Raw genomic sequence first — 53803 nt, 5'->3', positions numbered from 1 at the left:
ACATCGGTGGTGATCATCAGCTGGCCGCCCTGCTGCATGCCGGCGACCAGCACCGGCTTGAGCATGGCGCGGGCGGCATAGATCGCGGCCGTATATCCGGCCGGACCGGAACCGATGATGAGAACAGGCGCGTGTTTGGTCGTCATGGGACAGCCTTCGTAAACTGGAAACGGCAGAGCGATTTCAACGAAATAGTGCCATTAATCTAGGTGTTGCCGGGTGTGGCAGCAAGGCAACGAATCGATAGTCCCCGGAAAGCTTTGCCCCGCGCCCGTTCATGCCTGCCGTTTCGGCCTCGACCTGCCGGGAAAATTTCCTTCTTCCGGGGCCTGACGGAAGCAATCTTATAGTTTAATTACACGATCGCGACAGATTCTTGCGCCCAACGCACCGAAAGGACAATGATGCCTCTCAAGGCCGATCTCGACGCTATCGACTGGAAAATCCTGCGCGAACTGCAGGACGAGGGTCGCATGACCAATGTCGAATTGTCGCGGCGCGTCGGCATCTCCGCTCCGCCCTGCTTGCGGCGGGTCAAGCGGCTGGAAGATTCGGGCATCATCCGCGGCTATCGCGCTCTGCTCAACAGCCCGGCGCTGGGGCTCGATGTCGTCGCCTTCTGCCTTGTCGGCCTGCATCATCACGCCGAGGTCGAACTGAAATCCTTCGCCGACCGCACGCGCCTGTGGCCGATAGTGCGCCAGGCCTGGATGGTGTCGGGCGATTCCGACTTCCTGCTCCATTGTGTCGCCAGCGACCTCGCCGCGTTCCAGGCCTTCGTCATCGAGGACCTCACCTCGACGCCCAATGTCGACACCGTGCGCACCGCGCTCACCATCCGCCAGGTCAAGGACGAGGGCGTGGTGGCGATCGGCGATCGGACCTGACCGCCTTATGCCGTCCGCGCCGTCAAAACGAATGGTTATCGTCGGCAACGGCCCGCTGTCCCGCGACTTTTCCGCCGAGGTCGACAGCGCCGATTTCGTCATCCGCTTCAACGAGCCGAAAGCCTCGATCGGCATGAGCGGGGTCCGCACCGACCGGCTGATCATGGCCAATTCCGGCAAGCCGATGCAGCGCCGGCTTGAAGATCCTGCACTGCTCGAATCGCCGATCTTCCGCGCGGCGAAGGAGCTGATGTTCGCCTATCACCCGCACATCATCGCGCGCTACTTCCGCCGACCCAACATCCTGTCGCGCCTGAAAGGCCGCCGCACCGACTGGACCTTGCCGGCGATCGAGAAATTCGGCGCTGCCGGCAAGGAAATCCGGATCATGCCGCCGCAATTCTACATGGAGGGCTGCCGCGTCCTCGGCGTGCCCGCCGACAAGATGCACGAGGTGTTTCCCAGCACCGGCTTTTTCGGTATCTGGCATGCGCTTGAGCATTATTCTGCCCAAGAGTGGCGTATAGAGGTCTGCGGCTTTACATGGCAGGGATGGCAACGTCATGCCTGGGCCGACGAGCAGCGCTGGGTTCGCGAACAGGTCGACCAGGGCCGCATTGTCCTCATCGACGAGGGCGTCAATTAGAGTTTTGTGGACGCAAATCTAAGTAGCCCCACATCGAGAAAGGAAACGGACATTCAGATGAGTGAAGCATTGAGAATCTTCATTGGCTGGGACTCCCGCGAGCCAATCGCCTACGAAGTCGCCAAGGCGACAGCCTTGAAAAATTCCTCCATCCCGCTCGATATCCAGCCGATCAAGCTCGACGATCTCGTCGCCAAGGGCCTGTATTCGCGCGATATAGACCCGCTGGCCTCCACCGAATTCACCTATTCCCGCTTCTTCACGCCGCATCTTGCCGGCTATGACGGCTGGGCGCTGTTCTGCGACTGCGATTTCCTGTTCTTCGGCGATCTCGCCGACCTCCGGAAGCGCCAGGACCCGTCAAAGGCCGTTCTGTGCGCCAAGCACGACTATCAGCCCAAGGATGGCGTGAAGATGGATGGCAAGGTGCAGACCAGCTATCCGCGCAAGAACTGGTCGTCCTTCATGTTCTTCAACTGCGCGCATCCCTCCACGCGCCAGCTGACCCCGGAATTGATCAACAGCCAGACCGGTGCCTATCTGCACCGCATGCAGTGGGCCGCCGACGATGAGATCGGCGACCTGCCGATCGAATGGAACTGGCTCGAAGGCTGGAACGAAAAGCCGGCCAAGGGCCTGCCCAATGCTGTCCACTTTACGAGCGGCGGCCCATGGTTCAAGGACTGGCAGGACGTCGACTACGGCGACGAGTGGCGCACTGAGGCGCTGAAGATCGACCCGGCTTTCAAACCGATCTGATCGAACCCCGATTTCATGGCGGGTATCAAGAGATGCTCGCCATGAAGTCTTTCAAGCCGGGCGTTAAACTCATTCTTCGCCAGCCGAAGCGCTGACCGTACCGCGAATTCGCCCTTTGAGTGTTTTCCAACGCATCCGCAGGCTTCGCCGAAGCGCGGATACCGGACGCCGTGCCGCCCAGGGTGTCGCCGCCCGGTGACGATCGTAGATCTGTTTTGCCGGCCAGACGAAATCGGAGTGGAACGGTTTCCTCTTGCCTTTGAAGTGAAGGACAGCGGTCGCCTCGCATTCTTCCAGCGACAGCCCTTTCACACCGCGATTCCACGTGCCGGGGATCGCGGCCCAGTCGCCTCCGACAACATGGTTCAGGACGTCCTGATCGTGAAAATGGATCGGTCCCTTGCGGTTTGCCGCGTAATCCATGCAGCGCGGTCCCAGATCGCGGCGGCGCCATTCGTCGATATCGAACAGCAGCACGCCCGAGTTGAAATAAGGCGCGTCTGCCTGGCGCCCTATGCCGGCATTGATGGCCGCAAGCTTGTCCGGCGCAATGCTCGAACGCACCGCAGCAAGTGGCAGACCTTTCAGGTCGAACTCGCGCAGGAAGGCAAGGCTGTGGTTCACCACGACGTCGCAGTCGAGATAGAGCAGCCGTCCAGTGCGGTCATTCAGGAGGTCCGGCATGAGCATGCGCACATAGGCTACGGCGGTGATGTAGCGCGTCGTGCGCAACCGCCGCAGAGCGGCAAGTCGCTGCCCATCAAGATCGAAAAAGATGACCTTGATGCTTTGACCGGCACTTTCGCGCAGCCACTTCTTGTCCCGGTTGTTGAGCCCGGCCCCGAACAGCACCACTTCGCTGCCCGCTGAATCACCGTTTTTTGCAAGGGAAGCCAGCATGACGCCGGCCAATTCCGCATAATGATGATCGGTAGCACATGCGATAAGCATCATCCTCCCGTCCTGAGTTTGTTGCCTGACCCTCAAGAATCTAGCGCGCCTCGCGGCGCTGCAAAGGCCGAATGGCCAAAGAAATTATTGCAGTGGTTTGAAGGTATGCCGGCTATGCGCGGCGCGGACGGTTTCGATACGACACGGCACGCAGGGAGAGCCGGTAGGCCGCCCGCTTGATCTCGCGCGAAATCACCTCGCCAAGCGGCTTCGACTTCTTCTGCACCACCGTTCCGCCGAGCAGATGATCGATCTGGCGAATGCAGACAGGTGAAACCGAGAGAATGCGCGCCTTGGTCAGCCAGCGCATCTGGATGGTCGTATCGACCGGCCGGTCGAAAATCTCGGTCGCCTTCAGCAGCTCAGCCGCCGCATCGCGCCCGACAAGCTGCATCTGCATGCCCAGCCCGACATGATCCGGCTCGACCAGCATCGCGCCGGTCCAGCCCGCCACCTCCCGACCCTTGTCGGTATGGGCGCGATAGGGAAAACGGATGTAGTCGCCGGGCTTGATCGTCTTCAGCGCCATGCTCAGCGCCTCGCGAAACGCTTCTCCCTCCGGCTGGACATCGTCTTCGACGATCAACCCGGCATCGAGCCCGCGATCGACGATCTCCTGCCATGCCCTGCGGTGCGACAGGAAGCACCCGACTTCGGCAGCGCGAAGCTCGAAAGGGTAGCGCGGACGATGCACGTTGCGGCGATAGACAGCATCAATGTCGCTCTCGCTCAGCTTCAGCCCGTCAACCGCGTCGATGACATTGACCGTCAACGGAAGCGTGGCCTTCAGCGCCTCGACCTGTGGCCGCCGCCCTTCGGCACGCTGAAGATGGATGATGAAGGCTTGCGCGTTCATCGCATGGCCCAGACATGGTCATAGACGCGGCGCACGCCCTCGGCCTCGCGCTCGAGCGGAAACCGCGCCCTGACTTCGGCCAGCGCGTTCAAACTGTGAGCCTCGGTCAAAGCTGGATCGGCAAGATATGGCCTGATCGCCTCCCGCAGCGCATTACCGTCACCGGCCGGCACCAGCGCGCCGGTCTCGCCCTGCACGATCATTTCGGCATAGGCACCCGCATCGCTCGCCACCACCGCCGTCTGCGAGGCCATCGCCTCCAGCGGCGTCAGCCCGAAACCTTCATTGCGCGACGGCGCGACATAGAGCGAGACGCGGCGATACCACGGCTTGATGTCGTCCACCTCGCCGAGAAACCGGATGCGGTCGGTAAGTCCCGCCTTGGCAATGCGCTCCTTGAGTTCATCGGCAAACGCCTTGTGTTCCGCCGTGACGCGGCCGGTTATCACCGCCGTCCAGTCCGGATGCTGCGGCAGCAGTGCGATCATTGCGTCCACGAACAGGTCGGTGCCCTTCTGGTGCCGCACGCGCCCGAAGCAACCGACAGCGTACTTGCCGGGCAAGCCGGACGCAGCAAACCCGTCGTCGTCGCTCACCGGGGGATGGAACACGTCGAGATCGACGCCGTGCATGACCACGCTATGGGGAACTTTCAGGAAACTGGCCGACTTCTCGCCGGTCGCGATCACCGCGTCCATCTGCCGGATCAGCCATTTGGTGAACGGCCGGTGGTCGCGTTGCGCAGCCGAAGTGAAGACGAGTTTCAAAGGCGCACGGAAGATATCCCGCAGCACCAGACCTGCGACCATTTCCGTATTGCGGCGCGCATGCCAGATGCGATCCCGGCCGGACTTCGGCCGCGTCCTCAGGCTGGGAAGCTGCCACCAGCGCATTTTCGGCAGGCTGTCGGGGAGGCCCGGACCAACTGTGACGATGCCAAGCGTGCGTGCCTGCACCGGCACAAGCTGGATGATCGTGCTCGTCACGCCGGAAAGGCGCTGCTTGAGATTGGGAGCGATGACCTCGACGGTCGACATGTCGGGCACAGCCGAGCGTCCGGCGGCAGCCGATGGGGCTGCCGCTGCACCCTTGGCGTTCATCCGGTTATCCTCAGATGAACTGGACTGCGACAACCTCATAGCCACGTGGCCCGCCGGGCGCGTTGACCTCGATGGTTTCGCCGACTTCCTTGCCAATCAGCGCCCGCGCGATCGGTGAGGAGATGGAGATGCGGCCGGACTTAACGTCGGCCTCCTGGTCGCCGACGATCTGGTAGGTCTTTTCCTCTTCGGTGTCCTCGTCGACGAGCCTGACGGTGGCGCCGAACTTGATCTTGTCGCCGGACAGCTTGGAGATATCGATGACTTCGGCGCGCGCGATCAGGTCCTCGAGTTCGTTGACCCGGCCCTCATTCAGGCTCTGCGACTCCTTGGCGGCATGATATTCGGCATTTTCCGAAAGGTCGCCATGCGAGCGCGCCTCCGAGATCGCCTCGATGATGCGCGGACGCTCGTCCTGTTGGCGCCACCGCAGCTCTTCCTTCAGCGTCGTGAATCCGGCGGCGGTCATCGGGACCTTGTTCATTTCAATCGGCCTTTCCTCAAATTACCTGCCCGTCGGAATCCTTCCTGAAAAGACGCGGGCGAGCACAAAAAGAAAACGGTCCGGCAGCCTTGGCCACAGGAACCGTCCTTACAGTTCCAATTAATATAGCGATCTTCTCACGTTTTTCACGTCAAAAAACGAACCCGGCAAAATTCTTGCACCGGCAGACGCTCCTTTCGCGGTTCTCCGGGCACCGGCACCTCACGCCGAGCTCACCGGCTTGTGATCAGCAAGGCGCAATGTTTACCCATCGCCGCGCCAGCCTGTCTTGCCAGAGTTGCGGCTTCGCCTACCTTGGGTAGCATGAGCCCGACAAAAACCCTTGCCAGCTCCGCCGTCCTGCTTGGCCTCCTTGCAGGATCAACCATCACTCCGGCCCTCGCCCAGCAGACATTCGAAACGCAGAAGGCCAAAATTCAGGCCGAAACCGTTGTGGATGGCCTCGAAAACCCATGGGGTCTCGCTTTCCTCCCTGATGGCGGGGTCATCGTGACGGAACGTGACGGTCGCATCCGCATCGTCACCGACGGCAAGCTGTCCGAGCCTGTAGCCGGAGTGCCGCAGGTCGCGGCAAGCGGACAGGGTGGGCTGCTCGATGTCGCACTGTCGCCCGACTTCGCCACCGATAATCTGATCTTCTTCTCCTATTCCGAACCCGGTGAAGGCGGCCAGGGCACGGCAGTGGCGCGCGCGAAACTCGTCCGCGACGGCGCAAGCGCAAAACTCGAAGATCTCACGGTCATCTTCTCCATGGCCAAGAAAACCGGCACGTCGCATCATTTCGGCTCGCGGCTGGTCTTTCAGCCGGACGGCACGCTGTTCATCACCACCGGCGATCGCGGCCAGGGCGATCGGTCGCAGGACATGCAGGACAGCGCAGGCGCGGTGATTCGCGTCAATGCCGACGGTTCGGTGCCCGCGGACAATCCTTATGCCGATGGCGCGAAAGCCCTCCCCATCCTCTGGTCGAAGGGCCACCGCAACGTCCAGGGCGCAACCTTCGATCCGGTCATAAACGCGCTGGTCACTGTCGAGCACGGCGCAAAGGGCGGCGACGAGATCAACTACCCCGAAGCCGGGAAGAACTATGGCTGGCCCGTCATCACCTACGGCGTCGATTATTCCGGCGCCAGGATCGGCACCGGCACCGAAGCGCCGGGCTTTGAGCAGCCGCAATTCTATTGGGACCCATCGATCGCGCCATCCGGCCTCGCCAGCTATCAGGGCGACATGTTCCCGGAATGGAAGGGCGATCTGCTGGTCGGCTCGCTGAAGTTCGGCCAGTTGTCCAGGCTCGAACGCGACGACACCGGCAAGATCACCGGCGAAGAACGCATGTTCGACGCAGATTTCGGCCGCATCCGCGACGTGAACGTGGCGCCCGACGGCTCGGTCTGGCTGCTCACCGACGAAAGCGACGGCGCAATCATCCGGCTGTCCGCCGGCTAGATGTCAAAAAGCCCGATCGCTTTCGCGATCGGGCTCTCACACCCCGCTCAACCGTGCCAGATCAGGACTTCGTCTTCTCGAAGGCGTCGATCTGCTTTGACAGCTCGGCATATTCCTCGCAGCCCTTGCCGCAGCGTTTTTCGATCTCCGAAAGCTGCTGGCGGGCCGATGCGACATCGCCAAGTTGCAGATGCGCCTCGCCGAGATATTCGCGCACCAGCGTGTAGTTCGGATCGGCCTTCAGCGCTTCCTGGTAGTAACCGAGCCCGACAGTCACGCGGCCCATCTTGCGGTGCGAATAGCCGAGATAGTTCAGGATGCGCGGATCGGATTTGTTTGCGGCCAGGCTGAGCACGCTGATCGCCTCGCCATAACGACCGGCGAGCGCGAGCTGGCGTCCGGTCAGATAGAGGCTGTTGTCGTCGGTATAGCCGGCCTTCTGCTTGACGCATTTTTTCTTCGCCTGATCGTAGACTTGCCCCTTCGCGCAGGTCGGGACCTCCGCACCGCCGCCACCTGCGGCGAACACAGGCACGGCAAAGAGTGGAACTGCGACGATCAGCGAAGCCGCGTAGATGGCAATCCGGGTTTGCATGGAAAGTCCTCCTGAAAAGATCCGTTTTCCATACTAACGCATCGCATCCCCGCTTTCATCCCGACAAAATGCGGTAGAATTTTTCCGCCGGTTTGGCAGCGTTTTCCGCCAGCCGTGTGAAGCACTTCATATTCGGTGTGCCGCAATCGCTTTAGGTTTGAAGCCTAGGCCTCCCAGGCTTTCACTGCCCGTACCGGCTACCACCGTAACGGGCTTTTTTTTGACCTTCGGGCCGTTCGCTTCATTTCTTGCCGACCGGTCAGCCTGAACCCCTCATTGTCCCCCGCGTGGCTCATGCGGCCGCGCGCGGCGATGCTAAGACACGTTGGCGATATGCTCCAGCCTCCTGTAAATGCGCGTGAAATGACCCGAATTCAGGCCAATCTGCTTCTGCTGCTCGCCGGTGCCATCTGGGGCATGGGCTTTGTCGCCCAGTCGACGGCGATGGACGCGATCGGGCCGTTCCTGTTCACCGGCTTGCGCTTCGCGATGGCGACCCTGGCGATCCTGCCCTTCGCGCTGCGCGAATCCGGTCGGGCGGCAAGCCCGCTGACCACGCGCAACTGGCTCTCCTTTGGCTGGATCGGCCTGATGCTTTTCGGCGCCATCGTCTTCCAGCAGATCGGGCTGCTTTCCACCACGGTCACCAACTCCGGCTTCCTCACCGGTCTCTATGTGGTGATAACGCCGATATTCGCGGTCATCCTGTTCCGCAACTGGCCGCATCCCATCATCTGGCCCGCCGCGATCACGGCGATGGCCGGCATCTGGTTCCTGTCGGGCGGCGATACGACCGCCTTCAGCACGGGCGATTGGTTGACCGTGCTTGCTGCCGGCTTCTGCGCGCTCCAGCTCATCTTCATCGGCCGCGCGGCAGCGCCCACCGGCCGGCCCCTCACCCTTGCCCTTACGCAATCCGCCATCGTGGCCGTGCTCGGCCTGGCGATTGCACTCGCCGTCGAGCCTATCGAATGGCAGGCGATACGCCTTGCCTTGCCTGAAATCCTCTATGCGGGCATCTTTTCCGGCGGCCTTGCCTTCACGCTCCAGATCATCGGCCAGCGCTACACCACGGCCTCGCAGGCCGCGATTTTCCTGTCGTCCGAAGCGGTTTTCGCCGGCCTGTTCGGCGCGCTGTTCCTGGGCGAGCGCCTGCCCGCCACCGGTTTGCTAGGCTGCGGCCTGATCTTCATCGCGATCCTCGCCGTCGAGGTTCTGCCGGCGCTGTTTGCGAAACGGGCACCAGCCGAGACCGCCTGAAGGCTGGCTCAGCCTTTAAAAATAAACGCGGCGCCCCCCGCAATCAGCGCGAAGCCGATGACGTGGTTTATGGTCAGCGCTTCCTTCAGGTAAAACACCGAGAACACGGCAAACACCGTCAACGTCACCACCTCCTGGATGGTCTTCAGCTCGGCTGCCGAATAGACCGCGCTGCCGATGCGGTTGGCCGGCACTGCGAACCAGTATTCGAAGAAAGCGATCATCCAGCTGGCGATCACCGCGATGTAGATCGGCGAAGTTTTGTACTTCAGGTGCCCGTACCAGGCGAAGGTCATGAAGACGTTCGAGGCGACGAGCATCAGGATCGGCAGGATCTTGGGCGACAGCAGGGATGCCATGGGAGAAACCGTGTTGGAGGGAGCAGCCATTTCAATGGGAACCACGCCACTGTCAATGTCCGGCCGACGGCGGCGAAAGCCTTCAAATCCCTCAAAAACGGCAGGGGCGTGACGTAGCCTGCAAATCAGGTATCATCCGGCAAGGAGGTGGCCCGTGCAGCAACGGCTGGAAAGGGAATGGGAACTGACGATCGGTCCCGACACCGTGCGCCTTTTCATTGAAAAGGCCAACGCCATCAGTGCGGCCATCAAGGACGACTATGCCGACGGCAACGAGCATGAGGTCGAGCTCGACGGTGACACCCGCGACAACCACCACCATGACGGGCTGGCCGAGGAAAAGGCCGACAACCTGATGGCCGAGGAACTCTCGGAGCTGATCAACGACCTGAATGTCGACGAAGCCGCCGAGCTGATCGCGCTGATGTGGATAGGCCGCGGCGACTACGACGCGTCGGAATGGAGCGAGGCGCTTGCCGAAGCGCGCCAGCGCGGCAACAAGCGCACCGCCAAATATCTGCTCGGCATGCCGATGCTGGGCGACTGGCTCGAGGAAGGCCTGGAGGCAGTCGGCGCGTAACGGCCCTGTCACGCAGAGTGATCGCCAGCGCGCAACCAAAAACCCGCCATTGCCGTTGCCTCCGCGATGAAGCTTTCACCGCGTGGCAATTTCCTGAAAATCCTGCCCTTACTGGCAGTATCGCTGCTTTTCATCACTGCCGCCGGCAACAAGCCGCCCGCGCTGCCGCAGGAAGTGCCGGTGCCCAAGGTGCACGAGCTTCCAGCCGGCAACATCCCGCCGCAAAAACTTGGCGACACGCCCGTGCCCGAGCCGCGCCCTCACAAGAAGGGCGACGCGGCAGAGCCCGACGCCGACAACAAGACCGAGCCGGTAACGGCCCCGGCGACCGCGCCCTTGCCAACCGAAAACCCGGACGAAAAGACGCCTGCTGACAAGTCCGAATCCGAAAAGCAGGAAATCCCGGCAACGGCGCCAGTCCCGACGGAAAATCCGAAAGAACCCGACGAGCCTTCCAAAGACCAGAAGCCACTTCCGCCTGCCGAAGCGCCTAAACCGGACAAAGCGACTGACGACGCCAAACCGGGCGAAAAACCCACCGAGCCGGAGGAAAAGCCAAAGCCCGGCGAAAAGCCGTCCGAGGAAAAATCCGAGCCGAAATACCTCCCCGATCCGCGCTCCAACGAACCGCGGGCTGCCACCATGCCGGCGGAAGAACTGGCCTGCCGCGCGCGCATCAAAGATCTCGGCGTCGAGTTCGAGGAACATAAGCCTGAGAGCGATCCCGCCGGCTGCGCCGTGCCATGGCCGATCACGGTGAAATCGCTCGGTAAGACGATCGCGCTCGCGCCCGATGCACTAATGAACTGCGCCCTCGCAGAAACCTCGGCCAAATTCGCCAAGGATGTCATCTCTCCCGCCGCCAAGGCGGCCTATGGCGAGGAGCTGAAATCCATCTCGCAGGCTTCCGCCTATGTCTGCCGCCCGCGCAACGGCACCAAGAAACTGTCGGAACACGCCTTCGGCAACGCGCTCGACATCGCCCAGTTCACACTGTCGAAGGACACCAAGATCGACGTCGAACCAGCACCAGACGAAAAGGCGGCGAAATTCCTCGCCGAAATCCGCAAAGCCGCCTGCGGCCCGTTCAAGACCGTGCTCGGCCCCGGCAGCGACGCCGACCATTCGCTGCATTTCCACTTCGACCTCGCCCCGCGCAAGCACGGCGGCACGTTTTGCCAGTGACTGCCTTATTCATGTCATAGATGTAAACCGGCACGCTGACCTTTCCTTTACCCTCGGCCGCTATCCTTGAAATTCAAGGGACAGGGAACCGGTCATGGCCCAGAAAACTCCTTCCGCGCTGGCGTGGGCGCGGCGGTTCGGCAGCGCGCGCTTGACGGCCACCGGCGGCGCGGTGCTGCTGGTGGCGATGGTCGCGTCCTGCACCACCGACAGCCTGATGTCGATGCGGCCGGAAATCGATGTCGGCACGCAGACCGCCGCCGTCGCACCAATGGTCATGCCATCTTCCCCTGCCCTCGCCCCCGTCGAGCCGATGCTGGAGCCGGTCGAGCCAAACCTTGCGCCGGCAGCAGCACCCGTCGAGCCGTCGTTTCAACCGGCTGATACACTGATCGGGCCCGAAACCGCGGAAGCCACGATGGATTCGGAAGTCGACGAGCCTGCCGCGGCGACCATCCAGCCTTCCGTTGAGCCGGTACAGCCGCAAATCGCCGCCGTCATTCCGCCCGCTTCGGTCAAGCCGAGAGGCCTGCAGACGCTGGTTCCTTCCAATCCGATGATGGTCGGCTATCCGCGCATGGACCCGCCGATGGCGCGGTCGACGGCCATGCCTGCCGACGAGGTAACCTGTCGCAACGACCTGAAACGCCTCGGCGTCACCTTCCAGAACCTAGCTCCCATCCACGACGGCAGCTGCGGCATCGATTTCCCGGTAAAAGTTTCCGCCATCGGCAGCGTCCAGATGAAGCCGGCAGCGACGCTGAGCTGCAGCATGGCGGCGACCTTCTCGCGCTGGACCCGTAAAGAGCTCGTGCCGTCCGCCCGCATGCGCTATTGGTCGGGCGTCAAGACGATCCACCAGGGATCGAGCTATTCCTGCCGCCGCATCGCTCGCTCCCGCACCATGTCCGAACACTCCAAGGGCAATGCGCTCGACGTGATGCGCATCGAGCTCAGCAACGGCAAGGATATCGACGTGCGCAAGCCCGGCTGGTTCGCCTTCCGCGAAAAGGGCTTTCTCAACACGGTGCGCGCCGATGGCTGCGACTATTTCACCACCGTGCTCGGCCCCGGCTACAACTACGACCACCGCAACCACTTCCATTTCGACATCAAGCCGCGCCGCAACGGCTATGTCGCCTGCCGGTGATGCGAAAGCACCATTCTTGCCAATTCGAGCGCCGGGCATAATCTCTCTTTGAACTCAACGTCGACGCAGCACATGGCTGCGTCGCAGCCCGGTGTCTGCCGCATGCCACGACACAGATTGCCCCGGCGTGTCGCCAACTCTCTTGTGACGCTGGCGCTGGCCTATGGCCTCGTCGCCTATCTGGCGGCACCCGAATTCTGGACGGTCAGGGAGCACGATAGTCGCAAGCTCCCCGAGGCGATGGTGACGACCACCCCGCAAGGCATTCCGGGCGATCCGATCAATGTCGGGTTCGTCGGCTCCAAGGCCGATCTCATGCACGCTTTTGCAGCGGCCGGATGGAACCCGGCCGACTCGATCACCTGGCGTTCCAGCCTTGAGATCGGCGAAAGCGTCCTCTTCGACCGCCCCTATGCCGACGCTCCGGTCAGCACGCTGCTGTTCGACGGGCGCAGGCAGGATGTGGTCTTCGAGAAATCAGTGGGCGCAAGTGCTGATCAGCGCCACCATGTCCGCCTCTGGATGATCCCGCCGTCCGACGGCGAGGATCGACCACTCTGGCTGGGATCGGCCAGTTTCGATCGCGACGTCGGCCTCAGCCACGACACCGGACAGATCACCCACCATATCGGCCCCGACATCGACACTGAGCGTGATCTGCTCATATCCGACCTCAAGGCTGCCGGCGCAATCGAGGCCTGCTACAGCAGAGATGGAGTAGGCGCGACCCAGAACGGCCGCAACGGCGGCGGCGACCGCTATTTTACCGACGGCATGGCCACAATTTGCGATCTGAACCGAAAGCCCTGAAACAATACCGCACTGAAAAGTGCCGTGCCCTATTTTCTAGCGCCCCGCCTCAATGCTATTGAGCGTCGATGCTATACATCGAAGTCGCTATCGTCGTCGTCCTCATCTGCGTGAACGGCCTTCTGGCCATGTCGGAGCTGGCGATCGTTTCGTCCCGGCCGGCACGGCTCAAAGCCATGATCGACCGCAACGTCAAGGGCGCTGGGCGCGCGCTTGAACTTGGTTCCAATCCGGGAAAATTCCTGTCGTCGGTGCAGATCGGCATCACGCTGGTCGGTGTTGCGTCCGGCGCATTTTCGGGCGCCACGCTCGGCCAGCGCCTGACCCAGGTGCTGACGGCCAACGGCGTGCCGGACGGCATTGCCGATGCGCTGGGCGTCGGCATAGTCGTCGCCATCATCACCTATGGCTCGCTGATCATCGGCGAACTGGTGCCCAAGCAGATCGCGTTGCGCAATCCTGAAGGCGTTGCCGTCAGGGTCGCGCCGCTGATGCGCGTGATTGCCGTCGTCGGCGCACCGCTGGTCTGGCTGCTCGATATTTCCGGCCGCTCGGTGCTGTGGCTGCTCGGCCAGCGCGGCGAGAGCGAGGAAAAGGTCACCGACGAGGAGATCAAGATGCTGGTGGCCGAGGCCGAGCATCACGGCACCATCGAATCCGACGAGCGCCGCATGATCGCCGGCGTGATGCGGCTCGGCGACCGCGCCGTCCGCGCGGTCATGACCCCGCGCACCGAGGTCGACTGGCTCAATCTCAATTCCGACGAGACAACGCTCAAGAAACTGCTGATGGAAACGCAGCATTCGCGCCTGCCCGCCGGCGAGGGCTCGGTCGATGCCATGGTCGGCGTCGTCCAGACGCGCGAAATCCTGGCGACCCTTCTGGCCGGCCGCGCCTTCGACGCGCGCAAGCACGTCCGCGCAGCCCCCATCGTCCACGACCAGGCCGACGCGCTCGATGTCTTGACCACGCTGAAACAATCCGACGTGCCCATGGCGCTGGTGCATGACGAATACGGCCATTTCGAAGGCATCGTCACGCCCGCCGACATCCTCGAAGCGATCACCGGCGTCTTCCGCGCCGATCTCGACGAGGACGAATCGGAAGGCGCGGTCCAGCGCGAGGACGGCTCGTGGCTGCTGGCCGGCTACATGCAGGCCGACGAGATGGCCGACCAGCTCGGCATCGACCTGCCCGAGAACCGCGACTACGAAACCGTCGCCGGCTACGTGCTGTCGCACATGCATCACCTGCCCGCCACCGGCGAAAGCGTCGATGCACAAGGCTGGCGCTTCGAAGTCGTAGATCTCGACGGCCGCCGCATCGACAAGGTTATTGCTTCGAAACTGCCGGTGTAGCGGCGGTTTCATTTGCAGAAACAGCGGTTTGCGGACGGCGTTTGATTCACGACTGGATTAGCGCAGCGTCTTAGGCGTAACGAGTCCCCCTCTCCGTCGCGCTTCGCGCGCCACCTCTCCCCCATTTCATGGGGGCGAGGAACCTAGTTTCTGTTAGGCCGCGACGCATCAGGACTTGGGTTCCTCGCCCCTGCGAAGCGGGGGAGAGGTGGCGCGCGAAGCGCGACGGAGAGGGGGTTAGCGGTAAACCCAACAACATTCATTGCTACGAACTCACCCAACAAAAAGGGCGGCGTTTCCGCCACCCTTTTTTCAATCCCTTGGGAGGAATCTTTCAAACGTAATTACGCAGCTTCCGCTTCAGCGGCCTCGGCATCGGCCAGACGAGCAGCCTTCAGCACCTTGGCCCACCACACCGTCTCTTCGATCAGCCCATGCGCAGCCTGGTTGAGGTGCTCGAGCTCCTCGAGCTTCTTTTCGCCCTGCTTCACAGCAAGGAAATCGGCCCAGACGATGTGAACGGCCGCCTTGGTCGGCGCCATCTGCAGCTCAACGGCATGAAGGCGGAGTTGTTCGACGGCACGCGCGCCGCCGACGCCGCCATAGCCGACGAAACCGGCAGGCTTCTTGTTCCACTCGGTCGCGGCATAATCGAGCGCGTTCTTCAGCACGGCCGTTGGGCCGTGGTTGTATTCCGCAACGGTGAAGATAAAGCCGTCGAGGCTGGCGATCTTCTTCTGCCAGCGCAGTGCGACTTCATTCTGCGACGGCACCCAGGCGGACGAGGCCACTTCTTCGAAGAAGGGCAGCGGAAAATCGCGCAGGTCGATGACTTCGACATCGATGTCGGTGCGGGCCTTGGCGATCTTGGCGAACCATTCGGTCGGAACGTCGGCGAAACGGGCCGCGCGCGTCGAACCGATAATGATTCCTATTTTCGGCTTGGACATGATAGTTTTCCCTATGAAACACTTGGTATCCATTGGATACCCGCACTATATTGGTGACTGATCACCCAGTGCACAAGGAGGCACTTTTTTGAAACCTAGGCACATCCATCACACCGAGGACTGTCGCGCCGTCAGCGCCATCCTGCAGCGCATCGGCGACAAATGGACTGTTCTGGTCGTCAGCAAGCTGGGCAACGGGCCGATGCGCTTCAACGAACTGCGCCACATCATCGGCGGCATCTCGCAGAAGATGCTGACGACGACCCTGCGCGGGCTGGAGCGCGACGGCTTCGTCACCCGCACCATGTTCCCGACGATCCCGCCTCGCGTCGATTACGAGTTGACCGAACTCGGCCACGAACTGCTCGTACCCGTCAACGCGCTGGGCGAATGGGCCAAGCAAAACACCAACCGCGTCAACGAAGCCCGCGCGAAGTTCGATGCCGCCTGCCCGGAACGGGCGAAGGTCAGGAAGGCAGCTTGAGAGTGAGCAGTGGATTTGAGCTGCTTCGCTCTATCGGCAAGGCAGTTCACTATTCCCTACTCACTACTCTCTAATCACTCAGCTGGCACCGCCTTCGGCTTGCCGTCCTTATCCAGCGCCACCATGATGAAATCGGCGTCGGTCACCTTCTCCATCAGATCCTGCAGATAGCGCTGCGCCCAGGCTTCGACCTTCAGCGTCATCGAGGTGCGCCCGACGCGGTTGACGTGCGTGTAGATGCACAGCGTGTCGCCGATCTTCATCGGCTTGGCGAAGGACATCTCCTTCACCGCCGCCGTCACCACGCGGCCCTTGGCGCGCTCGGCGGCGCGTATGCCGCAGGCAAGGTCCATCTGCGCCATCACCCAGCCACCAAAGATATCGCCGGCGGCATTGGCATCCGACGGCATCGCCAGCGTGCGCAAGGTGAGTTCGCCCGTGGGTTGGCCGTCTGCGTAATGAACCATCGTGAATCTCCGTAAATGCCTGCCGCCATCGATGGCAGCTAACACAAACCACAGCAAGCACCGGTCGCTTTTTTCACAAGCCATGCCGGATGCCGGGGTGTTAGAGCCCGCCCGCGAACGCTAGGCTGAATCAATATCTGAGCCAGTTCACAGGCGGCCTTTCGTTTCACATGCAAACCTATGATTTCATTGTCGTCGGCTCAGGCTCTGCGGGCTGCGTGGTCGCCGAAAGGTTGTCGGCCAATGGCCGTTTTTCGGTGCTTGTGCTGGAAGCCGGTGGCACCGACCGTCGCTTCTTCGTGCAGATGCCGCTCGGCTACGGCAAGACCTTCTTCGACCCTGCGGTGAACTGGAACTACAAGACCGACGCCGACCCCGGTCTCGCCGGAAATATCGACCACTGGCCGCGCGGGAAACTGCTCGGCGGCTCCAGCTCCATCAACGCCATGGTCTGGATCAGGGGCCAGCGCGAGGACTACGACGCCTGGGCGTCCGCCGGAAATCCCGGCTGGGGCTTCGACGACCTCCTGCCCATCTTCAAGGCGATCGAGGACAACGAGGCCGGCGCCGATGCATGGCGCGGGCGCGGCGGCCCGGTCCATGTCACCGACAATCGCAGCCGCGTCCATCCCCTCACCCATCGCTTCCTGAAAGCCGGCGAGCAGGCCGGCCTCGCCTTGAACGACGACTTCAACGGCAGGAGCCAGGAGGGCGTAGGCGTCTATCAGATCAACACCAGGAATGGCCGCCGCATGTCAGCTGCCCGCGCCTTCCTGCGCCCGGCGATGAAGCGCGCCAATGTCCGCGTCGAGACCAACGCGCTGGCGACAAGAATCCTGTTCGAGGGAACGCGCGCTGTCGGCATCGAATATCTGCGCGGCGGCCAGACCCTCACCGCCCGCGCCGGCCGCGAGGTCATCCTCAGCGCTGGCTCCATCAACACGCCGCAGCTTTTGCAGCTTTCCGGCGTCGGCCCCGCCGGCCTCCTGAAAGGTCTCGGCATACCGGTCGTCCACGCCAACGACCATGTCGGCGACAATCTCCAGGACCACCAGGGCATCAACTACACGTTTCGGGGTCGCCTCCCGACGCTCAACCAGATCCTTCGCCCATGGTGGGGCAAGATGCTGGTCGGCATGCAATACATCCTGACGCGCAACGGCCCGCTGGCGATGAGCATGAACCAGGGCGGCGGCTTCTTCCGCACCGACGGCAGCCAGACGCGGCCCAACATGCAGCTCTATTTCCAGGCCTTCTCCACCGTGCTGCCACGGGTCGGCGAGCGCCCCATCCTCACGCCCGACCCCTGGCCGGGTTTTTCCATCGGCCTCTCGAACTGCCGCCCGTCGAGCCGCGGCTCGATCATGATCCGCACGAAAAACCCGCTCGACTACCCAAGGATCGCGCCCAACGCCTATTCGACCAACACCGACGTCACCGAGATGCTCGACGCGGTGAAGTTCGTGCGCAAGATTGCTTCGATGCCGGCAATGAGCGAGATCATCGAGGAGGAAGTGCTGCCCGGCCCCAAATGCACGACGGACGAAGAGCTGGTCGCCGACTTCCGCGCCCGCTCCGGCACCGTCTACCACCCGGTCTCGACCTGCCGTATGGGGCCGGACGCATCCCGATCGGTCGTCGATCCGCGCCTGAAGGTGCATGGCCTTTCGGGTCTGCGCATCGTCGACGCCTCGATCTTCCCCGACAACATCAGCGGCAACACCAACGCCGCTTCCATCATGACCGGCGCCAAGGGCGCTGCGATGATACTGGAGGATCATGTTGGATAGACAGTCACCAACCTTGGCGCTGCCCCTCATCCCGCTGCCGCGACCTTCTCCCCGTATAGGGACGGGGAGAAGGAGGAAGCTCCAACGCTGACGCCCCCCTCTCCCCGTCCTTCACGGGGAGAGGGTAAGGGTGAGGGGCAGCGCCGACCTGACAAGCAAGACGCCACGACCGAGGAGAACCCCATGAAAATCACCGACGTTAAAACCTTCGTCGTCGGCAATCCGCCGCCGGGCATCGGCGGGCGCTATTTCATCTTCGTCAAGCTGACGACGGACTCCAACGTCGTCGGCTACGGCGAGGCCTACAACGCCACCTTCGGCCCGCACGTCACGGCCAGGATGATCGAGGATCTGGCCGAGCGCTATCTGGTCGGCCGCGACCCGCACGACATCGAAACCTTCTTCCGCCGCGCCTATTCCTCAGGCTTTTCGCAGCGGCCGGATATTTCCGTCATGGGCTGTTTTTCAGCGCTCGAAATCGCCTGCTGGGACATCATCGGCAAGGAAGCCAACAAGCCGATCTACAAGCTGCTCGGCGGCCAGGTGCACGAGACCCTGCGCTCCTACACCTATCTCTATCCGCACACCGGCAGCGCCGTGCCGGCGGAAGCCGACAACCCCGACAGGAATGTCTACAACGATCCCGACCTCGCCGCCGAATGCGCGCTCGCCTATGTCGAGCAGGGTTTCAACGCGGTGAAACTCGACCCCGCCGGCCCCTACACCGCCTTCGACGGCCATCAGCCGCGCCTCATCGACATCGAGCGCTCGGCGGTCATGGTCAAGGCGATCCGCGAGGCGGTCGGCAACCGTGCCGACATATTGTTCGGCACGCATGGCCAGTTCACCGCGTCGGGTGCGCTGCGCATGGCCCGCGCCATCGAGCCCTATGATCCGCTGTGGTTCGAGGAGCCGGTGCCGCCGGATATGCCCGAAGTGATGGCGCAGGTGGCGCGTGGCACTTCCATCCCCATCGCCACCGGCGAGCGGCTGACGACCAAATTCGAGTTCGCCCGCGTCATCGAAAACCGCGCCGCCACCATCCTCCAGCCCGACCTCGGCCGCTCCGGTGGCATTCTCGAAACCAAGAAGATCGCAGCCATGGCCGAGGCCTATCACATCCAGATCGCCCCGCACTGCTATTGCGGCCCGATCGTCGGTGCCGCCAACGTCCAGCTTTCCGCGACCCTGCCCAACTTCCTCATCCTGGAATCGCTGAAGCAGTGGGACGGCTTCCACGAGACGCTTTTGAAGAAGAAGATCGAGTGGCAGGACGGCAATGTCATCCCGTCGAAGGAACCCGGTCTCGGCGTCGAGCTCAACGAGGCCGTCTGCGAGGCCCACCCCTGGACCGGCAAGGACCTGCATCTCGACATGATGCAGGACCCGCTGTTTCCGTGAGGCAAAAAGCGATTCCGGATCAAGGCCTTGGCCGGCGATCCGGAATCATTTCGCAAGGCGGTTGAATTGACTGTTTCGCTCCAGCGTAACTAGTCGACGCCAGGCTTGTTGGCGACAGCCTTCTGCGCCAGGGCAATCGCGAGTTCTTCGCTGAGTTTGCTTGTATCGATGGAAATCATATCGGTGCCGCTCAGTAACTGGATACCGATAAAGGCGGTCGGATTATCCGCAAGATTGACCAGATAGGCCCGCTCTCCCAAGCCCTCGACGTTTCTGATCTCGTTCGCCTGAAGCTCTTTTCGCTTGTTTTTCTCATAGATATCGAAGCCTTCCTGCGCCATCGCCGGCGTGGTGTTCGGCTCGGACGAGCGGACGAAATGGACCTGCACATAACCATCGACGTCGGGAACCTCCCAAAAGCAGTTCGACGCATCGCCGACCCCGCCGTTGGTTTCGTAGATCGCCGCAGGCTTCCCCACGATCTCGACGATATTTTCGGCCGTCAGCAATTGGCAGGCGGTGGTAGCCGGATTGATATCCTGAGCCAGCGCCGAAGTGGCCATGGTGCAGGCAAAGGCGGTTGCAAAACTGGTCAGGCGATAAAGCGGCACAGGATGCTCCGGCAAGAGATTCGTCGGCCGCAATATAGTGAAAGCTCGCCTGACGGCCACTGATTTCCGCCGATGTCCGGTATGTCGACATCTCAGCCAGCCTCCCCCGAAGACGGCCGATCCTGACTTCCCACAACCGCACATCGCGGCTGTGCTCTCCGTCATCCATCGATGCGGCAAGGACCGCCATCTCGTGAGAAAGCGATTCCGGATCAAGGCCTTGGCCGGCGATCCGGAATCATTTCGCAAGGCGGCTGAGTCAGTTTTTCATGCCGCACACTCCTGCCCGGGAGCTTCCGCCTCGCCCCGATGCGCAAACACTTCCTTCGCCGCGAACAACCCGTTGAGGGCTGCCGGGAAGCCGGCATAGACCGCCATCTGCATGATCACTTCGGTGATCTCTTCTCGGCTAAGCCCGACATTCAGCCCGGCTTCGATATGCACCTTGAGCTGCGGGCTGGCATTGCCCAGCGCCGTAAGTGCCGCGATGGTCGCGATCTCGCGCTCGCGCAAGCCGAGCCCCTCGCGGCAGTAGATATCGCCAAAGGGGAACTCGATAATGTAGCGGGCGAAATCGGGCGCGATATCGGCCAGTGCTGCAATGACCTTTTCGCCGCCTTCGCCGTCGATTTCAGCGAGCGCCCGCTTGCCGCGTTCGAATCTGCTGTCCTGGTTGATCTGCGTCATGGGTTTTCGTCCTTTTTTCAGAGCCGGCATAACCGGCGATCTTGGTATCGAGGACGAGAAGGCATGCCTGAAGCTCAGCCACATGATTGCGCACGCGCTCGCGATGCTGTTCCAGCAATTCGCGGCGCTGCCTGTCCGTATCGACGCCCTGCTCCCGCAAAGCCGCATATTGCAGCATCTGCCGGATCGGCATCCCGGTCGTTTTCAGGCGACCGAGAAACTCGATCCAAGTCAGGATCGAGGCGTCATAGTCACGTTGGCTCGATTGGTCCCGGTCGGCATAGGGAAGCAGCCCGATCCGCTCATAGTAACGGATCGTGTAGGCCGATAGTCTCGACCGCTTTGCGAGTTCACCAATCTTCATGATCTTGCCCTGTCTCGTCACGACGCTCACAAGGCTAGGGGTTGGAGTGCACTCTAAGTCAATAGGGTTTCTTGAGGAAAAATTGCGCAGGTAGATTCAGCCCTGCCCTCCTCCTTTTGTGAGACTTTGCGAGAGCCAAATCATGCGCCTAGTCTTCGCCCCAAGCCGGACTTCACCAACGGGAAAAAGGCCATGGCATCCATGACTGTCGAGTTGCGCAATGTCGAAGGCACAGAGGCCGCCATGGGCTGGGCCGGCTCGCACACCATCGTCGTCGACCGGCCAGAGGGAAAAGCCGGCGGCAAAGGCCTCGGCTTCAATGGCGGCCAGCTTCTGGCCTTGGCGCTCGGCGGCTGCTTCTGCAACGACCTGCGCTACGCCGCGCATGAACTGGGCGTCAACCTCGGCAGCATCGCCGTCTCGGTCACGATTGATCTCGATGGCAGCCCGCTGCTGACGACCGCCGCAAAGCTCACTGTCTCCTGCGAAACGCTCGACGGCACCGACCCTCAAGCTGTCATCGACAAGGCCAGATCGATCTGCATGGTCGCCAACTCGCTGCAGAAAGGCGTGCCGGTGACCATCGAAGCGGCGGCTTAGACGTCGTCATCCCCTCGCCCATATCTGTGGACATGGTCCGAACCTCACGCTTTGGTGAACGGAATCGGCTAAGCTGCGATGACTTGAGATTCAGGTCAGGGTGAGCCGAGAACGGCGGATTTTGGGGTCGCCCTAGGCGACGAGCGGAGCGTACATTTGGGTACGTGAGCACCGGAAGCGCAGAAAGCCGTTGTTCGCAGGCCGCCCTCACCTGAATATCGGTAACGGGGACAACCATGACACTCATCCAGAAGCTGGCGATCTTCTACGCTGCCATGTTCTTTTTCGTTGTTGGCATCGGCTATGTGCCGGCCTTCAACGACGCCAATGGCTATCTGTTCGGGCTGTTTTCGCTGCAATGGTATGACGACCTGCTGCACGCTTTTTCCGGCGTCTGGGCGCTGATTGCCGCCTTCATCTCGCATCGCCAGTCGGTGCTGTATTTCAAGCTGTTCGGTGCGATCTACCTGTTCGACGGCGTGCTCGGCCTCGTCACCGGCTCCGGCTGCCTCGATGGCGGCATCTTCATCGACGGCTTCCGCTCCATCGGCGACGTCGAGTTCCCGACCCGCTTCTTCGCCAATGCACCGCATCTGGCCATTGGCGGCTTTGCCGTCTTCGTCGGCTATTGGCTGTCGAAGCGCGTGCACGAAAAGCTCGCGGCGGCCTGAGCGCATGTTTCTGCTCCGCCTGCTGAAGCGCCTCGTCAAGACGCTGCTCATCATCCTGGTCGTCGTGCTGGCGATCCCGCTGCTCGGCCTCGCCTATGGTTTCCTGACGACGAGCAGCGTCGACCAGACACCGCTTGCCGGCGTTGAGCAGGGCGCGCCGCCGCAGGCGCTTGCCGATCAGGTGCGCGCCGAAGTTCCGGGCTACCAGCGACCGGAGGAATCGACCTATCTCACCTACCCCGAGTGGTCGATCGTCTACGCCGCGCGCGAATATGCCGGCTTCGTCCGCAACGATCGCGAAAGCGGCTTTCCTTACTGGTCCACCATCGGCCGCTTCTGGCAGGACTATGCCATGGTCATCCGCGCCACCTCGGACAAGCCGTTCAACTTCGCCAACCACCAGATGCTCGCCGTCATCGGCACCAGCCACACCATCGAGCACCTGATCCAGTGGGCCTATGAAAACACCGTCGGCCGCATCACCGAGGCGACCTCGGGCCGGCGCATCGCGGTGGACGTCTATCAGGCTCGCGTGGCGACCGAATACGCCGCCTTCCTCGATCAGGTGCCGTGGTACCAGTTTCCCTATGCCGAAAAGCGCGCCGGGCTGATGGCGGTTGGCAATGCCGCCAACGAGGACCAGTTGCGCACCAGCGAGCGCAAGATCGCCTTCGGCCTCGCCTATACCATCAAGCAGGCCTATGCCGACCTCATCAAGTCGGCACTGTCTGCCACCGCCGACCCGGCTTTCCCTAACATCCATGTCTGGGCCAAGGGCCCGGTCGAGGAAGCGATTGCCGGCGAACCCGACACGAAACTCGAAAAGGATTTCGGCCCGGACGGCGCAGTCTTCGTAACCAAACGCTATCAGGTCTTCACCGAAATGATCCCGCGCCTGATCGACAAGGGCGTCAGCTTCGTCGAAATCGGCGGCAACGACGAGATCCTCGTCACCGTGCTGTCCAACGGCGAAGTCGAAATCCCGGCCGGCGCCCGCAAGCTGTTTTCCTACCAGCTGCCGGCCGAGCCAAGCCGCCGCCGCACCGGGCTTACCGTCGGAGTCCGCTCACTCCATGCCGTGCTGCCGACGCTGATCGATGACGGCGCGAAGCTGGAACATGTTTATGATTATTGAGAGCTGAGCCGCTCAGTAATGATAACGGCACTGGGCGATGAGGAGTTGGTCCCCTTCCGCCCGATAGACCAGCCTGTGTTCCTGCGTGATCCTTCGCGACCACCAGCCGCTCAGCGGCCCGCGCAGAGGCTCCGGCTTGCCGATACCGGCAAAGGGCGCGCGCGTGCATTCCCTGATCAGGACGTTGATGCGCTCGAGCAGCTTGCGGTCATGCTCCTGCCAATAGAGATAGTCTTCCCATCCCTGTTCGCTGAACACGATCTTCATTCGGCAAGCGGCCGCTCGGTGCCTTTTCCCGCTTCCAGCTCATCGATAGCCGAAAGCAGCCGATCGGCATTTTTCGGGCTCTTCAACAGATAGCGCGTCTCCTCGTAGGAGGCGAAGTCCTCTATCGACATCAGGACTGCGGCGGGTTTGCCGCGCTCGCGCGTGATGACGACCGGCTCGCGATCGGCAGTCACGCTGTCGAGTGCGGCGGCGAGGTTGCGGCGCAGTTCGCTGTAGGAGGTTGTTTTCATCGTGCTAATGTACGCATTTACGTACATATTTGCAATGACACGTCCGGCCGGAAACAACTACCAGAAATACCCTTTCCAATCAGAACGATAGCCCCGCAAGCGGAATCAACCCGGTAGGAGCCGACCCCGCATTTCCAGCAACATTCAGTTGCGCTTCACCACACTTATTCCGCGATTCAAGCCAAATCCCGCCGCGAACCGGGCGCATCTTCGGTCTGCTAGATATCCCTTCCGAGGACGCCATGATCAAGACCGCGCTTATCGCCATGACGATTGTCGGCTGCGACTGTGACGCGAAACTGTGCGAGTTCATCCGCGAGACGCCACCGCAATACGCCTCCGTGGCCGATTGCGAGGCCGCGCTGAAGAAGCAGATCCTGCACGAAAAAACCGTCGACTATCCGCTGGTCTCCGGCATCTGCCGTTCGAACCAGCCCGACGATTTCAAGACCGCCTCCGTCCAGGCGACCGATCCGGCACCCGTTCACCCGACGATGGAGCCGAGCCGCAGCGCACCCATCTATGCCGGCCTCGTCGAGGACGGCCGCTCCGTGCTGTACCGCACCGCCGGCGGCTACACCGTCGTGCGCAAGGGCATCAGCCACGCCGCCGAAAGCACCGCCGACCTTGCCAGTTGGGCCACCGGCTGGATCGCCGCCAAGCTGCCGACGTTTTGAGGGGACGGGTTTAAGCCACCCCAACCGCCGTCTTCAGCGCTCGATAAAACGTCGACTGGAACAGTTCCCCCGGGTCGACCTCCCGCTTCTTCGCCAGAAACGCCGGCAGCTCCGGATAGGACGCCAGCAGCTGCGCTCGCGTAAAATGAAGCTGATACGGCAGGAAAAACCGGCCGCGATGTTTCAGCGTCAGGTCGATCATCGCCCGCGTCAGCGCCCGCATCTTGGCGTTGCCGGCATCGTCGGCGCTCTGGTTGATGTAGAGCACCAGCGCGAAGGCCGGCTCCGGCGCATAGGTAAGCGCCACGTCCTCGCGGTGCACGATGCGCACCGAAGCATTCAGCACCGGCAAGTCCTGCCTGCGCAGCACCCCCCGCGCGCCGGCGATGAAGGCGTCATACTCGCCACGCGGCACGAAATATTCGTGAAGGATATCCGTCTCATAGGCGAGATCGTTGAAGAGATAGGGCACGGAATCGTGCATCGGGTTGTTGCGCGTCACCAGGCACGCTTCGCCCTCGCCCATCGCCGCCGTGCGCGGCACCGTGCAGCTCTCGAATTTCGGCTCGAGGTTCTTTTCGGCATACCATTTCAGGCTCTGGAACGTATCGCCCAGCTTGGCGAGGTTCATGATCGCCCGCTTCATCCCGACACCGTCCGGCTCGTCAAGTGCCGGCATATCCGCCGGCGGCTGGTCCGCGACCTTGTCATAGCGATAGACGATCATGTCCTCGAGAAAATTGCCCGGCGCCGTCGAAAGATGCCCGTAGAACAGCCCGATATTCCTGTCCTGCTCCAGATGCTCGGCAAAGAAGGCCGGAAAATCGTCGGAGCGGATGATTTCGCGCGAGGTCTGGTAGACGGCGTTGTCGACGACATCGAGCTTCGCCTCCAGCACCACGCCGAACAGGCCGTAGCCGCCCAGCACATGCCGGAACAGCTCGGCGTTCTCACTGCCCGAGCAGGTCACGATCGAGCCGTCGGCCAGCATCACCCGCATCGACTGCACCGAACCCGCCACCGAGCCGGCCTGATGGTCCATGCCGTGGGCATTGACCGAAATCGAGCCACCGACGGAAAAGATGTCGGTCGACTGCATCGCCTTCACGGCAAAGCGCGGATGCAGCATGTTCTGGATATCGTGCCATGTCGCGCCCGGCTGCACGGTCATGGTCTTCGCCTCGGCATCGACGGTGACCTTGTTGAACTTGCGCATGTCCAGCACCAGCGCATTGTCGTCAAAAGCCTGCCCGCCCATCGAGTGGCGCACCGCGGCCATCGAGACCTTCAGCCCGTTTTGCCGCGCAAATGCCAAGGCCCGCGCGACATGATCCTCCTCGCTCACCGCGACCACGCCATAGACCGGCGTGCGCGAAAGCGCGCTGGCGTCGTTGATATTTCCGCCCTTGGAAAGCCAGGGTAGCGAGGGATCGTAGGCTGGTGGATTGGCGAGCGGTTCCAGTGGCAGCGACACGCCGTCGATATCGGCAATTCGCCCGGCGTCCTTCGCCCCTGATGGGTCGCGCGCCAGCCGCGCCAGCGTCGTGCCGCCCCAGGCAGCGGCACCGCCGAGCACGGCGGCCCCTAACAACAACCGCCGCGAAATGCCGAATCTCTTGCGCCCATCCGCCATGGTGATCTCCTCGCAGGGTCACCGATAGCGCGGCCTTTTAAGGAAAACCATAAGGCGCATCACATAACGGCAAGGCGCGCGCATGATTGCGTTCAAGCAGTCCCCCCTCTCCGTCTCGGCTTCGCCGAGCCACCTCTCCCCGCAAGCGGGGCGAGGAACCGGCACTCGCCGAGGTCGCGAGATTCCGAGGTCAAGGCATAGCAGAACTTGGGTTCCTCGCCCCTACGAAGTGGGGGAGAGGTGGCGCGCGAAGCGCGACGGAGAGGGGGAACGACCACACGCGGTTGGCCTCCGAGATTTCTCGATGGCTCCCGTGCACCGGCTTCTACAAACAGCCCATCCCGCAAGCGGGCGGCAGGGCAAAGTCCGCGCGCAAGGCCCGAAAGACTGTTGCCCGAAAGCGCCTGCCCTCCCTCTAGATTGGGCCAGCCTCACGATCCCGCTTCACAAGAATCGGGCTTTCTGGCATGAGTGTCGGGAAATCCTCCGCTCTTTTCCGAAAGTCGCTCCGTGCACCCCGTCGTCGAAATCCTCGGCTCGCTGGCCGCCGTCATCACCACGCTCGGCTGGCTGCCGCAGCTTTTGAAAATCCGCCGTGAAAAGAAGGCCGACGACATCTCGCTCGTCGCTATCGGCACCATCGCCACCGGCGTTTTGCTGTGGACGTTCTACGGCCTGTTCATCGGCTCCTGGCCGGTCATCATGGCCAACGCCGTGACATTCCTATTCATCGTCGCGATTGTCGGCATGAAACTGCATTACGCTCGCACGGTTCAGACCGGCGGATAGACGGCCCCAAGCCACGCCGCGACCTTTTCCTTCAGCCGCCCCTCCAGCACTTCGACCGGCACGAGGCGTTCGCGGTCGCCCTCGCGCAGCCGCATCAACGGCACCGTCTCGTAGCCGGCAAGTCGCCCGCGCCGCGCGCCCTCCGTGCCGATATCGGCCACCAGCATGGCGCCGATCCTGCCCGGCCAAGGCTGCCGCCCCCACGCGGTGCCGAGACAATCGCCCAGCCCATAGGCGATGAGCGCCTCGCCGGCTTGCTCCAGCGGCTGCACGACATGGGCGTGGTGGCCGGCGATCAGCCCTGCCCCGGAAGCCGCCAGTTTTCGCGCAAACGCCCGCGTCGTTGCTTGCGGAAAATGCCGAAACTCCAGATCCCAATGCGGCACGGCGCAGATGAGATCGACGCCCCCTCTCGCTTCTGTATCCCAGCCGCCAAAATATTCCATCATCAGCACCCGGCCGGCGAAATCCTCGCGCCCCGCGTTGCGCCACTGCGTGAATGCCGAGAATCCTACGGTCAGCCCTGCGACTTCGAAAGGCTTCACCCAGCCATCCGCCGCGGTGCCGACGGTGCGGATGCCGAGACGCCCGAGATTCGCCACCGTCTCATCGAAACCGGCAACGCCCTGGTCGAGCACATGATTGTTGGCGAGCGACAGGACAAGCTTTTCTGGCGCGATGCTCAGCGCCGCCAACGCGCTTTCGAGAAAGCCCGGCGTCATCGCGTGACGCAGCCCGAGGCTCGTCCCGAACGGCGTATATAGCTTTTCAACCACCGGGCTCTCGCAATTGGCGATCACCAGATCGGCCGATGCGATGATCCTGCCGAGCGCCGGGTCGACCAGCGGCGCGCGCCGGTTGGCAACCGCCGAAAGGTCGCCGAGAAAAACCAGCCGCACCAGCCTGCCATTCGCCGGCGCCGGCCGCGCCATCGGCGCAAAGCCGGTCCGATCGCCGCCAAGCGAAGGCCTCAGAAAGCGCGGCAGCCATGACAGCTTGTAGGACAGAGAAAAATTCGACACCGCGCCGCCCGTTGATTTGCGCGCACGCTACAGCAACGGATGCCTGGTTCAAATCCTTCCGCGCACTGTGCGCGGTAGGATCGGTGGAGATTGCGTGCGGTCCCCGGGGCCTTTCCGACTCAGGAAGAGCCACCCCTCATCCCGCTGCCGCGACCTTCTCCCCGTATAGTGACGGGGAGAAGGAGGCTGGCCGCAACGCCGGCGTCCCCCTCTCCCCGTGCTTACGGGGAGAGGGTAAGGGTGAGGGGCATTTTCCGCCGATACCTGAACGATCTAGGCGGTCGCCCCCGCAGGCTTGGCTACCAGTGCCCCGGCGATCTTCTCCGACAGCCAGCCGAACAGCGCGCCGACGATCATCGAGACGATGATGTTGATCAGCGGGTTGTCGACGAGGGACGCCGAGGTCAGCGTCGCCATCTTGCCGGCGAGCAGCGCATAGGCTGCGACGCTGGCAAAGCCGTAGACTGCCGATGGTATCTGCGCCAGCAGCGGCGCATTCGCACCCATGATGAGCACGATGACGGTGACTGCGACCGATATGCCTGCCGCCAACGGAACGCCGAGCGAGCCGGCAAGCAGCGATATGCCGTAAAGCGCGATCCAGCCGAGGATCGCGCCCCATATGTGGGCTGGAATGTTGGTCTTGAGCGAGCCTTCCTTGCCGCCTGAATGGTAATAGGCGCCCCAGGCAATGAAGGCCGCCCATATCTGCAGGCCAAGTCCGGCCAATGGTCCGACGAAAAGCCAGGTGGCTATGCCGCCGAGTATTCCAACGCTGAGTGCAAGTGCGGTGAGCAATGGCATGTGAATTCCCTCCCTATGGGATTCATCAGGACAGCCACATCGCGTGTGCGCTGTCCTATGCCGGTGCCCTGTTGCTCAAAAGATCAGCAAATTTACCTAACGTCAACCATAGCTTGTGCCCGTGCCTACGGATTGATCAGTCATCAACAGAAAGCCGCGCCCACGCCCGCGAAAGCCCCTGTTACCAGGCATAAAGCATAACCGTGCTGCCATATTGGTGCGGCCGGGAATCGGCGCTAGGTTGTATCCGCTTCGAAATGCAATCCGCTCTGGAGGGGCAGTCCATGAATTTTCGAAAACTGGTCACCGCGGCAGCCATGCTGGCCGGGGCGGTGCTTTTGCCTGCGGCAGCTATTGCCGCCAACGCCTATGTCACCGGCAATGTGAATGTCCGCTCGGGCCCGGGCACCGGCTATGACCGCGTCGGAACGCTCAGTGCCGGCACCACGGTCAATGTGCGCGGCTGCGAGGCCAACTGGTGCAACATCCGCGGCGGCGGCCTGCGCGGCTGGGTCTCGGCGAATTATCTGTCGGGCGCAAGCTATCGCCCGCCGGTGGTCGTCGTTCCGCCCCCCATCATCGTGCGCCCACCGCATTACCGGCCGCCGCACTGGAACCGTCCTCCACACTGGAACCGCCCGCCGCACCGGCCAAGGCCGCCCAAGCCGCGCCCGCCCCGTCCGGGCAACCACTGCAAGATCGCACCGGGCTTCCCCTGCCCATAACGGCGGCCGCCATCCAGGCAAACAACCCCGGCACGGCCTTGTCGCGCCGGGGTTTTCGTGAGTAAGTTTCGAGCTATGAAAACCGTGCTGCCGCTTGTTTTTGCGCTGTTCCTGTCCAGCCCGGCCCTTGCCGCCTGGCAGGAGATCGACGGCGGCATATCGTCGGTTCCCAATGAAACCAACAGCACCATCCAGGCGGTCGTTCTCCATTGCGTCGACGGCGCGGCCATCGACGTCTATTCCGGCGGCGACGGCACGATAAAACCGGCCGCCGGCGGCGAGGTCGTGGACTATTTCTACAAGCCCGGCTTCATCCGCGCCGACGTCGACGGCAGCACCTTCCCGATGGTCGCCGCCGGTTCGGGCGACGCTGTTGTCCTGTTTTCGGAGGGCAAGGAAGCCGAAAGTTACATGGCGCCGCTGGATGACGCATTGATCGGGGCGCTGACCGCCGGCAAGCTGCTGACGCTCGCCTTCGACCTCAACCCGACGACCGCAGCCGACGGCTCGACCTTCGAAACCTTCGCTACCTTCGATCTCGACGGCCATGGCGAAACGATCCGCAAGGCCGTCGGTAACTGCGAGTGAGGCAGGCACCGAACCCGCCTCACCCCGCCGGCGTCAAGCCTGAATGAAGGCCAGAAGGTCCGGATTGACGATTTCCGGATGGGTCGTGCACATGCCGTGCGGCAGCCCCTTGTAGACCTTCAACTCGCCCTTCTTCAGCAGCTTGGCTGAAAGCGGCGCGGAGTCGGCAAACGGCACGATCTGGTCGTCGTCGCCATGCATCACCAGCACCGGCACGTCGATCTTCTTCAGGTCTTCGGTGAAGTCGGTTTCCGAGAAAGCCTTGATGCAATCGTAATGGGCCTTGGTGCCGCCCGCCATGCCCTGCCGCCACCAATTGTCGATGATGCCCTGCGAGACCTTCGCGCCGTCCCGGTTGAAGCCGTAGAACGGGCCGGCGGGCACGTCGATGTAGAACTGCGCCCGATTGGCCACCAGGGCAGCGCGAAAACCGTCAAAGACCTCGATCGGCAAACCGCCCGGGTTTTTCTCCGACTTGACCATGATCGGCGGCACAGCGCCGATCAGCACTGCCTTGGCGACACGGCTGGTTCCGTGACGGCCGAGGTAGCGGGCAACTTCGCCGCCGCCGGTGGAATGGCCGATATGGACTGCGTTTTTGAGGTCGAGCGCCGCGGTCAGTGCGGCAACGTCATCGGCATAGGTGTCCATTTCGTTGCCGGTCGCGGTCTGGCTCGAACGGCCATGGCCGCGCCGGTCATGGGCGATCACGCGAAAGCCCTTTTCGAGGAAAAACAGCATCTGGTTGTCCCAGTCGTCGCCGCTCAGCGGCCAGCCGTGGTGAAACACGATCGGCTGTCCCTTGCCCCAGTCCTTGTAGAAGATCTCGGTGCCGTCCTTGGTGGTAATCGTTCCCATGAGCCTGTCTCCTGTGGTTGCGGTTGCGGGTCATAATCTGCCGGAAGCCCTGCCGCCTGATTGCAACACTAGCGGCAATACGGCATGGTGCGGACTGGCAGAAATGACAAAGATCGAGGCGAAACTGACAAATGATAGATCGAGATGAAGCGATCGAAATCGGCCTCGTCCTCTATCCCGGCGTGCAGGCGGCCTCCGTCTATGGCCTAACCGACCTTTTCGCGGTGGCCAACCAGATGGCCGCCGCACGGTCGAAGGATGCGGCGCATCTGCGCGTCAGCCACTGGCAGCGCTCCGGCGATGCCGTGACGCGCGCTTTCGACAGCGAGCCCGGACCCGGCGACGGCCCTGTCGTGATCATCGTACCGCCGACGCTCGGAGACCCGATCGACCGGGAGGCGGCACAGCCCTACGCTGCCTGGCTTCGGGCTCGTCATGCGGCGGGCGCTACGCTGGGCTCGGTCTGCGCCGGCGCCTTTGTGCTCGCCGAATCCGGCCTGCTGTCCGGCCGCCCGGCCACGACGCACTGGGCCTATCAGGAAGCTCTGGCCGCCCGCTTCCCCGACATAGCGCTCGACGCCGACAAGCTGGTCATCGACGACGGCGACATCATCACCGCCGGCGGCTACATGGCGTGGACCGATCTCGGGCTGAAGATCGTGGACCGGATTCTCGGTTCCGCCGTCATGATGGACACGGCGCGGTTCATGCTGGTCGATCCGCCGGGCCGGGAGCAGCGTTTCTACAACCCCTTCGCGCCGCGCCTGACCCATGGCGACGCCGCCATCCTCAAAGTGCAGCACTGGCTGCAGCAGGTCGGCGGGCGCAACGTCACGGCTGGTGCGATGGCGGAAAAAGCGGGGCTGGAAGAGCGCACCTTTCTACGCCGCTTCCACAAGGCCACCGGGCTGAAGCCCACCGAATATTGCCAGCACCTGCGCGTGAGCAAGGCGCGGGAATTGCTGGAATCGTCGACACAGCCGATCGATCAGGTTGCCTGGGATGTCGGCTATGACGACCCAGGTTCGTTCAGAAAGGTCTTCATCAAGGTGACCGGTCTTGCGCCAAGCGACTACCGGCGTCGTTTCGGAGCAGAGCAGAACCGCTCGGCATTTCACGAGGAAATGCCGGCAATGGGTTGATCCGGCGACGCTGCTCACCGCCGGAACCGCTTGCTTACCTTGCCTTGTCAGGCGCCCATCTATCCGCCGGGTTCTTGAAATATTTCCAGCCGCGGTCTCGCGCCCGGCTGAGTGCGGCGAAATAGATGTCTTCGATCTGCGGCAGCATCGCCTCAGGCGCCAATTGCTCGGTGACCGTTTGCCTGTCCGCCGCACCAGCCTCAACCTGCCATTGCGGGTCGCGCGCAAAACGTTCCGCCGCTTTCGAAAGACCGTCCACGTCACCGACCGTGAAAAGGCGATCAGCCGGAAGCAGATCTTCCATATTGCCGACATCGGTGGAAATGACGGGAATTGCCTGTGCCATCGCTTCCAGCGGCGCGATCGGCGCCTCCTCGGCTATCGACGTGCACAGGAAAAGATCCATCGCCGCCACCAGCTGCACGGCATCCTCGCGGGGGCCGACGAGATGGACCTTGCCTCGCAAGGCCGGATCGTCGAGCGCGCCCTGCCAGCCCGGCATGATCGCACTCTTGTCCACGCCACCGACCAGCATCAGTTCCGCGTCGATGCCCTTCCCCAGCAGCCGCTTCAGGATGCGCAGCATGTCGATCTGGCGCTTGCGGGTGCCGATCAGGCCGACCGAGCCGAGAAGGAAAGTGTCTTGCCGGATGCCCAGCTTCTGGCGTGCAAGGCTTCTGGCCTCGGCCGAAACCGGCCGCAAGGCCGCGCTGTCGAACATGTTGGGCACGATGTGCATCCTGGCCGGCGAGACCAGCAGGCGCTTGATGTAGTAATCCGCCGTCTGCCGGCTGAGCCCGACCACGGCATGGGCGAAACGCCACGGGATCTGGAACTGCCGCGTATGCGCAGTCATCACCGCAGGCGCACCGTCGGCAATGGTGAAGATCATCAGGAACTTGTTGGCCCGGCTGCCATGTGCATGAACCAGCGTGCGGCCCCAGTCGCGTATCGGATAGCCGGTGTTGCGCAGGTCGGTCGGATTGGTTCGAAAACTGCTTTCCAGCATCTTAACCGGGCCAACGAATTTCTGCCGCTGTATCCAGCTCTTTCGCGGGTGGATCAGCATCACCTCGTGGCCAGCCTTGATCTGATTATCGATCAAGGTCTTGGTGCTCGTCGCGACACCATTCAGGGCATCGTGGCTTATGAGATGAGCGATCTTCATGAACGATCGGTTTTTCCGCTTGGCCTCAGCGGCCTCTGAGATTCCAATTCAGAAAAACCGCGTGGGGCGCGTCGATTTTTCCGCACCCCTCATATGGGGTTATTTGTCTTTGCGCAAAGCCGTTTGCGAGTCTTCGCAAAATTCAGCGGGATAGCGCAATCGGGCTACATCGGCCGCAGCTTGATTGTCGCGTCAAACCACTGCCGACTCCTGACACCCTACTGTCAGCAGCCGAACATTGCGCCTGCCTTTCATCTACCTTTCTCTTTTCATTTCTCCGGACTCCCACCATATTCCGGTCATGGCCAAATCTCCCGACAAGAAATCGCCGCGCGAAGCGGCTGCTCGTGACGACCGTCCGGCGAAGGGCGTGCGCCGCAGCGCGCTGACCGATTTCATGGACGCTGCCGAACCGCTGGAGCGCAAGGGCTTTTCCGAAGCGCCGCAAGCCGAGTTCACCGGCGCACCATTGAGCGGCTCGATTTCGGACTGGGCAGAGGAGATTTCGAAGGAAGCCGAAAAGGCAAAGGCCAAGCCCAAAAAAGTCCCCGAACGCTCCTCCGCCCCGACCAAATCGGCGCGCGGCACCTCCATGGGCGGCGCAGCCACCGCCCGTGAACGCTCGGCGGCCGGCCTCAACCCTGTTGCCGGCCTCGACATTTCGCTGGAAGACGCCGAGAAAATGTCGGCGTCGGGCGGCGTCACCGCCACGGTCGCGGCGCTTTCCGCCCTGATCGAATCCGGCAACCCGCTGCACAAGAACGGCGAGATGTGGATTCCACACCGCCCTGCCCGCCCGGAAAAATCCGAAGGCGGCCTGGCGATTAAGATGGTGTCCGACTTCGAGCCGGCCGGCGACCAGCCGACCGCGATCAAGGATCTGGTCGAAGGCGTCGGCAACCATGACCGCACGCAGGTTCTGCTCGGCGTCACCGGCTCCGGAAAAACCTTCACCATGGCCAAGGTGATCGAGGAGACGCAGCGCCCTGCCTTGATCCTCGCACCCAACAAGACGCTGGCAGCCCAGCTCTATTCGGAGTTCAAGAAATTCTTCCCCGAAAACGCGGTGGAGTATTTCGTCTCCTATTACGATTATTACCAGCCGGAAGCCTACGTTCCGCGCACCGACACCTTCATCGAGAAGGAATCCTCGATCAACGAGCAGATCGACCGCATGCGCCACTCGGCGACGCGCTCTCTGCTGGAGCGCGACGACGTCATTATCGTCGCCTCGGTTTCCTGCATCTACGGTATCGGCTCGGTCGAGACCTATACCGCCATGACCTTCCAGATGACGGTCGGTGACCGCCTCGACCAGCGCGCGCTGCTCGCCGATCTCGTCGCCCAGCAATACAAGCGCCAGGACATCAATTTCGTGCGCGGCTCGTTCCGCGTGCGCGGCGACACGATCGAAATCTTCCCGGCCCACTTGGAAGACAGCGCCTGGCGCATCTCGATGTTCGGCGACGAGATCGACAGCATCACCGAATTCGACCCGCTGACCGGCCACAAGACCGGCGACCTGAAAAGCGTAAAAATCTACGCCAATTCGCACTATGTCACGCCGCGCCCGACGCTTAATCAGGCGATCAAATCGATCAAGGATGAGCTTAAGGGCCGCCTGGTCGAACTGGAAAAGGCCGGCCGCCTGCTGGAAGCCCAGCGGCTGGAGCAGCGCACCCGCTTCGACCTCGAAATGCTGGAGGCTACCGGCTCCTGTGCCGGCATCGAGAACTATTCGCGCTATCTCACCGGCCGCCGCCCCGGCGATCCGCCGCCGACTTTGTTCGAATACATCCCCGACAACGCACTGGTTTTCGTCGACGAAAGCCACGTCACTATCCCGCAGATCGGCGGCATGTATCGCGGCGACTTTCGGCGCAAGGCGACGCTGGCCGAATACGGTTTCCGTCTCCCCTCCTGCATGGACAACCGCCCGCTGCGCTTCGAGGAATGGGACGCCATGCGCCCGCTTTCCGTCGCCGTTTCGGCCACCCCCGGCGGCTGGGAGATGGAGGAAGCCGGCGGCGTCTTTGCCGAGCAGGTCATCCGCCCGACCGGCCTGATCGATCCGCCGGTGGAAATCCGCCCGGCGAAAACCCAGGTCGACGATGTCGTCGGCGAAATCCGCGAAACGACCAAGGCCGGCTATCGCACCCTCGTCACCGTGCTGACGAAGCGCATGGCCGAGGACCTGACCGAGTATCTACACGAGAACGGCATCCGCGTGCGCTATATGCACTCCGACATTGACACGCTGGAGCGCATCGAGATCCTGCGCGACCTGCGCCTCGGCGCGTTCGACGTGCTGGTCGGCATCAACCTGCTGCGTGAAGGCCTCGATATTCCCGAATGCGGCTTCGTCGCCATCCTCGACGCCGACAAGGAAGGTTTCCTGCGTTCCGAAACCTCGCTCATCCAGACCATCGGCCGCGCCGCGCGCAACGTCGACGGCAAAGTGATCCTATATGCCGACAACGTGACGGGCTCTATGGAGCGCGCCATGGCCGAGACGGCGCGCCGCCGCGAAAAGCAGGTGGCCTGGAACGAAGCCAACGGCATCACCCCCGAAAGCGTCAAGTCGCGCATCTCCGACATTCTGGATTCGGTCTACGAGAAAGACCATGTCCGCGCCGACATTTCGGACTTCGCCGCCGACGGCAACATGGTCGGCAACAACCTCAAGGCCCATCTGGAAGCGCTGGACAAGCAGATGCGCAACGCCGCCGCCGATCTCGACTTCGAGAAGGCCGCCCGCCTGCGCGACGAGATCAAGCGCCTGCGCGAGATGGAACTGGCCGTCTCCGACGACCCGCTGTCCAAATATGCCGACATGGAAAGCCCGGTCTCAGGCCGCGAAAAAGGCAAGCACAACAAGGGCCGCGCGATCCACCGGGCGGTCGACGACAACGCGCCCTCCCCGCAGGAAGAACGCACCAGGCAGCGCGCCGCCTCGGGCCGCTCGCTCTTTGCCAAGCCCGAGCTGGACGAGATGGGTGCCGATGGCGCAAAGCCGCTCGGCAAAACGCCGCCGTCCAAGCCGCTCTTCGCAAAACCCTCGCTCGATGACATGGGACCAGGCACCGACGCGACGACGCCCGCCGGCGCAGTGTCGCGCTCGCTGTTCAAGAAGCAGTCCGCCCAGGAAGCCCACGGCGCCGACTATGGCCTGCCCGACGATGCCCACAAATCCCTCTTCAAGAAGAACTCCCTCGACGAAATGACCGTCCGCCGCACCGAAAAGCCGGTCGAAGGCGTCAAGCCGGCGAAGCCGTCTTCCTCTCCCCTTGTGGGAGAGGACAGTTCGCCCCGTGAGGCGAAGCCGAGCGGTTCGGCGAACTTGGTGAGGGGTGACGACGCCAAACCCATCAACCGCGAACGCGCCGGCATAGGCTCCTACGAAGACCCCACTGACGCCCGCCGCCAGAAGCGCCGCCCCGGCAAGACAGGCCGGCCGGGGCATTAGCGACATGGCAACCAAGTGGCGAGAACCGGGGATTTGGGCAGCGATGGCGATGGGCCTTGGCATTCTGGGCGTGATGTTCTTCGGTTGGAGCGATCCGGTAGTCGCTCCAGAGGCTAACTGCTTGAACGTGACGGTTGCAGCCGCCGAAAACCTCTGCGAACCAACAGTCGCGACGCCCTAGAACGACAACTGCCTCCCCAAGGGCCGGCCGGGGCATTAGCATCCGGCCGGGCGCCACGCCCTACCCGAGCGCCATAAAGCTCTGGAACCCGCCAAAGATCATGCGCTTCCCGTCGAAGGGCATGTCGGTCATGAATTCGTTCATGCGTGTGTCCGCCTGCACCTTCTTGTTGATCGCATCGCGGTCCTCGCGCGACGCATAGACGACCCATGCGAAGATGACGACCTCGTCGTCCGTGGCCTGCACGGCGCGCGGAAAAGAGGTGAGCTCACCATAGGGCACATCGTCGCCGATGCATTCCACATAGGCCAGCGCGCCATGCTCCATCCACACGTCACCACCCACTTTTGCCATGGCCTTGTAGGCATCGATTTTGCTCTTCGGCACGGCAAGCACGAACCCGTCGACATAAGACATTACGATCTCCTCTACGGTTTGACGTCCAAAGGACGTTTCATCGAGGCCGATTCCGACATTGCTTCTTCATTTTTCTGGTTCCTCGCCAGCGAGCGAGGCGAAGAAGAAACAGCGCGGTCTCAATCCTCCAAACTGATTGCTTTTCACAACCAGTACGGTAATGCCATAACCGATATTGTTTTGCAAGCAGTCTATTGTTTGAAAGAAACGAATTTGCGGTCTATGCCTGCACGAGCACCGCTTGGCGCAGAGTCTTCCGCACAGGAGCATACCGGCCGATGGCACCCTTCAAGGTCGATCCGGACAAGGTTCACGCATTCGAGACTGCCGAGGCGTTCTATCGCTGGCTCGAAAAACATCACGACAGCGAAGACGAGGTCTGGATCAAGATTCACAAGGTGAATTCCGGCCTGAAGTCCATCACGCCGGTCGAAGCCATCAATGTCGTGCTCTGCTGGGGCTGGATCGATGCGATCCGCAAGGGCCTCGATGAAAAGAGCTTCCTGCAACGCTATACGCGGCGCGGCAAAAAGAGCATCTGGAGCCAGATCAATGTCGACAACGTCGCCCGCCTGATCGAGGAAGGCCGCATGACCGCGTACGGCCTGCGCGAAGTCGAAGCCGCCAAGGCCGACGGCCGCTGGGACCGCGCCTACAGCAGTAAGGACATGAAGATCCCCGACGATCTTCAGGCAGCGATCGATGCCGAACCAAAGGCCAAGGCGATGCTCGCAAAACTCAGCGCGCAGAACCGCTTCGCGCTCGCCTTCCGCACCCACAACATGAAAACTGAAGCCGGCCGCAGGAAGAAGATCGCCACCTTCGTCGACATGCTCAAGCGCGGCGAAACGATCTACCCGCAACGGGAGAAATAGCGGACCTTTGTCAGCCGGCCGTTGGCTTGTTCACCGCCAGCTGAGCATCGTAAGCGCGCTTGTATGCGGGCCGTGCTTCGCCGCGGGCAACATAGGCGGAAAGGTTCGGATATTCGTCCAGCAAGCCCGACGCTCTCAACCTGAGCAGCACCGAGACCATCATCAGGTCGCCCGCGCTGAACGCGCCATCGAGCCATTCGGCATCGCCAAGACGACGCGAAAGTTGGCTCAGCCGGTAGCGGACGCGATCCTCGACGAGAGGCATGCGCTGCGCGGACCAGGACTTGTCGCTCTCAAGGATCCTTGCGGTTACCACTTCAAGGATCGGCGGCTCCACCGTATTGAGCGCCGCGAACATCCAGGTGATCGCGCGCGCCCTAGCATTCGCATCAGCCGGCAGCAGGCCCGCATGGCGCTCCGCGATATGGAACACGATCGCCCCCGTCTCGAACAGGCCGAGATCGCCTTCCTCGTAGGTCGGAATCTGCCCGAAAGGGTGAAGCGCCAGATGTGCCGGTTCCTTCATCGCACCGAACGAAACAAGACGAACCTCATAAGGCTGACCCACTTCTTCCAGCGCCCAGCGAACGCGCGTATCCCGCGCCAGACCCTTGCCGCCATCGGGCGACCGCTCAAAGGCGGTAATCACAATCGTCATCGCCGTTCTCCATAGCTTGTCCGTCTTGAAGACGATTGGCCAGACGAGATGCCGACACCCCCTGCTCGATATACCTGTTGCCGACTTTAAAAAATTCCCCGCCCCTGTCGGTTTCCGTCCTCCTCGTTCGTCATAGTATCAGCCGTCCGCGGCACAACCCGAACGACAGGAGCTTTTCATGTCCGAAGCAAGCGCACAGACCCTCGAACAGCCGGCCCCGAAAGTGCTTGGCGGCCTCATCGCCTATCTGCAGGTCGACGGCGCAATGAAGGTGGCCGAGTTCTACGCCAAGGCTCTCGACGCCAGGCAGGTCTTCACCGTTCCGCCGGACGAGCAGGGCCGTACCATGCATGTCCATCTCTACATAAACGGCTCGTCGCTGATGCTGTGCGACGCCTATCCCGAGCATGGCCATCCGCATCAGGCGCCGCAGGGCTACACCATGCAGCTCATTCTGGAGAACGACACCATCGACACATGGTGGGACCGCGCGGTCAAGGCCGGTATGGAAGTGATAACGCCGCTTCAGGTCATGTTCTGGGGCGACCGCTGGGGCCAGCTCCGCGACCCCTTCGGCATCAACTGGGCCATGAACGCGCCGGTGAAACAGGCCTGAGCGCTTTTCCCTGCCCTGAGCCCTTTTGTCTTCCCTCATCTGAGCTGTTGAAGGATGAGGGAAGGACTGCGCCTCTCCGCAGTCATCCCGGAAACCGGAGCGAAGCGCAGGTTATCCGGGGCCTATTGGCCGGAACATCGTCAAGCACGGCCCGGTCCCGATATTGACGCGCGTTCAGTCCCGCTGAAGCTCTTCTCCGTTCCGGCATGGATTCCCGACACTCTCCGCTCGTTCCTCGCTCACGAGGTCGAGAATGACGAGCTTGTTGTTTGCCCGGGCGGCAAGCCGCCGACGTTGGAGATGAGCCGAGCTTGTTGGTTGCCTTGACCGCAAATCGTCCAAGATTCTTAGTTACGTGCTGGCAACTCACTAATGCCGAAGATTGGCGACAAGCCCTAAATGCAATTCGTCATTCTCGACCTCGTGAGCGAGGAACGAGCGGAGAGTGTCGGGAATCCATGCCGGACCATCGATGAAGGCTACAGCGGCGCAGAACTGCCGAAGCTGAAACCAGCGGAAACTGGGGGAAATAGATTCACTTATTTTCCACTCAACCCATTGTTTTCGCTCACACCGCACATTTTTTCACGCCCGATTTATCCTCACCCCAAACACCTCTCGCATAATCCTCCCATCGCTCCTGCGGGACCGGGTCTGGAACCGGGATCAAGGGGGAGTGGCGGTGACCTCCCGCCCTGGTGTGGTAGCCAGGGACCCGAGGGCTCGACACAGGCCGGCGTGGAACGAGCACGGCGCAAATGCCACTGCCCAAAACCATGCGGAGAACCCGCGGCGTCTTGTCCATGGAATGTACATGGAGCGGGCGTTGTGACCGGCCGACTTCGGGACAGATACCGAGCGGGGCGCGGAAGTCGCGCCACGTACTAAACATTAGGAAGGCACGGCCAAGCGCCCCGCTTCCCGATCTTTGACAATGGCCAGACGGTGAAAACCGGGCGTGGCGAAGATGAAGTGCGCCTCTCCTTCTCCCTTGTGGGAGAAGGTGGCCGACCCGAAGGGGAGGTCGGATGAGGGGTGTTGGACGGAATGCCAGCGCCTCATTTCTTCCAGCACCCCTCATCCGTCTTGGCGCTGCGCGCCAATCCACCTTCTCCCACAAGGGGAGAAGGAAAGGCGCCGCCCCTCAACCAACCCCAAAGGAGAAACCCACATGCCCGAAATCACCAACCGCCCCTACCCCGACTACCGCATGATGGAGATCGAAAAGACTGTCGGCGAACTCCCGGCAATGATCGCCGCGCTATTTGCGCCGCGCGAGTGGCCGCGCAGCGAGATGCTGGCGCTGCTGCATTCCATGGCGACCGATGCCGGTATTCCGGAAAAATGCGAAGACGCCGCCTGCCGGCGCAGCGGCATCTGCCGGGCCGGGACGCTCGGCGAGCAAGGTCCACCCTGCGGCGCGCATTGGCCGGACGCGCTGGTGCAAAGGTTCGAAGGCGCCTGCGAGGGTATGGCTCTGTCCTGGATACTGGAAGAACGCCGCGCCAACCGCGCCCGCAACGCACTGCTACCGCCGCAGCCCGCGCAGCCCAGGGCCAGGAAGAAACGGCCTGTTTCCACAGCGCGTTAACCTTACAGCGATGTTACGAAACGTGAGGAGAACACTCCGCTTAACACGCCGTTAAACTGGGCCGCGCGCATCATGCTTGCCGAAAGCCGAATTCGGCCTTCGGCAAGCATGAGACGCAGATTCGAGAACCTTCGGCGTGGCCTGCGTCCAGATGGGCGGCGGCGCCGTGACGATATAGTCGGAGACGTTTTTTCATGACGAAATTTCCGCCCACCGCCTTTGCCCTCATCCTGTCGGCAGCAGCCGGCTTTGCCGCCACGAGCGCCGCCATGTCTCCGCCGCGGAGCATCGAAGACGAGAGCCAGGCAATTGCGGACGGCGGTTGCCATTCCGACAATCCCACGCATCACGCCTCGGAACGGGAGCGCTCGGCGCGGCATTTTCATCGCGGCCCCGATTGCGCCCCGGTCGAGCGAAGGCTTCATCGCCATGGTCGGCAGGCCGAATGACATCGCGTCAACATCGCCTGATGACGATAGCCAGAAAGGCCATCGACCGCACCCTGCCGGTCATGTCCGGCAGGGCAGAGTCAGGAAGTGGCCTCTCAGCAGGGGCCGTTCTGGTCGACGATGCGGTAGTCGGCCGCGCGTGCCTCGCAGGCATTGCCAAAGGTGCGGGTGCTGCCGCGACGGGTGGCGCAGACCGGCCTGTAGTCCTGGGTGCAGAAGGCCTGCTCAGGGTCGGGGCGTGGCGGGCGCGTGCCCGGACCGGGGTATTCTGGACGCGGCGGGCGCGTGCCCGGGCCGGGATATTCTGGACGGGGCGGCCGTGGTCCCATGCCACCGCCACCATCGTCGCCACGACACTGGCCGTCGCGGATCACACGGTAGCCGGCGCGGTCGGCTTCGCAGGCGTTCGGGAAGGACTGGCGGTCACCACCCCTGCGAGCGCACACCGGCTGGTATTCGCGGGTGCAGAAGCGAGGACCCGGCTCCGGGCGCGGACCGGGATAAGGTCCCGGGCCGGGGCCAGGTCCCTCAACCACGGTACAGGCCGAAAGCATCGCCGCGCCGACGATCGCCGCGCCGCGGCGCGAAAACAATGTCGCAAAGAAATTCATGACCTCTCCCTTGGCCCCGTCCCCAAAGCAACGGCTGTCGCTGCTTTTCGATCCTCGCAACTTTGCCGCTAAATGCAATCCCCGGCGTTGCGGAATACCCTGCATGGGACTGATTTCGTTAGGCTTTGCAAAGCCCCTGTTTTTCGGCCCTTCGCCGGCGTCTTGCCAGCATCACGTTTCCGTGCAATAAATTTTGTGTTCGGGCGTTTGCTGACCCGGAGACTGGAACGTTTTGCACGAGCCCTTTCCCCGACACTGTGAATCTCTGACAGCCCCGTTCATTGGCGGGGGGTTTTGCCATGCGCCAATGCATGACCGCCAAGCAGCCACCAACTCGGCCTCCGGCGCCAGACGGAAGACCGGGACTGACCAACGAAACGGGTGAAGGAGTTCTCCCCAATGTCCCAGAGCGGAACCGTAAAATTCTTCAACGCAACCAAAGGTTTTGGTTTCATCACGCCTGACGGCGGCGCCAAGGACGTGTTCGTCCACATCTCCGCCATCGAAGCGTCCGGCCTGCGCACGCTGGTCGACGGCCAGAAGGTCACCTTCGACGTCGAGCCTGACCGCATGGGCAAGGGCCCCAAGGCGGTCAATCTCAGCGCAGCCTGAGCCCTTCTGCCATCCCGGCGATGGCATTCGAGCTTTTTTGAAAAAGGCGGGACCTCGCGGTCTCGCCTTTTTTGTCCGCAACTGTCACCGGACAAAATTCCGCCTGCGGTTAGAACCGCTGGCGGGCGCAAAAACTTTTGCTTGCCCCAACCGCTAAAATAATGGAGAAATTTCGGCTTCGGGCATTTGCCGGCCCGGAGACTGGAATGGCCTGCACCGGGGGGTTGCTGCAAGGTTCTCCCGGCTGGATCGCGAAACGAGAGGGCCTCGGCAGAGCCCCGGCGCGATAAACTGTTTCTTCTCCTCCCGTAAGCGTCCGACAGCATGGGATTCGTCCCGGCTGAACTGGACTATGAGGGGATAATAAGGAGTTTCCCATGCCGCAGACCGGCACTGTCAAATTCTTCAACCATGCCAAAGGCTTCGGCTTCATCACGCCTGACGACGGCGCGAAGGATGTCTTCGTCCACATCTCGGCGGTACAGGCCTCCGGCCTTCCCGGTCTCGAGGATGGGCAGAAGGTTTCATTCGACACCGAGCCGGACAAACGCGGCAAAGGTCCCAAGGCGGTCAATCTGACGGTCGGCTGAGACCCGTCAGCCTGCCCGGGCTTCAGCCCCCGCAGGCGCCTGACGCCGTCGGCATTGCCCGCACGGCGGCTCTACCAGGTTCGAATGTCCTGGCCGCGCGGCCGGGACAATATGGCAAAGTGGCCCGCATTTGCCTGACATGGCGCATCCGCTGCCAGATTCACCGAAACTGGCAAATCCTTAACTAAGACATAAAAGCCGTTCAGCCTGCATTCAGGTGCGGTGTCCTATTTCTCGTCTCAACGCTTGGCCCGCCCCTTAAAATCGGGCTCGCGTGAAGGAGACCAAAATGAATCGCTTTCTCAAGACCGCCATCCTTGGCACCGCTGTGGTCGCAACCACGCTGACAGCCTTTTCGGCGGCAAATGCAGACGATCGCTGGCGTCATCACCGGAACCATGGCGGCGACGCGCTCGCGGCCGGTGTTCTGGGTCTGGCAGTCGGCGCATTGGCCGTCGGCGCGCTGAATACACCGCCGCCACCGCCGCGCGACCGCTATTATGAGCCGGACTACAGCTACGGCGAACCGGACTACACCTATGTCGAGCCGCGCCGCGTCTATCGCGAGCGTCCGCGCCGGGTCTACGTTCAGGAATACGCAGCTCCGCTGGAGCCGTGGTCGCCAGCCTGGTACCGCTACTGCGAGGGCCGCTACCGCACCTTCGACGCACGGTCGGGCACCTATGTCGGCTATGACGGCCAGGAGCACTTCTGCAACGCCGGCTAATCCAGCCGCAAACGGATAAAAAAACGGCTCCCCGTGCAATCGCATGGGGAGCCGTTGGTGTTTTGGGCTTCCGGTTCTCGTCAGAGAACCACGACAGCCGCGCCAACCGGCACCCGCTCATAGAGGTCGGCAACGTGGTCGTTGACGAGCCGAATGCAGCCGTTTGAAACAGCAGTCCCGATCGTCCAGGGCTCCGTCGTGCCATGAATGCGGTAATAGGTGTCACGGCCGTTTCGATAGAGATAGAGCGCCCGCGCACCGAGCGGATTGCCGGGCCCGCCGGGGACACCGTTGGAGTACTTGGCGTATTTGTCAGGCTGACGCTTGATCATGTTGGCGGTCGGCGTCCAGCTTGGCCATTTCGCCTTCCGGGCAATTTCGGCCTTGCCTGACCAGGCAAGCCCCGCGCGGCCGACCCCGACACCGTAACGGCGCGCCACGCCGAACCCCTCGACCAGATAGAGGAACCTGTTTCGCGGGTCGACCACGACGGTGCCGATCGGATAGCCGCTTGGGAAATCAACCAGCTGCGGCATGAATTTGGGATCGATTGCGAATTGTTTTTTTGGTTTCGCAGCCAGTGCTGCCTCTGGTGCGATTGCGCTAGCCGCCAAGCCAAGCATGAAAACACGACGATTGAACATTGTTGCCTCTTCGAAGACCGTGACTGTGAGATGATTTGACGATCAGTCTCTTCGAAGATTGGGCGGCTTGTCGGAAACCGGCCATATTGCGATGACCGCGGGTGAGTCGGCCATGAGACTCGCCAGGGGCGCCGCTGGAACCGCACCTTCGTCCGGTTCGTCGACAGTATGGGTCATATCGATCTTGCAGAATGTCTTGCGCGGCGGACGGCCTTCCTGCTCATCGCCGTCCGTTTGGCCGTCCGATAAAACAGCCTCCGCAAGCTGCTTATCGGCGCATGGCCGTGCCAATTCATGGGGTGAGGCGGAAAATGCAATGCGGCCCACAGCGCCGGCATGCATCGTCATGACCAGCGCCACGACGAAACCCACAACGCATCGCAGCAGCATATTACCCATGCTTCGTACTATCGATGAAAACCCTGTCCGACAGGTTAGCGCGTGATCAAAAAGACGTGAATAACAGTCAAATCAGCGGTTTGGCCTATTCCGAGATCACTCGTCCGGAGTGTGCGGATCGGCAAGTGCCGCATCGGGCCGGCTGATCGGCACCAGTGTGCGCGAGGTCTTCTTGGCAAGCTCCTTGGCGCCATTGCGCTGCAGGATGGCGCGGAAGCTCGGATGCATGCCACCGTCCGAATAGGCGTGGGCCGTGATAGGGGTTCCGCTGCTCATCGCCGTTTCCATGGCGCGCATCTCGGCGTCGCGTTTGGCGAGCAGGGCCGGCTCTTCCATCGTCGTCATGGGCGGGCAGGCAGCCAGCGGATCGGTTGGCTCTCCTCCCGCGAACTGCGCGTCGAAGACATAGCGACGCCCGCAGGCGGAAATCGTCGGCTGGCGGCGCGACACTTCGAAAATGTCGTAGCCTTCCTTGAGGTTCTTCCAGAACTCGATGTTCGGATCGCTACGATACTTGGCCATGTTCTGCGCCGTCATGCGGAACGGAAAGGCCTGGACCTGGAAGGATGTCTGTCCGCCCTTCAGCGCCTCACGGGCAACCGCGTAGATTTCGGCGACGCCATCGTCGGTCATGGCGTAGCAGCCAGAAGACGAGCAGGCGCCATGCACCATCAGCGCCTCGCCGGTGTAGCCGAGCGCGCTTTCCAGCCGGTTGGGGAAACCGAGATTGAACGACAGATAATATTGCGATTTCGGGTTAAGCATCGATGCCGCGATGGTGTAAAAACCCTCGGGCGCCTGGCGGTCGCCGTTGCGGACCTTCGGACCGAGCTTCCCGGACCAGCGGCACATCGGATAGGTCTTCAGCAATGCATAGCGGCCGCTGCGGGTGCGCTTCCAGATCTCAAGTTCGCTTTCCTGCTTGAAGATGCGCACGAGGATCGGATCAGACGGCTTCATCTGCTTGGCATTCATCTGGCCCATCAGCTTGGCCGGTATCGGCTGGATCGCCCTCTTGTCGACGTCGAGCACGCTCGACACGCAGCCCGAAAGGACTGCCGAGAGTGTCACCATCGCAAAAAGAATCGCAAATCTACGCAGCAAATCCAACCCAATCCGTCCAAGGAAACCCGTCACCCAGCCTCGACCTGCCATAATTGTGTGGCAGAACTGCGAGCATGGCGGTTCATAACATCGCTGCCATTGTTGGTCAGCATGATTAACGAAGAGTTGATCGCCGTCAGCCCTGCACCCGCTTCTCTCCTGCGTTGAGCAGCCGCAGCGCATTGCCGACGACCAGCAGCGAAGCACCGACATCGGCCGCGATCGCGCCCCACATCGTGGCGATGCCGAATGCGGTCAAGGCGACGAACAGCGCCTTCACGCCGAGCGCGAAGACAATGTTCTGGCGGATGATCGACATTGCCCGCCTGGAGTGGCGGATCAGCCACGGCACCTTGGAGAGATCGTCCGTCATCAGCGCGATATCCGCCGTTTCGATCGCCGCATCGCTGCCGATCGCGCCCATGGCGATGCCGAAATGCGCCCGCGCCATCGCCGGCGCATCGTTGACGCCGTCGCCGATCATCGCAACCATCGCATGGCGCCTGGTCAGCGCATCGATCGCCTCGACCTTCTGCTCCGGCAGCAATTCGGCGCGCACCGTGTCGATGCCGACAGCCTGCGCCACAGCGTTGGCGGCGGCGCGATTGTCGCCGGTCAGCATGACGACTTCTTTCACGCCCTCGGCATGAAGCACCGAGAGAATCGCCTTCGCTTCCGGCCGAATCGTGTCGGCAAGCGCGATGATGCCGCAAAGATGCTCATCATTGCCGATGACGACCGTGGTCGCACCCGCATTTTCCAGTTCGGCAATTCGTGCCGCCACCGCATCGTCGGCCTGCCCGCGTTCCACTGCGTAGCGCCAGGAGCCCAGCCAATAGGTCTTGCCATTGAACGAACCTTGCACGCCTTTACCCGGCAAAAGCTTCACGTCCTCGGCGGCAACCGCCTTGACCTTCTTCGCAGCGAGATACTGCGTGACGGCCTTCGCCAGCGGGTGCGAGCTTCTCGCTTCCAGCGCGCCAGCCCTTTGCAACAGCTCTTCCTCGGAATGGCCGGAAAGCGGAATGACGCGCGTCACCTGCGGCTCGCCCTTGGTCAGCGTGCCGGTCTTGTCCATGGCAAGTGCGGTGAGCTTGGCCGGCAGTTCGATGAAGGTGCCACCCTTGATGAGCACGCCGTTGCGCGCGGCGGAAGCCAAAGCTGCGACGATGGAAACAGGCGTCGAGATGACCAGCGCGCAGGGGCAGGCAATGACCAGCAGCACCAGCGCATTGTAGAACCAGGCGTCCCAAGCCCCGCCAAACAGCAGCGGCGGCACCACGAAAACCAGTAGCGCCAGCACCATCACTGCCGGCGTGTAGACGCGCGCGAAACGCTCCACCCATTGTTCCACCGCCGCGCGGCGGCTGTGCGCGTCCGACACCATGCGGATGATGCGCGCCAGCGTCGTGTCAGTGGCAACCTTGGTCGATTCGACCTCCAGCAGCCCGTCACCATTGATGGTACCGGCGAACACCTCGTCGCCGATCTCTTTCGAAACCGGAATGCTCTCGCCGGTGATCGGCGCCTGATTGACCGCGCTGGCGCCCGAAACGATGCGGCCATCGAGGGCAATGCGGTCACCGCCGCGGACGATGAAGCGACTGCCGACGGCAACTTCGGCCGCCTTCATTTCACGCTCGCCATTGGCGTCCTTGACCCGCACCACCGGCGGCGCGAGATCGAGCAAGGCCGACACTGCATTGCGCGCCCGCCCGACGCTCCAGCTTTCGAGCAGAAGCGACAGCGCAAACAGGAAGGCGACGGTAGCGGCCTCGAACCACTCCCCGATGATCAGCGCGCCGGCAACCGCAACCATCATCAAAAGGTTCATGTCAGGCGACAGGCGCTTGAGCGAATACCACGCCTTGATGGCGACGAAGCGAGCGCCGGTGATGACCGACAGCAGCAGCGCCGCCTGCTCGGCCAGCGGCGTTCCGGCAGTGTGATGGCCGCCCATGATTTCCAGGAACGACTGGCCCGGCGAAGTCGCGACATGCACGGCAAAGCCGGCAAGCAGGAAGATGCCGCTGAGCGCGGTGAAAAGCTTCTGTTCGCCAAGCCGCGCATCCTTGGCCGGCGGCGCGCCCTCCTGCCACGGCTCGGCCTTCAGGCCAGTCGCCGCGACCGCCGAGACGATCGCGGCATCACGCACCAAACCGGCGCTGTCGAGGATCGTCATGCGGCCGTTGAGCACGTCGAAGGCAAGATGCCTGTCACCACCGACGACCGGGCCGACCGCCGTCTTCAGCATCGCAACTTCCTCGGCGCAATCCATGCCGAAGACGCGAAAGCTGCGGCCGGAGGCTTTCTGTGCAGCCGTCGGCGCCTCCGGCAACGGACCGTGATCGTGGTCATGACCATGGGAATGCCCATGGTCATCATGCTTGTGCGAATGTTCGATGATTTTCGCATGCCCGGAATGGTCATGACCGCAGCAGGACGCGGGTTCAACGGCGTGAGAATGGGTGGTTTTCCGGGCAGACATGGTTCGGCTCCTGTTCAGTCAGAAGCGGCGTAACATCTATAGCAACTAGAGCTACAAGAGGCTTTTTGCCGTTTTCTAACATTTTTCATCCTCGACCTGCGTCGCTCCCTGAAGCTTGACCTGCGTCGAGAAAGGCCCCACATCTCCAGAGACTAGAGCTATTCAGGGAGTCAAAAATGCTGACCATCGGCGACCTGTCGCGCAGGACCGGCGTGAAAATCCCGACCATTCGCTACTATGAGCAGATGGGCTTGATCGCGGCCGCTGAGCGCTCCGAAGGCAACCAGCGCCGCTACACGCGTGAGGAACGCGACCGCCTCTCCTTCATCCGCCACGCCCGCGACCTCGGCCTGACCATCGAGGCGATCCGGGAATTGATCGAGCTAAGCGCCCACCCCGAGCAACCCTGCGCCGAGGCCGACCGCATCGCCGCCGAGCAATTGCTGGCGGTGCGCGAGAAGATCGAAAAGCTGAAGCGGCTCGAAAGCGAGTTGGAGCGCATAACCAGCCATTGCCACGGCGATCAGGTCAAGGATTGCTATGTGATCCAGGCGCTGGCGAACCACGACCTTTGCGATCACGAGCATTAGAAGTTTGGGAGTATCTCTGGTTTCGGGTTGGCGCTGCCCCTCACCTGCCTGCCGGCATCCTCTCCCCGTATAGTGACGGGGAGAGGAAGGAAGCTCCAACGCCGACGCCTCCCTCTCCCCGTTCTTACGGGGAGAGGGTAAGGGTGAGGGGCAGCGCCGATCCTCTCAGCACCAATCTCTACCGCCTAAACAATATCTCCCCCGTCCCGAACGCCGCATTATCCCCGCCAAACTTCCCCGGCGCCTTGCCAAGCAGCGGTCGCTTCAGAATGCCATCAGCCACCAGATAGCGATCCATCACCGCCGCAAAACTGCTATCCGGCGCGCCGCACTCCACGAAACTCGGTGATAGCTCCTGCGGCTGACGATCAAGCAGGATCGAGCCGCGTCGCATGAGATAGCCCGGCAATCGCCCGACGCCGCCCGTCACCACCAGCGTCCCGGCGATCATCCGCGCCCCGGCATACTCGCCGCAGCCCTTCAGCACCGCAGCAACGCCGCGCCGCATCCGGTCGCCGGCAAAAGCGCCGGCGCGTCCGCGCACGATCACCACGCCGCCATTCATGCCGGCAAGTTCACCGGCCAACGGCCCGCCGAGATAATCGCCGGCATTGCCAAAAATTTCCAGCCGCCCACCCCGCATGGAGGAGCCCGCGTGAGGACCAGCATTGCCTTCAATCGCCAGAACTCCGCCGCGCATTTGCCGTCCCGCCTGCGCACCGAGATCGCCGACCACACGGATCGTGCCATCGACAAGCCCGGTCCCGACACGATCGAACCGCTCGCTTCCACCTTCGAAAACGATGGTCTTGATGTCCCCGCCGGTAACCTTGAACAGATCGCTCACAGTCAAACCGCGCTTCGACATGCCGAGCCGGATCTTGCTGATCTCTCGCTTGTCGACACTGGCGAGCTTTTCCGGTGTCAGCGGCGAGAGATCGAGCCGCTCCGGCGGCGTTTCGCGAAGGGTGAAGGTCAGCGCTTTCACGGCAGCAAATCCTTCAGATGATAGTGGAACTTGCCGAGCTTGCCGCCATAATTGCCGGCGCTGATGCGCGATGCACCCTTGGCCGGCCCGAGCTTGGTTACCGCACCCAGTCCCGCCTTCATCGCGGCAGCCACTGCATCGCTGGTTTGCCCGTCGATGACGATCTCCAGCACCGCGTTTATATCCGCGCCGAGTTCGCTCTTCACCACGCCGCGCAGCGTTGGTGCGAAAGCGTCGTTGGTCGAGGCCGTCATGCCCTTGTATTTGCCGCCGACCTTGGAGCCGGACCGCACGACGCCTCCGGGAAACGGCATGATCGCGCCCGGCACCTTCTCGATCGCCGCGACCGCCGCTTCCGCCGCCGCAAGCGCCTTGGCATTACTTTCAGCCAGCAGCAGCAGGTTGCCGCCGCCGACTGCCTCCTTGGTCAAGCCGGTCGTCGCCTCGCAGAGGAACTCGCCGTCCATCACCGGCACGCGCCAGTAGTGCCTGCCGCCGAACTTTTTTGACACCTGCCAGCCATCGCCGAAATAGCGCAGCGCCGAACCGAGCTTGAGGTCGGCAGCGCCTTTCAGGTCGGCAAAGCAGGCGCTGCCCGGCGAGGTCAGCACGCATTGGCCAAGCCGGTTCTGCAACTGCTTCTGCAATTCGTCGGTGCTGACGGCGAAGATCATCACCCGGCAGCCCGGCCGACCGTCGGGCGTCTGCGAAGCCGTAAGCTCGACATCGATCGCCGCCTCGCAGCCGCAGCCGATGACCGATGTGGCAAAACCTGTCATCGAGATTGCCGCCTGCCGCGCCCATTTGCGGTTCGGTCCGGTGATGATGATGGCGGTCGCGCGCATGCCGAAGGCTTCCGCGAAAGTGTCGTCGATCGCCACGCCATTGACCATCAAGCGTTGCATGACACCTCGCCGAACGGTTCATCGCGCCGGATGGCGGAATCGGGAAAATCGAACCAGTCGAGCGACAGGCCGTAGCGCTCCTGATGGTATGCCTCCAGCCGCCGCACCATCGCCTTGTCCGGCGGCGGGTTGAGCCGCAGCGCCCTGCCCCAGCGATAATTCTTGATCGCGCCGTCTTCGACCACCACCTCGCCATTCTTGATAACGAAGGCGGCCTCGCGGAACATCTGCGCGATATCCCCGCCCTTGCGATAGACCGCAACGTCGGCCAGCGCGCCGGCGCCGAGATGACCGCGACCCTTCAACCCGAGCAGCCTTGCGGGTGCTGCCCGCGTCATGATCGCGATCTCCTCGAAGGTATATTCGCGATCGATCGAGCCGAGCGTGGTGAGGGTCAAAGCCTTTTGTGAAAGGTTGGCTGCTGCCGCATTGCGCGCATCGCGGCTCATCAGCAGCGCGAAGAGATCGGGATAGGCCGTGAATGGCGCGCCATTGGGATGGTCTGTGGTGAAGAACACCCGCCATGGATCGTTGATCAGGAGAAAAAGCTCCAGCCCGATCGCCCATTGCACCGAGCCGTAGAAATCGTCGCGATAGCGATACGGCACGATGCCGCCGCCATTGCCGTCGCCGTCATAGATAATAGTTTTCTTCGGGCTGGCCGTGCCGCGCGAGGTGAACTGCCGCATCACGTCCGAGGAGATCGTCACCGTCTGGCCGAACATCACCTGGCCGATGTCGATGGTCACCTCCGGCGTCGAATTCACCAGTTCAGCAAGCCGCGCGCCCTCCGAGGAGAAACGGCGCTTGCCTTCGGTGCCGTAGCCATAGAATTGCAGATGCGCCAGATGCAGCGGCACGCCCTCGGCGGCTGCGATCGTTGCAGCAGCCGTGTCGGCAGCGCCCGGCGCGCCGAGATTGTTGCAATGGACATGCAGCGGATGCGGAATGCCGAGCTTGGTCACCGCGGCCTGCAGCGTCTTGACGATCTTGCGCGAGCTGACGCCATAGGATGGCACGACATCGTCCAGCGAAAAGGTCCGCACATTCTCCTTGAAGGCGGCTGCCGCCCCGGCATTGATGACCTTCACGCCAAGCGCACGGCTCGAAGAAACCGTCCAGGCGACATAGTCCTCGATCATCTGCGAGGAAGCCTTGTCGCGGATCATCGACAGCAGGAAATCGTCATTGCCGAGGATCGCCAGCGTCGCCTTGTCGATGATCGGGATGTCGGCAAGCTCGAGATGCGTATGCAGCGCGCTGCCGGGCGACATGGCCGGCTCGACAACGGTGGTAAAACCCATCTTGGCGTAGAGGCAGCCTGTCTGGAAGGTCGACCACCCGGCATTGGAAAGCGGCGTTTCCGCCGGTCGCTGCGCGTGCGCCGCGTGGTGCTCCGGCAGAAGCAAACGCGCCGTGTTCACATTGCCGCCGCCGATATGCGAGTGGATGTCGATGGCGCCAGCCATGACGACGCAGCCGGTGGCATCGATGGTCCGGTCGGCACGCCTGCCGGCTGGGGCCTCGACAATCGCTTCATCTTCGATCCACAGGTCGCCCTTGCCGAGCCGTCCGTTGACGGGATCGACGATCTCGCCGCCCTTTATCCGCGTCAGCATGGCAGCGCCTTTCCGTCAGGCAGGTGTTCGGCAATCAGCCGCAGGACCGAGGCAGCATCCGGCAGATCAGTCGCGGCCTGCGCCTTGACGGCGGCCAGCGTGCCGATCCGGCTCGACCAGGTGACGGCATCGTGGTCGACGCCCGTTTCACCGATGGAAATAGTGACCGCCGCACCGGCGATAGGCTTCTTGCTTCTCGCCAATGCGATCAAGGAAACACCCTTCGCAGCCGCAATTCGATCCTTCGTCGCAAATATCGAGAGGTGAAGGTCGGCCTCGCCCGCCGCGAGCATCCGCGCAACGTCGAAGCGCCACGGGTCGAGCTCGGGCATCCCGCGCCCAAAACCGGTGCGCATCGGAAAGCCGGTCATCCAGGTCGAGGCGAGCGTGCTGCCCCAGCCGCTTTCGCTCGCCGGCAAATGGAGTGCCGAGGCGCGTGATTTGCGGTTGATATCGGCGATCAGCCCCTGCAGCATTTCCAGTCCGGGCAGGTCGAGCGACTGGCCGCAGAACAGGAAGACGGGGAACTTTGCCTCAGCCAGCGCCTTTGCAAAGCGCTCGAAATTCGAAACCGGCTTGGCCACCGCACGCCCGGCGCATTGTGCCCGAAGTGCCGCCAGCGTGCCGCCGATGCCCGCGCCCGCTGCCGTCAGCCGCGTCGGCTTGGCCTTGCTGAGATATGCAGCCTTGGTTTCAGCGCCGATGAGGAAAAACTGTCGGGAGACGCCACCGCCAAGGT

At 62.4% G+C, this 53803-nt stretch carries 59 protein-coding genes and 1 pseudogene (2 of these 60 cut by a window edge); 30 read left to right on the top strand and 30 right to left on the bottom strand.

Translation table 11 applies throughout. The features are described from left to right. Nucleotides 1-146, bottom strand: the start of a protein-coding gene (gene trxB / locus WBQ96_RS20110) for a thioredoxin-disulfide reductase (RefSeq protein ID WP_336553164.1). Its footprint begins 829 nt before the window's first position; only the first 146 of its 975 coding nucleotides appear in the window; it begins with the start codon at nt 144-146; the stop codon falls past the left edge of the window. A 258-nt stretch (nt 147-404) separates the two neighbouring features. Here trxB and WBQ96_RS20105 point away from each other — a divergent pair, with 258 nt between their 5' ends. Genes WBQ96_RS20105 through WBQ96_RS20095 form a run of 3 tightly spaced genes read left to right on the top strand, consistent with a single transcriptional unit; the run spans nt 405 to nt 2292 of the window. Further along, nucleotides 405-887, top strand: a complete 483-nt coding sequence (locus WBQ96_RS20105) for an Lrp/AsnC family transcriptional regulator (RefSeq protein WP_091913399.1) — start codon at nt 405-407, stop codon at nt 885-887. Nucleotides 888-918: 31 nt separating this feature from the next. Beyond that, entirely contained in the window at nt 919-1533 is a 615-nt protein-coding gene (locus tag WBQ96_RS20100; RefSeq protein WP_336553167.1) for a hypothetical protein, read from the top strand. A gap of 57 nt (nt 1534-1590) precedes the next feature. Further along, nucleotides 1591-2292 (top strand): glycosyltransferase, encoded by a 702-nt coding sequence (locus tag WBQ96_RS20095; RefSeq protein ID WP_336553169.1) that lies wholly within the window; start codon nt 1591-1593, stop codon nt 2290-2292. A 69-nt stretch (nt 2293-2361) separates the two neighbouring features. Here the strand turns inward: WBQ96_RS20095 and WBQ96_RS20090 are convergent, their stop codons facing one another. The 4 genes from WBQ96_RS20090 to greA all read right to left on the bottom strand — a co-directional run bounded on the left by WBQ96_RS20090 (nt 2362) and on the right by greA (nt 5683). Continuing rightward, nucleotides 2362-3246, bottom strand: a complete 885-nt coding sequence (locus tag WBQ96_RS20090) for a glycosyltransferase family 8 protein (protein ID WP_336553171.1) — start codon at nt 3244-3246, stop codon at nt 2362-2364. Between the two features lie 109 nt (nt 3247-3355). Next, nucleotides 3356-4099 carry a glycosyltransferase family 25 protein gene (locus WBQ96_RS20085; RefSeq protein WP_336553174.1) on the bottom strand — a complete coding sequence of 248 codons (744 nt, stop codon included), beginning with the start codon at nt 4097-4099 and terminating at the stop codon, nt 3356-3358. Beyond that, entirely contained in the window at nt 4096-5136 is a 1041-nt protein-coding gene (locus tag WBQ96_RS20080; RefSeq protein WP_336553441.1) for a glycosyltransferase family 4 protein, read from the bottom strand. The genes WBQ96_RS20085 and WBQ96_RS20080 overlap by 4 nt, the downstream gene beginning before the upstream one ends. Before the next feature lie 73 nt (nt 5137-5209). After that, a complete protein-coding gene (gene greA, locus WBQ96_RS20075) occupies nt 5210-5683 on the bottom strand; it encodes a transcription elongation factor GreA (protein ID WP_165116486.1) in 474 nt (157 codons plus the stop codon). Nucleotides 5684-6007: 324 nt separating this feature from the next. Between greA and WBQ96_RS20070 the strand changes: the two genes are divergently transcribed. Next, nucleotides 6008-7153, top strand: a complete 1146-nt coding sequence (locus WBQ96_RS20070) for a PQQ-dependent sugar dehydrogenase (RefSeq protein ID WP_336553177.1) — start codon at nt 6008-6010, stop codon at nt 7151-7153. Nucleotides 7154-7214: 61 nt separating this feature from the next. Here WBQ96_RS20070 and WBQ96_RS20065 read toward each other — a convergent pair whose 3' ends face one another. Further along, nucleotides 7215-7748, bottom strand: a complete 534-nt coding sequence (locus tag WBQ96_RS20065; RefSeq protein WP_336553179.1) for a tetratricopeptide repeat protein — start codon at nt 7746-7748, stop codon at nt 7215-7217. Between the two features lie 363 nt (nt 7749-8111). On the opposite strand from WBQ96_RS20065, the gene WBQ96_RS20060 reads away from it, so the two are divergent. Next, nucleotides 8112-9008, top strand: coding sequence for a DMT family transporter (locus tag WBQ96_RS20060; RefSeq protein ID WP_336553180.1), 897 nt, complete (start codon nt 8112-8114; stop codon nt 9006-9008). A gap of 8 nt (nt 9009-9016) precedes the next feature. Here WBQ96_RS20060 and WBQ96_RS20055 read toward each other — a convergent pair whose 3' ends face one another. Next, nucleotides 9017-9367: a DMT family protein gene (locus WBQ96_RS20055; protein WP_091913254.1), complete on the bottom strand. Its 351-nt coding sequence runs from the start codon at nt 9365-9367 to the stop codon at nt 9017-9019. Nucleotides 9368-9521: 154 nt separating this feature from the next. On the opposite strand from WBQ96_RS20055, the gene WBQ96_RS20050 reads away from it, so the two are divergent. From WBQ96_RS20050 to WBQ96_RS20030, 5 genes are all read left to right on the top strand, one after another. Continuing rightward, nucleotides 9522-9947: a DUF3775 domain-containing protein gene (locus WBQ96_RS20050; protein WP_336553182.1), complete on the top strand. Its 426-nt coding sequence runs from the start codon at nt 9522-9524 to the stop codon at nt 9945-9947. Nucleotides 9948-10013: 66 nt separating this feature from the next. After that, nucleotides 10014-11132 carry an extensin family protein gene (locus WBQ96_RS20045; RefSeq protein ID WP_336553183.1) on the top strand — a complete coding sequence of 373 codons (1119 nt, stop codon included), beginning with the start codon at nt 10014-10016 and terminating at the stop codon, nt 11130-11132. 94 nt (nt 11133-11226) lie between these two features. Then, a complete protein-coding gene (locus WBQ96_RS20040; RefSeq protein ID WP_442920865.1) occupies nt 11227-12282 on the top strand; it encodes an extensin family protein in 1056 nt (351 codons plus the stop codon). 102 nt (nt 12283-12384) lie between these two features. Next, a complete protein-coding gene (locus tag WBQ96_RS20035; RefSeq protein WP_336553184.1) occupies nt 12385-13092 on the top strand; it encodes an LssY C-terminal domain-containing protein in 708 nt (235 codons plus the stop codon). Nucleotides 13093-13160: 68 nt separating this feature from the next. Next, complete coding sequence (locus tag WBQ96_RS20030; protein ID WP_336553186.1) at nt 13161-14450, top strand: hemolysin family protein; 1290 nt, start codon at nt 13161-13163, stop codon at nt 14448-14450. A gap of 344 nt (nt 14451-14794) precedes the next feature. On the opposite strand, the gene WBQ96_RS20025 is transcribed toward WBQ96_RS20030, so the two are convergent. Next, the gene (locus WBQ96_RS20025) at nt 14795-15400 is read right to left on the bottom strand and encodes an NADPH-dependent FMN reductase (protein ID WP_336553188.1); all 606 of its coding nucleotides are present in this window, start codon (nt 15398-15400) and stop codon (nt 14795-14797) included. 88 nt (nt 15401-15488) lie between these two features. Between WBQ96_RS20025 and WBQ96_RS20020 the strand changes: the two genes are divergently transcribed. After that, nucleotides 15489-15884, top strand: coding sequence for a winged helix-turn-helix transcriptional regulator (locus WBQ96_RS20020; RefSeq protein WP_336553190.1), 396 nt, complete (start codon nt 15489-15491; stop codon nt 15882-15884). A gap of 74 nt (nt 15885-15958) precedes the next feature. Here the strand turns inward: WBQ96_RS20020 and WBQ96_RS20015 are convergent, their stop codons facing one another. Further along, nucleotides 15959-16351 (bottom strand): acyl-CoA thioesterase, encoded by a 393-nt coding sequence (locus WBQ96_RS20015; protein WP_165116506.1) that lies wholly within the window; start codon nt 16349-16351, stop codon nt 15959-15961. Between the two features lie 170 nt (nt 16352-16521). Between WBQ96_RS20015 and WBQ96_RS20010 the strand changes: the two genes are divergently transcribed. Then, nucleotides 16522-18141, top strand: coding sequence for a GMC family oxidoreductase (locus WBQ96_RS20010; RefSeq protein ID WP_336553193.1), 1620 nt, complete (start codon nt 16522-16524; stop codon nt 18139-18141). A gap of 183 nt (nt 18142-18324) precedes the next feature. Further along, nucleotides 18325-19542: a mandelate racemase/muconate lactonizing enzyme family protein gene (locus WBQ96_RS20005; protein WP_336553195.1), complete on the top strand. Its 1218-nt coding sequence runs from the start codon at nt 18325-18327 to the stop codon at nt 19540-19542. Nucleotides 19543-19631: 89 nt separating this feature from the next. Here the strand turns inward: WBQ96_RS20005 and WBQ96_RS20000 are convergent, their stop codons facing one another. The 3 genes from WBQ96_RS20000 to WBQ96_RS19990 all read right to left on the bottom strand — a co-directional run bounded on the left by WBQ96_RS20000 (nt 19632) and on the right by WBQ96_RS19990 (nt 21204). Beyond that, a complete protein-coding gene (locus WBQ96_RS20000; protein ID WP_336553196.1) occupies nt 19632-20318 on the bottom strand; it encodes a hypothetical protein in 687 nt (228 codons plus the stop codon). 102 nt (nt 20319-20420) lie between these two features. Then, a complete protein-coding gene (locus tag WBQ96_RS19995) occupies nt 20421-20840 on the bottom strand; it encodes a carboxymuconolactone decarboxylase family protein (RefSeq protein WP_336553197.1) in 420 nt (139 codons plus the stop codon). After that, entirely contained in the window at nt 20785-21204 is a 420-nt protein-coding gene (locus WBQ96_RS19990; RefSeq protein ID WP_336553198.1) for a MerR family transcriptional regulator, read from the bottom strand. The genes WBQ96_RS19995 and WBQ96_RS19990 overlap by 56 nt, the downstream gene beginning before the upstream one ends. Before the next feature lie 192 nt (nt 21205-21396). Between WBQ96_RS19990 and WBQ96_RS19985 the strand changes: the two genes are divergently transcribed. From WBQ96_RS19985 to WBQ96_RS19975, 3 genes are all read left to right on the top strand, one after another. Continuing rightward, complete coding sequence (locus tag WBQ96_RS19985; RefSeq protein ID WP_336553199.1) at nt 21397-21804, top strand: OsmC family protein; 408 nt, start codon at nt 21397-21399, stop codon at nt 21802-21804. 236 nt (nt 21805-22040) lie between these two features. Then, complete coding sequence (locus WBQ96_RS19980) at nt 22041-22475, top strand: hypothetical protein (protein WP_336553200.1); 435 nt, start codon at nt 22041-22043, stop codon at nt 22473-22475. A 4-nt stretch (nt 22476-22479) separates the two neighbouring features. After that, nucleotides 22480-23610, top strand: a complete 1131-nt coding sequence (locus WBQ96_RS19975) for a hypothetical protein (RefSeq protein WP_336553201.1) — start codon at nt 22480-22482, stop codon at nt 23608-23610. A 12-nt stretch (nt 23611-23622) separates the two neighbouring features. Here WBQ96_RS19975 and WBQ96_RS19970 read toward each other — a convergent pair whose 3' ends face one another. Together WBQ96_RS19970 and WBQ96_RS19965 are read right to left on the bottom strand one after the other, a co-directional pair. Beyond that, entirely contained in the window at nt 23623-23877 is a 255-nt protein-coding gene (locus WBQ96_RS19970; protein ID WP_336553202.1) for a Txe/YoeB family addiction module toxin, read from the bottom strand. Continuing rightward, complete coding sequence (locus tag WBQ96_RS19965; protein ID WP_165116519.1) at nt 23874-24128, bottom strand: type II toxin-antitoxin system Phd/YefM family antitoxin; 255 nt, start codon at nt 24126-24128, stop codon at nt 23874-23876. The genes WBQ96_RS19970 and WBQ96_RS19965 overlap by 4 nt, the downstream gene beginning before the upstream one ends. Before the next feature lie 242 nt (nt 24129-24370). Here WBQ96_RS19965 and WBQ96_RS19960 point away from each other — a divergent pair, with 242 nt between their 5' ends. Further along, nucleotides 24371-24805, top strand: a complete 435-nt coding sequence (locus WBQ96_RS19960; protein WP_336553203.1) for a hypothetical protein — start codon at nt 24371-24373, stop codon at nt 24803-24805. A 970-nt stretch (nt 24806-25775) separates the two neighbouring features. Here the strand turns inward: WBQ96_RS19960 and WBQ96_RS28305 are convergent. Then, nucleotides 25776-26438: pseudogene (locus WBQ96_RS28305) on the bottom strand (FAD-binding oxidoreductase); the annotation flags it as partial. Nucleotides 26439-26948: 510 nt separating this feature from the next. Between WBQ96_RS28305 and WBQ96_RS19950 the strand changes: the two are divergent. Beyond that, a complete protein-coding gene (locus WBQ96_RS19950) occupies nt 26949-27227 on the top strand; it encodes a SemiSWEET family sugar transporter (RefSeq protein WP_336553205.1) in 279 nt (92 codons plus the stop codon). On the opposite strand, the gene WBQ96_RS19945 is transcribed toward WBQ96_RS19950, so the two are convergent. After that, nucleotides 27212-28249: a CapA family protein gene (locus WBQ96_RS19945; RefSeq protein WP_336553207.1), complete on the bottom strand. Its 1038-nt coding sequence runs from the start codon at nt 28247-28249 to the stop codon at nt 27212-27214. The two genes, WBQ96_RS19950 and WBQ96_RS19945, sit on opposite strands and share 16 nt — an antisense overlap. Before the next feature lie 273 nt (nt 28250-28522). Next, nucleotides 28523-29053, bottom strand: coding sequence for a DUF1097 domain-containing protein (locus WBQ96_RS19940; protein WP_336553208.1), 531 nt, complete (start codon nt 29051-29053; stop codon nt 28523-28525). 284 nt (nt 29054-29337) lie between these two features. Here WBQ96_RS19940 and WBQ96_RS19935 point away from each other — a divergent pair, with 284 nt between their 5' ends. Further along, entirely contained in the window at nt 29338-29778 is a 441-nt protein-coding gene (locus WBQ96_RS19935; protein ID WP_336553209.1) for an SH3 domain-containing protein, read from the top strand. Nucleotides 29779-29835: 57 nt separating this feature from the next. Then, nucleotides 29836-30366 carry a hypothetical protein gene (locus WBQ96_RS19930; protein ID WP_336553211.1) on the top strand — a complete coding sequence of 177 codons (531 nt, stop codon included), beginning with the start codon at nt 29836-29838 and terminating at the stop codon, nt 30364-30366. Nucleotides 30367-30399: 33 nt separating this feature from the next. On the opposite strand, the gene WBQ96_RS19925 is transcribed toward WBQ96_RS19930, so the two are convergent. Next, nucleotides 30400-31224: an alpha/beta fold hydrolase gene (locus tag WBQ96_RS19925; RefSeq protein ID WP_336553213.1), complete on the bottom strand. Its 825-nt coding sequence runs from the start codon at nt 31222-31224 to the stop codon at nt 30400-30402. Between the two features lie 131 nt (nt 31225-31355). Between WBQ96_RS19925 and WBQ96_RS19920 the strand changes: the two genes are divergently transcribed. Continuing rightward, on the top strand, nt 31356-32366 hold the full coding sequence (locus WBQ96_RS19920) for a GlxA family transcriptional regulator (protein WP_336553215.1): 1011 nt from the start codon (nt 31356-31358) through the stop codon (nt 32364-32366). A 34-nt stretch (nt 32367-32400) separates the two neighbouring features. On the opposite strand, the gene WBQ96_RS19915 is transcribed toward WBQ96_RS19920, so the two are convergent. Continuing rightward, nucleotides 32401-33534: a glycosyltransferase family 4 protein gene (locus tag WBQ96_RS19915; protein WP_336553217.1), complete on the bottom strand. Its 1134-nt coding sequence runs from the start codon at nt 33532-33534 to the stop codon at nt 32401-32403. Nucleotides 33535-33835: 301 nt separating this feature from the next. Here WBQ96_RS19915 and uvrB point away from each other — a divergent pair, with 301 nt between their 5' ends. Beyond that, nucleotides 33836-37000 carry an excinuclease ABC subunit UvrB gene (gene uvrB, locus WBQ96_RS19910; protein ID WP_336553219.1) on the top strand — a complete coding sequence of 1055 codons (3165 nt, stop codon included), beginning with the start codon at nt 33836-33838 and terminating at the stop codon, nt 36998-37000. A gap of 241 nt (nt 37001-37241) precedes the next feature. Here uvrB and WBQ96_RS19905 read toward each other — a convergent pair whose 3' ends face one another. Continuing rightward, complete coding sequence (locus WBQ96_RS19905; protein ID WP_336553221.1) at nt 37242-37598, bottom strand: DUF1428 domain-containing protein; 357 nt, start codon at nt 37596-37598, stop codon at nt 37242-37244. A 278-nt stretch (nt 37599-37876) separates the two neighbouring features. Between WBQ96_RS19905 and WBQ96_RS19900 the strand changes: the two genes are divergently transcribed. Beyond that, nucleotides 37877-38473 carry a YdeI/OmpD-associated family protein gene (locus WBQ96_RS19900; RefSeq protein WP_336553223.1) on the top strand — a complete coding sequence of 199 codons (597 nt, stop codon included), beginning with the start codon at nt 37877-37879 and terminating at the stop codon, nt 38471-38473. A 10-nt stretch (nt 38474-38483) separates the two neighbouring features. On the opposite strand, the gene WBQ96_RS19895 is transcribed toward WBQ96_RS19900, so the two are convergent. Further along, nucleotides 38484-39131 (bottom strand): glutathione S-transferase family protein, encoded by a 648-nt coding sequence (locus WBQ96_RS19895; protein WP_336553225.1) that lies wholly within the window; start codon nt 39129-39131, stop codon nt 38484-38486. Nucleotides 39132-39309: 178 nt separating this feature from the next. Here WBQ96_RS19895 and WBQ96_RS19890 point away from each other — a divergent pair, with 178 nt between their 5' ends. From WBQ96_RS19890 to WBQ96_RS19880, 3 genes are all read left to right on the top strand, one after another. After that, on the top strand, nt 39310-39747 hold the full coding sequence (locus WBQ96_RS19890) for a VOC family protein (protein WP_336553227.1): 438 nt from the start codon (nt 39310-39312) through the stop codon (nt 39745-39747). A gap of 1171 nt (nt 39748-40918) precedes the next feature. Then, nucleotides 40919-41338 carry a hypothetical protein gene (locus WBQ96_RS19885; protein ID WP_336553229.1) on the top strand — a complete coding sequence of 140 codons (420 nt, stop codon included), beginning with the start codon at nt 40919-40921 and terminating at the stop codon, nt 41336-41338. Between the two features lie 194 nt (nt 41339-41532). Continuing rightward, nucleotides 41533-41787, top strand: a complete 255-nt coding sequence (locus WBQ96_RS19880; protein WP_336553231.1) for a hypothetical protein — start codon at nt 41533-41535, stop codon at nt 41785-41787. A 95-nt stretch (nt 41788-41882) separates the two neighbouring features. Here the strand turns inward: WBQ96_RS19880 and WBQ96_RS19875 are convergent, their stop codons facing one another. After that, a complete protein-coding gene (locus tag WBQ96_RS19875; RefSeq protein WP_336553232.1) occupies nt 41883-42398 on the bottom strand; it encodes a Kazal-type serine protease inhibitor family protein in 516 nt (171 codons plus the stop codon). 399 nt (nt 42399-42797) lie between these two features. Between WBQ96_RS19875 and WBQ96_RS19870 the strand changes: the two genes are divergently transcribed. The 3 genes from WBQ96_RS19870 (at nt 42798) to WBQ96_RS19860 (ending at nt 44327) form a co-directional block, all read left to right on the top strand. Continuing rightward, a complete protein-coding gene (locus WBQ96_RS19870; RefSeq protein ID WP_008835623.1) occupies nt 42798-43010 on the top strand; it encodes a cold-shock protein in 213 nt (70 codons plus the stop codon). A 377-nt stretch (nt 43011-43387) separates the two neighbouring features. Further along, entirely contained in the window at nt 43388-43600 is a 213-nt protein-coding gene (locus WBQ96_RS19865; protein ID WP_018428999.1) for a cold-shock protein, read from the top strand. Nucleotides 43601-43889: 289 nt separating this feature from the next. Continuing rightward, nucleotides 43890-44327: a BA14K family protein gene (locus WBQ96_RS19860; protein ID WP_336553241.1), complete on the top strand. Its 438-nt coding sequence runs from the start codon at nt 43890-43892 to the stop codon at nt 44325-44327. Between the two features lie 80 nt (nt 44328-44407). Here the strand turns inward: WBQ96_RS19860 and WBQ96_RS19855 are convergent, their stop codons facing one another. The 4 genes from WBQ96_RS19855 to WBQ96_RS19840 all read right to left on the bottom strand — a co-directional run bounded on the left by WBQ96_RS19855 (nt 44408) and on the right by WBQ96_RS19840 (nt 48962). Then, nucleotides 44408-44950 (bottom strand): L,D-transpeptidase, encoded by a 543-nt coding sequence (locus tag WBQ96_RS19855; RefSeq protein ID WP_336553443.1) that lies wholly within the window; start codon nt 44948-44950, stop codon nt 44408-44410. A 63-nt stretch (nt 44951-45013) separates the two neighbouring features. Then, the gene (locus WBQ96_RS19850; protein WP_337035918.1) at nt 45014-45319 is read right to left on the bottom strand and encodes a hypothetical protein; all 306 of its coding nucleotides are present in this window, start codon (nt 45317-45319) and stop codon (nt 45014-45016) included. 147 nt (nt 45320-45466) lie between these two features. Continuing rightward, entirely contained in the window at nt 45467-46444 is a 978-nt protein-coding gene (locus WBQ96_RS19845) for a murein L,D-transpeptidase family protein (protein ID WP_336553444.1), read from the bottom strand. Nucleotides 46445-46610: 166 nt separating this feature from the next. Beyond that, the gene (locus tag WBQ96_RS19840; protein ID WP_336553244.1) at nt 46611-48962 is read right to left on the bottom strand and encodes a heavy metal translocating P-type ATPase; all 2352 of its coding nucleotides are present in this window, start codon (nt 48960-48962) and stop codon (nt 46611-46613) included. Nucleotides 48963-49138: 176 nt separating this feature from the next. Between WBQ96_RS19840 and WBQ96_RS19835 the strand changes: the two genes are divergently transcribed. Continuing rightward, nucleotides 49139-49552: a MerR family transcriptional regulator gene (locus WBQ96_RS19835; RefSeq protein WP_336553246.1), complete on the top strand. Its 414-nt coding sequence runs from the start codon at nt 49139-49141 to the stop codon at nt 49550-49552. 178 nt (nt 49553-49730) lie between these two features. Here WBQ96_RS19835 and WBQ96_RS19830 read toward each other — a convergent pair whose 3' ends face one another. The 4 genes in view from WBQ96_RS19830 to WBQ96_RS19815 are tightly spaced (each overlapping or abutting the next) and all read right to left on the bottom strand, a layout consistent with a single transcriptional unit that may run on beyond the window. Next, nucleotides 49731-50540 (bottom strand): formylmethanofuran dehydrogenase subunit C, encoded by an 810-nt coding sequence (locus WBQ96_RS19830; RefSeq protein WP_336553247.1) that lies wholly within the window; start codon nt 50538-50540, stop codon nt 49731-49733. Then, nucleotides 50537-51445: a formylmethanofuran--tetrahydromethanopterin N-formyltransferase gene (gene fhcD / locus WBQ96_RS19825; protein WP_336553249.1), complete on the bottom strand. Its 909-nt coding sequence runs from the start codon at nt 51443-51445 to the stop codon at nt 50537-50539. Before fhcD ends, WBQ96_RS19830 begins: the two co-directional genes overlap by 4 nt. Continuing rightward, nucleotides 51433-53064, bottom strand: a complete 1632-nt coding sequence (locus tag WBQ96_RS19820) for a formylmethanofuran dehydrogenase subunit A (protein WP_336553251.1) — start codon at nt 53062-53064, stop codon at nt 51433-51435. Before WBQ96_RS19820 ends, fhcD begins: the two co-directional genes overlap by 13 nt. Beyond that, a protein-coding gene (locus tag WBQ96_RS19815; RefSeq protein ID WP_336553253.1) for a tungsten formylmethanofuran dehydrogenase crosses the window boundary here: on the bottom strand, nt 53058-53803 show its 3' portion. It continues 337 nt past the right edge of the window; only the last 746 of its 1083 coding nucleotides appear in the window; its start codon lies off the right edge, out of view; the stop codon is at nt 53058-53060. The genes WBQ96_RS19820 and WBQ96_RS19815 overlap by 7 nt, the downstream gene beginning before the upstream one ends.

Source organism: Mesorhizobium sp. CCNWLY176 (genome assembly GCF_037153935.1).
Lineage (GTDB): Bacteria > Pseudomonadota > Alphaproteobacteria > Rhizobiales > Rhizobiaceae > Mesorhizobium_M > Mesorhizobium_M zhangyense.
Note: the sequence above shows the minus strand (reverse complement) of the source record. Positions and strands in the feature narration are given on the sequence as shown.

What these genes read in the sequence shown, in the direction of transcription:
- WBQ96_RS20105 (WP_091913399.1), top strand. Translation starts at nt 405, where the DNA reads ATGCCTCTCAAGGCCGATCTCGACGCTATCGACTGGAAAATCCTGCGC.
- WBQ96_RS20100 (WP_336553167.1), top strand. Translation starts at nt 919, where the DNA reads ATGGTTATCGTCGGCAACGGCCCGCTGTCCCGCGACTTTTCCGCCGAG.
- WBQ96_RS20095 (WP_336553169.1), top strand. Translation starts at nt 1,591, where the DNA reads ATGAGTGAAGCATTGAGAATCTTCATTGGCTGGGACTCCCGCGAGCCA.
- WBQ96_RS20090 (WP_336553171.1), bottom strand. Translation starts at nt 3,246, where the DNA reads ATGATGCTTATCGCATGTGCTACCGATCATCATTATGCGGAATTGGCC.
- WBQ96_RS20085 (WP_336553174.1), bottom strand. Translation starts at nt 4,099, where the DNA reads ATGAACGCGCAAGCCTTCATCATCCATCTTCAGCGTGCCGAAGGGCGG.
- WBQ96_RS20080 (WP_336553441.1), bottom strand. Translation starts at nt 5,136, where the DNA reads ATGTCGACCGTCGAGGTCATCGCTCCCAATCTCAAGCAGCGCCTTTCC.
- greA (WP_165116486.1), bottom strand. Translation starts at nt 5,683, where the DNA reads ATGAACAAGGTCCCGATGACCGCCGCCGGATTCACGACGCTGAAGGAA.
- WBQ96_RS20070 (WP_336553177.1), top strand. Translation starts at nt 6,008, where the DNA reads ATGAGCCCGACAAAAACCCTTGCCAGCTCCGCCGTCCTGCTTGGCCTC.
- WBQ96_RS20065 (WP_336553179.1), bottom strand. Translation starts at nt 7,748, where the DNA reads ATGCAAACCCGGATTGCCATCTACGCGGCTTCGCTGATCGTCGCAGTT.
- WBQ96_RS20060 (WP_336553180.1), top strand. Translation starts at nt 8,112, where the DNA reads ATGACCCGAATTCAGGCCAATCTGCTTCTGCTGCTCGCCGGTGCCATC.
- WBQ96_RS20055 (WP_091913254.1), bottom strand. Translation starts at nt 9,367, where the DNA reads ATGGCATCCCTGCTGTCGCCCAAGATCCTGCCGATCCTGATGCTCGTC.
- WBQ96_RS20045 (WP_336553183.1), top strand. Translation starts at nt 10,014, where the DNA reads ATGAAGCTTTCACCGCGTGGCAATTTCCTGAAAATCCTGCCCTTACTG.
- WBQ96_RS20040 (WP_442920865.1), top strand. Translation starts at nt 11,227, where the DNA reads ATGGCCCAGAAAACTCCTTCCGCGCTGGCGTGGGCGCGGCGGTTCGGC.
- WBQ96_RS20035 (WP_336553184.1), top strand. Translation starts at nt 12,385, where the DNA reads ATGCCACGACACAGATTGCCCCGGCGTGTCGCCAACTCTCTTGTGACG.
- WBQ96_RS20030 (WP_336553186.1), top strand. Translation starts at nt 13,161, where the DNA reads ATGCTATACATCGAAGTCGCTATCGTCGTCGTCCTCATCTGCGTGAAC.
- WBQ96_RS20025 (WP_336553188.1), bottom strand. Translation starts at nt 15,400, where the DNA reads ATGTCCAAGCCGAAAATAGGAATCATTATCGGTTCGACGCGCGCGGCC.
- WBQ96_RS20015 (WP_165116506.1), bottom strand. Translation starts at nt 16,351, where the DNA reads ATGGTTCATTACGCAGACGGCCAACCCACGGGCGAACTCACCTTGCGC.
- WBQ96_RS20010 (WP_336553193.1), top strand. Translation starts at nt 16,522, where the DNA reads ATGCAAACCTATGATTTCATTGTCGTCGGCTCAGGCTCTGCGGGCTGC.
- WBQ96_RS20005 (WP_336553195.1), top strand. Translation starts at nt 18,325, where the DNA reads ATGAAAATCACCGACGTTAAAACCTTCGTCGTCGGCAATCCGCCGCCG.
- WBQ96_RS20000 (WP_336553196.1), bottom strand. Translation starts at nt 20,318, where the DNA reads ATGACGGAGAGCACAGCCGCGATGTGCGGTTGTGGGAAGTCAGGATCG.
- WBQ96_RS19995 (WP_336553197.1), bottom strand. Translation starts at nt 20,840, where the DNA reads ATGACGCAGATCAACCAGGACAGCAGATTCGAACGCGGCAAGCGGGCG.
- WBQ96_RS19990 (WP_336553198.1), bottom strand. Translation starts at nt 21,204, where the DNA reads ATGAAGATTGGTGAACTCGCAAAGCGGTCGAGACTATCGGCCTACACG.
- WBQ96_RS19985 (WP_336553199.1), top strand. Translation starts at nt 21,397, where the DNA reads ATGGCATCCATGACTGTCGAGTTGCGCAATGTCGAAGGCACAGAGGCC.
- WBQ96_RS19980 (WP_336553200.1), top strand. Translation starts at nt 22,041, where the DNA reads ATGACACTCATCCAGAAGCTGGCGATCTTCTACGCTGCCATGTTCTTT.
- WBQ96_RS19975 (WP_336553201.1), top strand. Translation starts at nt 22,480, where the DNA reads ATGTTTCTGCTCCGCCTGCTGAAGCGCCTCGTCAAGACGCTGCTCATC.
- WBQ96_RS19970 (WP_336553202.1), bottom strand. Translation starts at nt 23,877, where the DNA reads ATGAAGATCGTGTTCAGCGAACAGGGATGGGAAGACTATCTCTATTGG.
- WBQ96_RS19965 (WP_165116519.1), bottom strand. Translation starts at nt 24,128, where the DNA reads ATGAAAACAACCTCCTACAGCGAACTGCGCCGCAACCTCGCCGCCGCA.
- WBQ96_RS19960 (WP_336553203.1), top strand. Translation starts at nt 24,371, where the DNA reads ATGATCAAGACCGCGCTTATCGCCATGACGATTGTCGGCTGCGACTGT.
- WBQ96_RS19940 (WP_336553208.1), bottom strand. Translation starts at nt 29,053, where the DNA reads ATGCCATTGCTCACCGCACTTGCACTCAGCGTTGGAATACTCGGCGGC.
- WBQ96_RS19935 (WP_336553209.1), top strand. Translation starts at nt 29,338, where the DNA reads ATGAATTTTCGAAAACTGGTCACCGCGGCAGCCATGCTGGCCGGGGCG.
- WBQ96_RS19925 (WP_336553213.1), bottom strand. Translation starts at nt 31,224, where the DNA reads ATGGGAACGATTACCACCAAGGACGGCACCGAGATCTTCTACAAGGAC.
- WBQ96_RS19920 (WP_336553215.1), top strand. Translation starts at nt 31,356, where the DNA reads ATGATAGATCGAGATGAAGCGATCGAAATCGGCCTCGTCCTCTATCCC.
- WBQ96_RS19915 (WP_336553217.1), bottom strand. Translation starts at nt 33,534, where the DNA reads ATGAAGATCGCTCATCTCATAAGCCACGATGCCCTGAATGGTGTCGCG.
- uvrB (WP_336553219.1), top strand. Translation starts at nt 33,836, where the DNA reads ATGGCCAAATCTCCCGACAAGAAATCGCCGCGCGAAGCGGCTGCTCGT.
- WBQ96_RS19905 (WP_336553221.1), bottom strand. Translation starts at nt 37,598, where the DNA reads ATGTCTTATGTCGACGGGTTCGTGCTTGCCGTGCCGAAGAGCAAAATC.
- WBQ96_RS19900 (WP_336553223.1), top strand. Translation starts at nt 37,877, where the DNA reads ATGGCACCCTTCAAGGTCGATCCGGACAAGGTTCACGCATTCGAGACT.
- WBQ96_RS19895 (WP_336553225.1), bottom strand. Translation starts at nt 39,131, where the DNA reads ATGACGATTGTGATTACCGCCTTTGAGCGGTCGCCCGATGGCGGCAAG.
- WBQ96_RS19890 (WP_336553227.1), top strand. Translation starts at nt 39,310, where the DNA reads ATGTCCGAAGCAAGCGCACAGACCCTCGAACAGCCGGCCCCGAAAGTG.
- WBQ96_RS19885 (WP_336553229.1), top strand. Translation starts at nt 40,919, where the DNA reads ATGCCCGAAATCACCAACCGCCCCTACCCCGACTACCGCATGATGGAG.
- WBQ96_RS19880 (WP_336553231.1), top strand. Translation starts at nt 41,533, where the DNA reads ATGACGAAATTTCCGCCCACCGCCTTTGCCCTCATCCTGTCGGCAGCA.
- WBQ96_RS19875 (WP_336553232.1), bottom strand. Translation starts at nt 42,398, where the DNA reads ATGAATTTCTTTGCGACATTGTTTTCGCGCCGCGGCGCGGCGATCGTC.
- WBQ96_RS19870 (WP_008835623.1), top strand. Translation starts at nt 42,798, where the DNA reads ATGTCCCAGAGCGGAACCGTAAAATTCTTCAACGCAACCAAAGGTTTT.
- WBQ96_RS19865 (WP_018428999.1), top strand. Translation starts at nt 43,388, where the DNA reads ATGCCGCAGACCGGCACTGTCAAATTCTTCAACCATGCCAAAGGCTTC.
- WBQ96_RS19860 (WP_336553241.1), top strand. Translation starts at nt 43,890, where the DNA reads ATGAATCGCTTTCTCAAGACCGCCATCCTTGGCACCGCTGTGGTCGCA.
- WBQ96_RS19855 (WP_336553443.1), bottom strand. Translation starts at nt 44,950, where the DNA reads ATGCTTGGCTTGGCGGCTAGCGCAATCGCACCAGAGGCAGCACTGGCT.
- WBQ96_RS19850 (WP_337035918.1), bottom strand. Translation starts at nt 45,319, where the DNA reads ATGACGATGCATGCCGGCGCTGTGGGCCGCATTGCATTTTCCGCCTCA.
- WBQ96_RS19845 (WP_336553444.1), bottom strand. Translation starts at nt 46,444, where the DNA reads ATGGTGACACTCTCGGCAGTCCTTTCGGGCTGCGTGTCGAGCGTGCTC.
- WBQ96_RS19840 (WP_336553244.1), bottom strand. Translation starts at nt 48,962, where the DNA reads ATGTCTGCCCGGAAAACCACCCATTCTCACGCCGTTGAACCCGCGTCC.
- WBQ96_RS19835 (WP_336553246.1), top strand. Translation starts at nt 49,139, where the DNA reads ATGCTGACCATCGGCGACCTGTCGCGCAGGACCGGCGTGAAAATCCCG.
- fhcD (WP_336553249.1), bottom strand. Translation starts at nt 51,445, where the DNA reads ATGCAACGCTTGATGGTCAATGGCGTGGCGATCGACGACACTTTCGCG.
- WBQ96_RS19820 (WP_336553251.1), bottom strand. Translation starts at nt 53,064, where the DNA reads ATGCTGACGCGGATAAAGGGCGGCGAGATCGTCGATCCCGTCAACGGA.